The 57,671-nt window shown below is 58.7% G+C and carries 48 protein-coding genes and 1 pseudogene (1 of these 49 running past the window's edge); 18 read left to right on the top strand and 31 right to left on the bottom strand.

The annotated features are described in order from the left end of the window. Both BJ917_RS08910 and BJ917_RS08905 read left to right on the top strand, forming a co-directional pair. Positions 1 to 579 carry the 3' portion of an HlyD family secretion protein gene (locus BJ917_RS08910; protein WP_121103142.1) on the top strand. The gene continues 543 nt to the left of window position 1, outside the view, so only the last 579 of its 1,122 coding nucleotides appear in the window; the start codon falls outside the window, past its left edge; its stop codon occupies positions 577 to 579. After that, positions 576 to 2,168 carry a DHA2 family efflux MFS transporter permease subunit gene (locus BJ917_RS08905; RefSeq protein WP_121103141.1) on the top strand — a complete coding sequence of 531 codons (1,593 nt, stop codon included), beginning with the start codon at positions 576 to 578 and terminating at the stop codon, positions 2,166 to 2,168. The genes BJ917_RS08910 and BJ917_RS08905 overlap by 4 nt, the downstream gene beginning before the upstream one ends. Before the next feature lie 128 nt (positions 2,169 to 2,296). Here BJ917_RS08905 and BJ917_RS08900 read toward each other — a convergent pair whose 3' ends face one another. The 5 genes and pseudogenes from BJ917_RS08900 to BJ917_RS08880 form a co-directional block, all read right to left on the bottom strand. Further along, complete coding sequence (locus BJ917_RS08900) at positions 2,297 to 2,737, bottom strand: carboxymuconolactone decarboxylase family protein (protein ID WP_096509887.1); 441 nt, start codon at positions 2,735 to 2,737, stop codon at positions 2,297 to 2,299. Between the two features lie 238 nt (positions 2,738 to 2,975). Beyond that, on the bottom strand, positions 2,976 to 4,421 hold the full coding sequence (locus tag BJ917_RS08895) for a mechanosensitive ion channel domain-containing protein (RefSeq protein WP_096509886.1): 1,446 nt from the start codon (positions 4,419 to 4,421) through the stop codon (positions 2,976 to 2,978). Positions 4,422 to 4,631: 210 nt separating this feature from the next. After that, positions 4,632 to 5,258 (bottom strand): isochorismate family cysteine hydrolase YcaC, encoded by a 627-nt coding sequence (ycaC, locus tag BJ917_RS08890; RefSeq protein ID WP_096509885.1) that lies wholly within the window; start codon positions 5,256 to 5,258, stop codon positions 4,632 to 4,634. A 56-nt stretch (positions 5,259 to 5,314) separates the two neighbouring features. Beyond that, positions 5,315 to 5,773: pseudogene (locus BJ917_RS08885) on the bottom strand (isochorismatase family protein); the annotation flags it as partial. A gap of 14 nt (positions 5,774 to 5,787) precedes the next feature. Continuing rightward, positions 5,788 to 6,654: a pirin family protein gene (locus BJ917_RS08880; RefSeq protein ID WP_121103140.1), complete on the bottom strand. Its 867-nt coding sequence runs from the start codon at positions 6,652 to 6,654 to the stop codon at positions 5,788 to 5,790. Positions 6,655 to 6,761: 107 nt separating this feature from the next. Here BJ917_RS08880 and BJ917_RS08875 point away from each other — a divergent pair, with 107 nt between their 5' ends. Both BJ917_RS08875 and dkgB read left to right on the top strand, forming a co-directional pair. Beyond that, complete coding sequence (locus tag BJ917_RS08875) at positions 6,762 to 7,667, top strand: LysR substrate-binding domain-containing protein (protein WP_121103139.1); 906 nt, start codon at positions 6,762 to 6,764, stop codon at positions 7,665 to 7,667. 264 nt (positions 7,668 to 7,931) lie between these two features. After that, positions 7,932 to 8,735 (top strand): 2,5-didehydrogluconate reductase DkgB, encoded by an 804-nt coding sequence (dkgB, locus tag BJ917_RS08870; RefSeq protein ID WP_096509882.1) that lies wholly within the window; start codon positions 7,932 to 7,934, stop codon positions 8,733 to 8,735. A gap of 10 nt (positions 8,736 to 8,745) precedes the next feature. Here dkgB and BJ917_RS08865 read toward each other — a convergent pair whose 3' ends face one another. The 6 genes from BJ917_RS08865 to BJ917_RS08830 all read right to left on the bottom strand — a co-directional run bounded on the left by BJ917_RS08865 (position 8,746) and on the right by BJ917_RS08830 (position 18,645). Beyond that, complete coding sequence (locus BJ917_RS08865) at positions 8,746 to 11,982, bottom strand: transporter substrate-binding domain-containing protein (protein ID WP_121103138.1); 3,237 nt, start codon at positions 11,980 to 11,982, stop codon at positions 8,746 to 8,748. Continuing rightward, the gene (locus tag BJ917_RS08860; protein ID WP_096509881.1) at positions 11,983 to 12,609 is read right to left on the bottom strand and encodes a response regulator transcription factor; all 627 of its coding nucleotides are present in this window, start codon (positions 12,607 to 12,609) and stop codon (positions 11,983 to 11,985) included. It lies immediately after the preceding gene. Between the two features lie 93 nt (positions 12,610 to 12,702). Then, a complete protein-coding gene (locus BJ917_RS08855) occupies positions 12,703 to 13,116 on the bottom strand; it encodes a response regulator (RefSeq protein ID WP_121103137.1) in 414 nt (137 codons plus the stop codon). A 283-nt stretch (positions 13,117 to 13,399) separates the two neighbouring features. After that, positions 13,400 to 16,117 carry a magnesium-translocating P-type ATPase gene (mgtA, locus tag BJ917_RS08845; protein WP_121103136.1) on the bottom strand — a complete coding sequence of 906 codons (2,718 nt, stop codon included), beginning with the start codon at positions 16,115 to 16,117 and terminating at the stop codon, positions 13,400 to 13,402. A gap of 454 nt (positions 16,118 to 16,571) precedes the next feature. Then, positions 16,572 to 17,306, bottom strand: coding sequence for a thioesterase II family protein (locus BJ917_RS08835; RefSeq protein WP_096509878.1), 735 nt, complete (start codon positions 17,304 to 17,306; stop codon positions 16,572 to 16,574). A gap of 166 nt (positions 17,307 to 17,472) precedes the next feature. Further along, positions 17,473 to 18,645 carry an MFS transporter gene (locus BJ917_RS08830; protein WP_121103135.1) on the bottom strand — a complete coding sequence of 391 codons (1,173 nt, stop codon included), beginning with the start codon at positions 18,643 to 18,645 and terminating at the stop codon, positions 17,473 to 17,475. Positions 18,646 to 18,903: 258 nt separating this feature from the next. On the opposite strand from BJ917_RS08830, the gene BJ917_RS08825 reads away from it, so the two are divergent. The 8 genes from BJ917_RS08825 (at position 18,904) to BJ917_RS08785 (ending at position 28,605) form a co-directional block, all read left to right on the top strand. After that, on the top strand, positions 18,904 to 20,730 hold the full coding sequence (locus BJ917_RS08825; RefSeq protein ID WP_121103134.1) for a glycoside hydrolase family 15 protein: 1,827 nt from the start codon (positions 18,904 to 18,906) through the stop codon (positions 20,728 to 20,730). A 264-nt stretch (positions 20,731 to 20,994) separates the two neighbouring features. Beyond that, the gene (locus BJ917_RS08820) at positions 20,995 to 21,576 is read left to right on the top strand and encodes a LysR family transcriptional regulator (RefSeq protein ID WP_121103133.1); all 582 of its coding nucleotides are present in this window, start codon (positions 20,995 to 20,997) and stop codon (positions 21,574 to 21,576) included. 1,303 nt (positions 21,577 to 22,879) lie between these two features. Continuing rightward, positions 22,880 to 23,827, top strand: coding sequence for an asparagine synthase-related protein (locus BJ917_RS31875; RefSeq protein ID WP_158602475.1), 948 nt, complete (start codon positions 22,880 to 22,882; stop codon positions 23,825 to 23,827). 290 nt (positions 23,828 to 24,117) lie between these two features. Next, positions 24,118 to 24,780 carry an aminoglycoside phosphotransferase family protein gene (locus BJ917_RS32650; protein ID WP_158602474.1) on the top strand — a complete coding sequence of 221 codons (663 nt, stop codon included), beginning with the start codon at positions 24,118 to 24,120 and terminating at the stop codon, positions 24,778 to 24,780. Further along, positions 24,768 to 25,235 carry a GNAT family N-acetyltransferase gene (locus BJ917_RS32645; protein ID WP_121103129.1) on the top strand — a complete coding sequence of 156 codons (468 nt, stop codon included), beginning with the start codon at positions 24,768 to 24,770 and terminating at the stop codon, positions 25,233 to 25,235. The genes BJ917_RS32650 and BJ917_RS32645 overlap by 13 nt, the downstream gene beginning before the upstream one ends. Positions 25,236 to 25,237: 2 nt before the next feature. Next, entirely contained in the window at positions 25,238 to 26,974 is a 1,737-nt protein-coding gene (locus BJ917_RS08795; RefSeq protein WP_121103128.1) for an ATP-binding cassette domain-containing protein, read from the top strand. Between the two features lie 243 nt (positions 26,975 to 27,217). Beyond that, on the top strand, positions 27,218 to 27,613 hold the full coding sequence (locus BJ917_RS08790) for a hypothetical protein (RefSeq protein ID WP_121103127.1): 396 nt from the start codon (positions 27,218 to 27,220) through the stop codon (positions 27,611 to 27,613). Positions 27,614 to 27,705: 92 nt separating this feature from the next. Continuing rightward, positions 27,706 to 28,605, top strand: coding sequence for an alpha/beta fold hydrolase (locus tag BJ917_RS08785; protein ID WP_121103126.1), 900 nt, complete (start codon positions 27,706 to 27,708; stop codon positions 28,603 to 28,605). Here BJ917_RS08785 and BJ917_RS08780 read toward each other — a convergent pair. Further along, a complete protein-coding gene (locus BJ917_RS08780; RefSeq protein ID WP_121103125.1) occupies positions 28,574 to 29,557 on the bottom strand; it encodes a GlxA family transcriptional regulator in 984 nt (327 codons plus the stop codon). The genes BJ917_RS08785 and BJ917_RS08780 overlap by 32 nt on opposite strands. A 90-nt stretch (positions 29,558 to 29,647) precedes the next feature. Here BJ917_RS08780 and inhA point away from each other — a divergent pair, with 90 nt between their 5' ends. Beyond that, positions 29,648 to 30,331, top strand: coding sequence for an isonitrile hydratase (gene inhA, locus BJ917_RS08775; RefSeq protein ID WP_121103124.1), 684 nt, complete (start codon positions 29,648 to 29,650; stop codon positions 30,329 to 30,331). Between the two features lie 344 nt (positions 30,332 to 30,675). On the opposite strand, the gene BJ917_RS08770 is transcribed toward inhA, so the two are convergent. Further along, complete coding sequence (locus BJ917_RS08770) at positions 30,676 to 31,164, bottom strand: SRPBCC family protein (RefSeq protein ID WP_096509870.1); 489 nt, start codon at positions 31,162 to 31,164, stop codon at positions 30,676 to 30,678. Positions 31,165 to 31,324: 160 nt separating this feature from the next. Here BJ917_RS08770 and BJ917_RS08765 point away from each other — a divergent pair, with 160 nt between their 5' ends. Next, the gene (locus BJ917_RS08765) at positions 31,325 to 31,726 is read left to right on the top strand and encodes a lysozyme inhibitor LprI family protein (RefSeq protein WP_121103123.1); all 402 of its coding nucleotides are present in this window, start codon (positions 31,325 to 31,327) and stop codon (positions 31,724 to 31,726) included. 130 nt (positions 31,727 to 31,856) lie between these two features. Here the strand turns inward: BJ917_RS08765 and peaD are convergent, their stop codons facing one another. From peaD to peaA, 4 genes are all read right to left on the bottom strand, one after another. Beyond that, on the bottom strand, positions 31,857 to 32,975 hold the full coding sequence (peaD, locus tag BJ917_RS08760) for a quinohemoprotein amine dehydrogenase subunit beta (protein ID WP_096509868.1): 1,119 nt from the start codon (positions 32,973 to 32,975) through the stop codon (positions 31,857 to 31,859). 24 nt (positions 32,976 to 32,999) lie between these two features. Then, positions 33,000 to 33,323, bottom strand: a complete 324-nt coding sequence (gene qhpC, locus BJ917_RS08755; RefSeq protein WP_008016081.1) for a quinohemoprotein amine dehydrogenase subunit gamma — start codon at positions 33,321 to 33,323, stop codon at positions 33,000 to 33,002. Between the two features lies 1 nt (position 33,324). Continuing rightward, positions 33,325 to 34,755 (bottom strand): quinohemoprotein amine dehydrogenase maturation protein, encoded by a 1,431-nt coding sequence (peaB, locus tag BJ917_RS08750; protein WP_096509867.1) that lies wholly within the window; start codon positions 34,753 to 34,755, stop codon positions 33,325 to 33,327. Positions 34,756 to 34,837: 82 nt separating this feature from the next. Then, a complete protein-coding gene (gene peaA / locus BJ917_RS08745; RefSeq protein ID WP_096509866.1) occupies positions 34,838 to 36,418 on the bottom strand; it encodes a quinohemoprotein amine dehydrogenase subunit alpha in 1,581 nt (526 codons plus the stop codon). 343 nt (positions 36,419 to 36,761) lie between these two features. Here peaA and BJ917_RS08740 point away from each other — a divergent pair, with 343 nt between their 5' ends. Further along, positions 36,762 to 37,118, top strand: coding sequence for a hypothetical protein (locus BJ917_RS08740; RefSeq protein ID WP_096509865.1), 357 nt, complete (start codon positions 36,762 to 36,764; stop codon positions 37,116 to 37,118). 49 nt (positions 37,119 to 37,167) lie between these two features. Here the strand turns inward: BJ917_RS08740 and BJ917_RS08735 are convergent, their stop codons facing one another. Then, positions 37,168 to 37,422: a DUF1652 domain-containing protein gene (locus BJ917_RS08735; protein WP_096509864.1), complete on the bottom strand. Its 255-nt coding sequence runs from the start codon at positions 37,420 to 37,422 to the stop codon at positions 37,168 to 37,170. A 277-nt stretch (positions 37,423 to 37,699) separates the two neighbouring features. On the opposite strand from BJ917_RS08735, the gene BJ917_RS08730 reads away from it, so the two are divergent. After that, entirely contained in the window at positions 37,700 to 39,190 is a 1,491-nt protein-coding gene (locus tag BJ917_RS08730) for an aldehyde dehydrogenase (protein WP_096509863.1), read from the top strand. Between the two features lie 140 nt (positions 39,191 to 39,330). Here BJ917_RS08730 and BJ917_RS08725 read toward each other — a convergent pair whose 3' ends face one another. From BJ917_RS08725 to BJ917_RS08670, 12 genes are all read right to left on the bottom strand, one after another. Beyond that, positions 39,331 to 40,626: an NAD(P)/FAD-dependent oxidoreductase gene (locus tag BJ917_RS08725; RefSeq protein WP_121103122.1), complete on the bottom strand. Its 1,296-nt coding sequence runs from the start codon at positions 40,624 to 40,626 to the stop codon at positions 39,331 to 39,333. Next, entirely contained in the window at positions 40,623 to 41,318 is a 696-nt protein-coding gene (locus BJ917_RS08720) for a S8 family serine peptidase (protein ID WP_121103121.1), read from the bottom strand. The genes BJ917_RS08725 and BJ917_RS08720 overlap by 4 nt, the downstream gene beginning before the upstream one ends. Beyond that, on the bottom strand, positions 41,308 to 43,026 hold the full coding sequence (locus tag BJ917_RS08715; RefSeq protein ID WP_121103120.1) for an ABC transporter ATP-binding protein: 1,719 nt from the start codon (positions 43,024 to 43,026) through the stop codon (positions 41,308 to 41,310). The genes BJ917_RS08720 and BJ917_RS08715 overlap by 11 nt, the downstream gene beginning before the upstream one ends. Then, complete coding sequence (locus BJ917_RS08710) at positions 43,026 to 44,930, bottom strand: sigma-54-dependent Fis family transcriptional regulator (RefSeq protein ID WP_096509859.1); 1,905 nt, start codon at positions 44,928 to 44,930, stop codon at positions 43,026 to 43,028. Before BJ917_RS08710 ends, BJ917_RS08715 begins: the two co-directional genes overlap by 1 nt. 248 nt (positions 44,931 to 45,178) lie before the next feature. Next, positions 45,179 to 46,204, bottom strand: coding sequence for a histone deacetylase family protein (locus BJ917_RS08705; protein ID WP_121103119.1), 1,026 nt, complete (start codon positions 46,202 to 46,204; stop codon positions 45,179 to 45,181). A 152-nt stretch (positions 46,205 to 46,356) separates the two neighbouring features. Next, a complete protein-coding gene (locus BJ917_RS08700; protein ID WP_121103118.1) occupies positions 46,357 to 47,586 on the bottom strand; it encodes a Zn-dependent hydrolase in 1,230 nt (409 codons plus the stop codon). Positions 47,587 to 47,701: 115 nt separating this feature from the next. Further along, positions 47,702 to 48,310 (bottom strand): RraA family protein, encoded by a 609-nt coding sequence (locus BJ917_RS08695; protein WP_121103117.1) that lies wholly within the window; start codon positions 48,308 to 48,310, stop codon positions 47,702 to 47,704. Next, a complete protein-coding gene (locus tag BJ917_RS08690; RefSeq protein WP_096509855.1) occupies positions 48,303 to 48,695 on the bottom strand; it encodes a RidA family protein in 393 nt (130 codons plus the stop codon). The genes BJ917_RS08695 and BJ917_RS08690 overlap by 8 nt, the downstream gene beginning before the upstream one ends. An 18-nt stretch (positions 48,696 to 48,713) precedes the next feature. Continuing rightward, positions 48,714 to 50,093 carry an MFS transporter gene (locus tag BJ917_RS08685; protein WP_121103116.1) on the bottom strand — a complete coding sequence of 460 codons (1,380 nt, stop codon included), beginning with the start codon at positions 50,091 to 50,093 and terminating at the stop codon, positions 48,714 to 48,716. A gap of 230 nt (positions 50,094 to 50,323) precedes the next feature. Continuing rightward, complete coding sequence (locus BJ917_RS08680) at positions 50,324 to 51,265, bottom strand: glyoxylate/hydroxypyruvate reductase A (RefSeq protein ID WP_177435574.1); 942 nt, start codon at positions 51,263 to 51,265, stop codon at positions 50,324 to 50,326. Then, positions 51,262 to 52,017, bottom strand: coding sequence for a class II aldolase/adducin family protein (locus tag BJ917_RS08675; RefSeq protein ID WP_096509852.1), 756 nt, complete (start codon positions 52,015 to 52,017; stop codon positions 51,262 to 51,264). The genes BJ917_RS08680 and BJ917_RS08675 overlap by 4 nt, the downstream gene beginning before the upstream one ends. Beyond that, on the bottom strand, positions 52,014 to 53,315 hold the full coding sequence (locus BJ917_RS08670; RefSeq protein ID WP_121103115.1) for an MFS transporter: 1,302 nt from the start codon (positions 53,313 to 53,315) through the stop codon (positions 52,014 to 52,016). Before BJ917_RS08670 ends, BJ917_RS08675 begins: the two co-directional genes overlap by 4 nt. 153 nt (positions 53,316 to 53,468) lie before the next feature. Between BJ917_RS08670 and BJ917_RS08665 the strand changes: the two genes are divergently transcribed. Further along, the gene (locus BJ917_RS08665) at positions 53,469 to 54,428 is read left to right on the top strand and encodes a LysR family transcriptional regulator (RefSeq protein ID WP_096509850.1); all 960 of its coding nucleotides are present in this window, start codon (positions 53,469 to 53,471) and stop codon (positions 54,426 to 54,428) included. A gap of 12 nt (positions 54,429 to 54,440) precedes the next feature. Here the strand turns inward: BJ917_RS08665 and mrdA are convergent, their stop codons facing one another. Then, positions 54,441 to 56,333: a penicillin-binding protein 2 gene (mrdA, locus tag BJ917_RS08660; protein WP_121103114.1), complete on the bottom strand. Its 1,893-nt coding sequence runs from the start codon at positions 56,331 to 56,333 to the stop codon at positions 54,441 to 54,443. Between the two features lie 256 nt (positions 56,334 to 56,589). On the opposite strand from mrdA, the gene BJ917_RS08655 reads away from it, so the two are divergent. Next, entirely contained in the window at positions 56,590 to 57,513 is a 924-nt protein-coding gene (locus tag BJ917_RS08655) for a TIGR03571 family LLM class oxidoreductase (RefSeq protein ID WP_121103113.1), read from the top strand. Positions 57,514 to 57,671: the final 158 nt, after the last annotated feature.

Here is a 57,671-nt window from a genome sequence, read left to right as displayed (position 1 = left end):
CAGGCTCAAAGCAGCCGTGCCCAGGCTGAATTGCTGGCGGCACAACGGCAACTGAATGTCATCGCCACCCAGAAACAACAAGCCCGCGCCGCTTTGATTCAAGCCAAAGCCGAGCGCGACCTGGCGCAGTTGAACGTCGGCTACACCGAGTTGCGCGCGCCGGTGGATGGCGTGATCGGCAATCGTCGGGCGCGGGTTGGCGCGTATGCCCAGGCCGGCTCGCAACTGTTGTCGGTGGTGCCCTCCAGTGGCTTGTGGGTCGATGCCAACTTCAAGGAAGACCAATTGGCGCGCATGACGCCCGGCCAGCGGGTAGTGATTCATGCCGACGTGCTGTCGGGGCAGGAATTCCACGGTCATCTGGACAGCCTCGCGCCGGCCAGCGGTTCGCAATTCAGCGTACTGCCGCCGGAGAACGCCACGGGCAACTTCACCAAGATCGTGCAGCGAGTGCCGGTGCGCATCCATCTTGATCCGGCCGACAGCGTGCTCGGCCATCTGCGTCCAGGCCTGTCGGTCACCGCTGAAGTGGACACCCGTAAAGCGCCGGATGCGCCTGCAGTGGCCAGCGCGCCATGAGCCGCGCCCTCGCCGCCCCGGCGCAACCGTTCAATGCCGCGAGCATGGCCACGGCGACCAAGGTCTTCGCCTTCGCCAGCATGTGCATCGGCATGTTCATCGCGCTGCTGGATATCCAGATCGTCTCGGCATCGCTGCGTGACATTGGCGGCGGACTGTCGGCCGGTACCGACGAAACCGCCTGGGTACAGACCAGCTACCTGATTGCAGAAATCATCGTGATCCCGCTGTCCGGCTGGTTATCGCGGGTGTTTTCCACACGCTGGCTGTTCTGCGCCTCCGCCGTGGGTTTTACCCTGACCAGCCTGCTCTGCGGCGTCGCCTGGAACATCCAGAGCATGATCGCCTTCCGCGCCCTGCAAGGGTTTCTCGGCGGCTCGATGATTCCCATGGTGTTCACCACGGCCTTCGTTTTCTTCACCGGCAAGCAGCGGGTGATTGCCGCCGCAACCATCGGCGCGGTGGCTTCGCTGGCACCGACCCTTGGGCCGGTGATCGGTGGCTGGATCACTGATATCTCGTCCTGGCACTGGCTGTTCTACATCAACCTGGTGCCGGGGGTTTTCGTTGCCGTGGCGGTGCCGATGCTGGTGAAGATCGATCAGCCGGAACTCTCGTTGCTCAAGGGCGCCGACTATCTGAGCATGGTGTTTCTGGCACTGTTTCTCGGCTGCCTGGAATACACCCTCGAAGAAGGCCCGCGCTGGAACTGGTTCAGTGACAGCACCATCCTGACCACCGCGTGGATCAGCGGCCTGGCAGGCCTGGCCTTCATCGGCCGGACCCTGCACGTAGCCAACCCGATCGTCGATCTGCGCGCCCTTAAAGACCGTAACTTCGCCCTCGGTTGTTTCTTTTCATTCGTCACCGGGATCGGCCTGTTCGCCACCATTTACCTGACACCGCTGTTTCTCGGTCGGGTGCGCGGCTACGGCGCGCTGGACATTGGTCTGGCGGTTTTCTCCACCGGGGTGTTCCAGATCATGGCGATTCCGCTGTATGCCTTTCTGGCCAACCGCATTGATTTGCGCTGGATCATGATGACCGGCCTGGGGTTGTTCGCCTTGTCGATGTGGGATTTCAGCCCGATCACCCACGATTGGGGTGCCAAGGAGCTGATGTTGCCGCAAGCCTTTCGCGGGATTGCCCAGCAACTGGCGGTGCCGCCAGCGGTGACCCTGACCCTGGGCGGGCTGGCGCCGGCGCGGCTCAAACATGCTTCGGGATTGTTCAATTTGATGCGAAACCTGGGCGGCGCCATCGGCATCGCTGCCTGCGCGACCATTCTCAATGACCGCACCAACCTGCACTTCACCCGGTTGGCCGAACACCTCAACAGCACCAACGAAGCCCTCAACCAGTGGCTGTCCCAGGTCGGCAACAACTTCGCCGCCCTGGGTCAGAGCGGCGATGTCGGGGTCAGTGCCAGCCTGCACCAGCTCTGGCTGCTGACCTACCGCGAAGCGCAGACACAAACTTACGGCGACGCATTCCTGATGATCATGGTCTGCTTCATCGTCGCCACGGCGATGGTGCCCTTGATGCGCAAGGTACAACCACCGGCCGCGCCGAGTGCGGATGCGCATTGAGGCCAGATCTGAAATTTTGCCCCCTGTGGGAGCGGGCTTGCTCGCGATGGCGTCGGTACATTCAACATCGATGTGACTGACCTACCGCTATCGCGAGCAGGCTCGTTCCTACAGTTAACCGGGGATTGTCAGGCTTGCGGGGTTTTTCGGAAGCCCACAGCCAGACGGTTCCAGCTGTTGATGGTGCTGATGGCCACGGTCAGGTCGACCATTTCTTTCGGCGTGAACTGCGCGCTGACCACGTCGTAGTCTTCGTCCGGGGCGTGGGTCAGGCTGAGCTGGGTCAGGGATTCGGTCCACAGCAGCGCAGCACGCTCGCGCTCGGTGAAGAACGGTGCCTCGCGCCAGGCCGTGACGGCGAACAGCCGGCGTGGGGTTTCGCCGCCCTTGATCGCATCGGCGGTGTGCATGTCGATGCAGAAGGCGCAGCCATTGATTTGCGAAGCGCGCAGCTTGACCAGCTCGATCAGGTTTTTTTCCAGCGGCAGTTTGGAAACGGCGGTTTCCAGGGCAATCATGGCTTTCAGGGCATCAGGCGAAGCGGTGTAGAAATCGGTACGGGTTTGCATGACGTGCTCCAGGGCAAGTGGGTGTGGACATACGTTAGTCCCGTGGGCGGTTTGCACAAATAGCCAATATGGGGGAAGTCGAGTAGGCCACTGCAGAAACGACTCAGCGATACCCTGCCGCTGAACTTCAGCCGCCTGAACCGCTACTGGCTGATCGGTCGAGGCGAGGGTCTGGACGTTGTAGGAGCGAGCTTGCTCGCTCTTACAGGAACCGCGCAGCGGCCATACGCCACGAAACTCAGCCCGTCCGCTTGAGCAACCACTGCAAAAACCCTTTCTTCTGCACCACCACCGGCACTTCCTGTGTCAATTCCTGCACTTTGTGCAGGCGGTAATCGAGCAGGGTCTTCATCGCGTCGTTGATGTCGTGCCGGGCTTCCAGGCACGGTCTGAGGTAGGCCTTTTCAATGCGGTAAAGCGTACAAGCCGTTTTCGCGGAGAACACGGCGGGCACCGAACTGTCGATCAGGATGCCGGCCTCGCCGATCACTTCCCCCGGCCCCATGCGCCCGGACTCCATTGGCATGCCGTGGCGGATCAATGAGACCGTGACCACTCCCGACTCGATGATAAACAAGTGATTGCTGACCTCCCCCGCCGCCAGGATCGTCTCCCCGGCGCGAAAGTTTTGCGGGGTCATGTTCTGGCTGAAGGTTTCTTTCTCTTCCTGGCGCAAGGTAGAGAAGATCGGCGAACTGTCGATCAACGCCCGCGCCCGTGACAGGCCGCTCGTCGGCGTGGGTTCCACACTCGACAGCAGGCACACTCCGGATGCCCGCAAGTGCCGGTATGCCAGGTCATACAGTTGATTGCACACCGTGCGCTTTTCACTCATCTGGGCGACAAACCCGCTGATTTCGTATTCCACGCCGGCAGGACTCGAACCTTTGAGCGCCACTTTGGGGCCTGGGTGATTCAACAGGATGCGACAGCCCTGCATCGCCCGCTCCAGGGCATCGATCACGGTTTGCGGGCGCACATGGGGGCTGACCTGCAGACTGATCGATACGCCGAACATATCGCTGGGCCGGCTGAAATTGGTGATCTTGGCCTTGGCGGCCAGTGAGTTGGGAATCACGATCATGCTGCCCTGGGAGGTTTGCAGGCGCGTGGCACGCCAATCGATGTCGATGACCCGGCCTTCGGTGCCGTCGATGGCGATCCAGTCATCCAGTTGATAGGGTTTGGTGGTGTTCAGGACGATGCCGGAAAACACGTCGCTGAGGGTGCTTTGCAGCGCCAGGCCGACAATGATCGCCAAGGCGCCGGACGTGGCCAGCACGCCTTTGACCGGCAGATCGAGCACGTAGGCCAGGGCGGCGATGACCGCGATCAGGAAAATCAACGCACCTAGCAGGTCCTGCAACAATCGCCCGGTGTGCCCCACACTTTGCATCATCGCTGCGCCGATCAGCACCGTCAGGGTCCGCGCGGCGAACAACCACCAGCCTATCTCCAACCCGGTGGCGGCCAGGTGCAGCGGCACATTATCCACCCACGGCGCCTGCTCCAGCGGGTTCATGCCTTCGTTGAACAGCAGGACGCTGTACAACGAGAAAATCACCACCCGTACTAACAGTTTCCAGTTGTGGTGGTTGGCACCGATCAAGCGCCACAGCACCAGATCGATCAGGATCAGGACCAGGGCGCAGATCAACGGGTGTTCGGCAAGCAACGACAGCATCAAGCGGCTCCAGCACAGGACGATGGGCAAAAGATCGCACACATTGGGCACAGTGTAGGAGCAATTGATTTGGCTGGATTCCCCTGACACCACAAAAACAAATGTGGGAGCGAGCCTGCTCGCGATGGCGGCAGAACAGTCACCATTGCAGTGACTGATCAATCGCTATCGCGAGCAGGCTCGCTCCCACAGGGTTAGGTGTTGCCCCGGTTACTTGCTGTTGGTCAGCGTGTTGTAGCTGGTCATCAGGTTGCGGTAGTCCGGGATGTGGTTGGAGAACAGCGTCGCCAGGCCTTCCACGTCGTTGCGCCAGTCGCGATGCAGCTCACAGGCCAGGCCGAACCAGGTCATCAATTGCGCGCCTGATTGGGACATGCGATCCCAGGCCGAGTGACGAGTCACTTCGTTGAAGGTACCGGAAGCGTCAGTGACCACGAACACATCAAAACCTTCGGCCAGCGCCGAGAGTGCCGGGAACGCCACGCACACTTCGGTCACTACGCCGGCGATGATCAGTTGTTTCTTGCCGGTGGCCTTGATCGCCTTGACGAAGTCTTCGTTATCCCAGGCATTGATCTGGCCAGGACGAGCGATGTACGGCGCATCCGGGAACAGTGCCTTGAGTTCGGGCACCAGCGGGCCGTTGGGCCCGGTCTCGAAACTGGTGGTGAGTACGGTTGGCAACTTGAAGTACTTGGCCAGGTCGGCCAGGGCCAACACATTGTTCTTGAAGCGATCCGGTTCAATGTCCCGCACCAGCGACAGCAGCCCCGCCTGATGATCCACCAACAGAACGGCGGCGTTATCCTTGTCGAGACGTTTGTAAGAAGTTGTCATGGCAGTAGTCCTCGCGTGTTATCGATGCCGAGTGGAAATCGGCGTGGGGTACCCGGTTAGCGCTGGGAATCCAGCACTTCGTGTTCATTCGCCACTTGCTGAGCCTTGAGGTAGCTCTCGATCAGCAATTGATAATGCGGCATGGCCTGGGCATAGACAGCGGCCCACTGCTCGGCGTCCGGACGGTTCCACGAGCCTTGCAGCTCAGAGAGCGTAGCCATAATGTCGATTGGCACCACCCCGGCCTGGGACAAGCGGGCAATTGTCAGATCAGTGGCCAGTTTCGAGTGGTTGCCGGAAGCATCGACCACCGCGAATACCTTGTAGCCTTCGTGTACGGCGGCGATGGACGGGAACGCCAGGCAAACGCTGGTCAGGGTGCCGGCGATCACCAGGGTTTTCTTGCCGGTGGCTTTGACTGCCGCGTGAAACTCGGCGTTGTCCCAAGCGTTGATTTCACCCTTGCGCGCCACGTACCGGGCATGCGGCGCGGCTTCGTGAATTTCCGGAATCATTGAAGCGCGATCGATCAGCCGTGCATCCGGCCGAAGCGACCGGACTGGAAATCGGCGAAGGCCTGGTGGATTTCCTGCTCGGTGTTCATCACGAATGGACCATGACCGACGATCGGCTCGTCAATCGGCTCGCCGCTGAGCAACAGCACCACCGCGTCCTCGCTGGACTCAAGGGTCAACTGATCGCCTTTGCGGTCGAACAGCGCCAACTGCCCCTGGCGCACCGACTCCAGGCCATTGACCTGAACCGAGCCGCGCAGGACCACCAGCGCCGTGTTGCGCCCTTCATGCAGATCAAGCGTGAGCAATTTGCCGGCATTCAGACGGATGTCCCAGACATCGACCGGGGTAAAGGTGCGCGCCGGTCCGGTGTGACCGTCGAACTCACCGGCGATCAAGCGCAGGCTGCCGGCGTTGTCCTTGAGCGCGATGCCTGGAATGTCGCCATCCAGAATGGTCTGGTAGCCGGCATCGGCCATTTTGTCCTTGGCCGGCAGGTTGACCCACAGCTGCACCATTTCCAGGGTGCCGCCGGTTTTGGCGAAACCTTCGGAGTGGAACTCTTCATGGAGAATGCCCGAGGCCGCGGTCATCCATTGCACGTCGCCAGGGCCGATCTTGCCGCCGCTGCCGGTGGAGTCACGGTGCTCCAGTTCGCCTTTGTAAACGATAGTCACGGTTTCGAAGCCACGGTGCGGATGCTGACCAACGCCTCGTCGCTCGGTGGTCGGCGTGAATTCGGCGGGACCGGCATGGTCCAGCAGCAGAAACGGGCTGATGTGTTTGCCCAGGTTGTCGTAGGAAAACAGCGTGCGAACCGGGAAACCGTCGCCGACCCAATGGGTCCGTGGGCTGGTATAGATACCGATGATGCTTTTCATGGTGCCTCCAAATAAGGTGAGTAAAGCCATGGACAAAGCTTAAAACCGTGACCTTTTCTGCACTAGACTGCAAAAATCAGCCTTAGCGTTCTATTTGGAGAACGACGGTGGAAGACCTCAACACCCTCTATTACTTCACCCAAGTGGTGGAACATCATGGTTTCGCCGCGGCCGGGCGGGCACTGGACATGCCCAAGTCCAAGCTCAGCCGACGTATCGCCGAGCTTGAAGAACGCCTGGGCGTACGCCTGCTCAACCGCACCAGCCGCCATTGTTCGTTGACCGAAATCGGCCAGGCCTATTACCAGCGTTGCCTGGCCATGCGGGTGGAAGCAGAAAGCGCCGCCGAACTGATCGAACGCAATCGCTCCGAGCCCCAGGGCCTGGTGCGCATCAGTTGCCCGACGGCGTTGCTCAACACCTGGGTCGGGCCGATGCTGACCCGCTACATGCTCAAATACCCGTTGGTGGAGTTGTTCATCGAAAGCACCAACCGCCGGGTCGACCTGATCCACGAAGGCTTCGACATTGCCCTGCGGGTGCGTTTTCCGCCGCTGGAAAACACCGACCTGGTAATGAAGGTATTGGGCAACAGCACCCAGAGCATCGTGGGCAGTCCGGTGTTCGCCGAAGGTTTATCGACACCGCCGTCGCCAGCCGACCTCAGCGGCTTGCCCAGCCTGCACTGGGGCGCGGCGCAGCGTGAATATCAGTGGGAATTGTTGGGTAGCGAGGGTGCCAGCGCGGTGATACGCCATGCGCCAAGGATGGTCACCGATGACCTGTTGGCCCTGCGTCACGCAGCCATCGCCGGGGTCGGCATCGCCCACCTGCCCAGCGTGGTGGTGCGCGACGACATCGCCGCCGGGCGCCTGGTGGAACTGGTGCCGGGCTGGGCGCCGAAGAGCGGGATCATCCATGCGATTTTCCCGTCGCGCCGTGGGTTGCTGCCGTCGGTACGGTCGTTGATCGACTTTCTGGGGGAAGAGTTCAGTCATAGTGATATTGCTTAGGGGTAAGGCTTTAAACCGTGTTGACCCCATCGCGGGCAAGCCCGCTCCCACAGGTCCGGTGGGTGAACAAAAATTGTGAAACACCTCGGTCCTTGTGGGAGCGGGCTTGCCCGCGATGGCGCCAGACTGAACACCACACATTCATCTGGCTGCCCCCCGATTCTTGACTTGCGGTAAATATTGCTTTGCCAATCCAGCGGTTTTTCTCACGGATGCAGGCGCGGATACTCGCGCTCATTCCCACCGCAACCTCTGGAGTCATTCATGTCTATCCCCGCATTCGGTCTGGGCACCTTTCGCTTGCAAGGCCAGGTGGTCATCGATTCGGTCAGCACCGGCCTGGAACTGGGCTACCGGGCCATCGACACCGCGCAAATCTACGAAAACGAAGCCGACGTCGGCGAAGCCATCGCCGCCAGCGGCATCGCCCGCGAAAAACTGTTCATCACCAGCAAGATCTGGGTGGCCAACTTCGCCGGGGATCGCCTGATCGAAAGCCTCAAGGAAAGCCTGCAAAAACTGCGGACCGACTATCTGGACCTGACCCTGATCCACTGGCCATCGCCGGAAGACCAGGTGCCGGTCGAAGAATTCATGGGCGCCCTGCTCGAAGCCAAGCGCCTGGGCCTGACCCGTCAGATCGGCGTGTCTAACTTCACCGTCGACTTGATGAAACAAGCCATCGCCGCCATCGGTGCCGAGCACATTGCCACCAACCAGATCGAGCTGCATCCGTATCTGCAAAACCGCAAGGTTGTCGAGTTCGCGCATAGCCAGGGCATCCAGATCACGTCGTACATGACCCTGGCCTACGGTGAAGTGCTCAAGGACCCGGTCATTGCCCGGATCGCCGACCGCCTGCAAGCGACTCCGGCACAAGTCACTCTGGCCTGGGCCATGCAACTGGGGCACGCGGTGATTCCTTCCTCCACCAAACGCGCCAACCTCGCCAGCAACCTCAAGGCCGGCGCCATGAAATTGAGCGACGCCGACATGGCGTTGATCGCCGGTCTGGATCGCGACCATCGCCTGACCAGCCCGAAAGGCATCGCACCGATCTGGGATTAACGAGCGGGGTCTAGCCTAAATCCTGCTCGAGCCTGTAGTCCAGGCGGGTCATGGCTTGATGCAACTGATCGACGGCGGCGTCGATCAGTGAGGCATCCCCCCTACCGCATGCACGCTCCAGTTGCTCACAACACTCGACCAGATTCTGCGCCCGGACCATCTGCGCCCCGCCCTTGATACGGTGCGCCAGGTCCTGCAAACCGTGGTAGTCGCCACTGGCATGAGCTTGCAGCAGGCACTCGCGGTCATCGCGATTGGTCACGGCCAGGTCGCTCAACAGCTGGGTGATCAGTTCATCGTCGGCCCCCGTGAATTTGCGCAGCCCGCTCAAGTCGATTTCATTGGGGGAAGGCAATGGGGTCACGCCTGCCGGTTCGCTGGAGAATCTCGAGGCCAACCATGCGCTCAAGTCGACCAGCCGGATCGGCTTGAACAGGCAGTCGTCCATGCCGGCTTCAATGCAACGAACTTTTTCCTCGGGTCGCGCATTGGCGGTGAAGCCCAGGATCACCGTCCGCTCCCCCACTTCAAACCGCTCCTCATCGCGGATCGCTCCCGCCAGTTCATAACCGCTGACCTTCGGCATGTTGCAATCGGTGATGACCAGATCGAAGGCGCGTTCACGCCATTGCTCGAAACCTTGCTGGCCATCCTCCGCGACCTGAACCTGATGCCCCAAATAACTCAATTGCCGTGAAAGCAATTCACGATTGGGTGGGTAATCGTCGACCACCAGAATGCTCAAGGGACGAACCTGCGATTTCTCCTGCGGCATTTCAATGTCGGGCAATGCTTGCAACGCCACCAGTTCCAAGCTGATGTCCACCCGGCTACCGCGCCCGAGAGCACTGTAGAGCTGCAAGCGTCCCCCCATCATTTCGCACAAGGTACGGCTGATCACCAACCCAAGGCCGGAACCCTGTCGGCCAGCTTGCGGACTGTTCCCCGCCTGCACGAACGGGCTGAACAGCCGTTGCTGGTCATAGGTACTGATGCCGATGCCGCTGTCTTCGATGCACAGCGTGACGGCAAGACGGTCAGGCGGTGCGGGCACCACCCGCAAGCACAGGCTGACCTCGCCTTCGTGGGTGAACTTGATCGCATTGCTCAGCAAATTGGACAGCACCTGCTTCAAGCGCGTGGCGTCGACCAGCACATCGCGGTCGCTGTGCTCACCCAATTCCACCCGCCACCGCAGGTTCTTCTGCCGTGCCAGGCCTTCGAAAACCCGGCACACCGACATCACCAACGCCTGCAGATTGGCCCGCTCCGGCGACAGCGACAGTTGCCCGGACTCGATACGGGCAATGTCCAGAATGTCGCCAATCAATGCCAGCAGCTGTTGCCCGGCCTTGGACGCCACCTCGATGGCCGCACGGTCGGTAACGCCCTCCTCGGCCCTTTTCTGCGCCAGTTCAAGCATGCCCAACAGGGCGTTCATCGGCGTGCGGATCTCATGGCTCATGGTGGCCAGGAACGTGGTCTTGGCGCGGTTGGCATCGTCGGCGGCGTCCTTGGCCTCCTGCAGTTGCCCCAGCAGTTGTTGGCGCAAACGAATCTGCCGACGCTGCCAGGCGATCCCGGCCAAGGCTAGCAACAGCAGGAAACCGGCCGCGGCGAATGCCTGAAAAATGGACTGTCGGTGACGTAGCCAAACGCTTTGCTCCACCATCAGGTCATTGCGCCAAAGAAGCCTCAGCTCCTCGATTTCTTCTGGGGGGATACTGAGCAACGCCTTGTCCAGGATCGAATGCAGCTCGGTCGCCTCGCGACTGGTCGCCAGGGTACTGCGGGCGGGATCGATGCCCACCGTGCTGGTCACTTGCAGGCGATCGCGGTATTGCCGGGAAATCAGGTAACGGGCACTGATCAACGAATTGATACTGCCATCGGCCTTGCCCTGGGCGACCATTTCCATGGCATCCGCTGACAAGGGGGCATCCAGACAGCGGATCAGCGGGAAGTGTTGCCGAACGAACTCGCCGGCAATGTTGCCGTAAGTCATTGCCAGGGTTTTTCCCGCCATCTCTTCGAGGGTTCTGGGGCTGTCGGGCGCCACGCGAGTCACCAGCACGGAAGGACTGCTCAGGAATGGCCGGGTAAACAGCAGGTCCTCTTCACGCCGGGTACTGAGGCCGATCCCGGCCAGCACGTCGACCTCTCCGCTCTTGATGCCGTTGACCATGTCCGTCACCGACCGCATGGCGCGGATGTCGAATTGCAACCCGGTGCGCAGGCTGATTTTCGTCAGCACATCGACCCCGATACCGCGAAACTTGCCATCGCTGTCGATGAAGGTGATCGGCGGGATATTGTCGTTGATCGCCACGCTCACACGCGGGTGTCGGTCGAGCCAGCGTTGTTCGGCCACGCTCAATTGCAGTGATTTCGTGCCCGGCATCGACGCCCCGTTCGCCCCCCACCGCCGTAGAATATTCATCTGTTCATTGGCCGGGATCGCCGCCAATGCCTGGTTGACGATGCGCAACAGCCGCCGGTTGTCGCGGCTCAGGGCAAAGGCGAAGTGACCGGGTTCCATGGGTGAAAAGTCGGCCAGCAGGACGTTATTGAGATAGTTTTTGCTGATCAGGTAATGGGCAGAGAGGGCATCCCCCAGAAAGACATCCGCCTGACCGAAAGCCACCGCCCCCACGGCTGCCAGGGTCGAGGGGTAAAGCCGAACATCAGTCTCGGGATAGAACTGTTTTACGCTGTGTTCAGGCAGGTAGTGGTCCACCATCGCCAGGCGCTTGCCGGCCAAGGTCGGGTCCGGCACATTCGGCAAATCGGTACGTGCCACCAGTACCGGTTGATCGACGGCATAGGCGCTGGACATCTGTAGCTGTGGATCCTGTGCCTCATACCGGTTGGCCGTTCCCAGCAAGTCCGCATCCCCTTGCTTGAGCGCCCGGATTGCCTCCTCTCGCGACGTAAGGCGCCGCACCTGAACCTCCACCTGTAACAACTGACTGAGCAGACCGGCATAGTCCGCCGTCATGCCTTCAAGTGCGCGATCGGTGGGGGTGATTTCGAAGGGCGGATAAGGGACTGAAACGGCCAGCACCAGCTTGCCTTTTTGCTGCAACCAGCGGGTATCGGCTTCAGAGAGCCGGGCGGTATAACCCTCTACGCTGGAGCGTCCCAGCAACGTCAGTGTTTGTGGTTGGGCGCTGACAGTGATGCCCCACAGGACAACGCCCAGCAATAGCAGGCTTTTCAAAACGCGCGGACATCGCAAGGCGTTCATTCAGATCAAATGATTGCGCAAGGCAAGATCGCGCAAATGCACCAACGACTCCACGTTGAGTTTTTCGATCAAACGGGTCTTGTAGGTGCTGACGGTTTTGTGGCTCAAATGCAGGGCCTCGGCGATGGCCTTGTTGCTCATGCCCCGGGCCAGTTGCTGGAAGATCGTCAATTCGCGGTCCGACAAATTGTCGATCATCTGTTTTTCGGTGCGTTGCATGATGCTCATCGACACCGAACTCGAGGGCAGGCGCGCGAAATAAGTGTATCCGCCCATCACCGCGTGCACGGCTTTTTGCAAATGCTCCAGATCGTTGGTCTTGGCGACATAGGCCGAGGCACCGGCACGCATGCAACGATCCTGGAAATGCTCCGCTTCCTGGGACGTGAAGACCACGATCCGGCACCGCACTTCGCTTGCCTGGATACGTGCCAGCACCTCCAGCCCGTCGAGGCACGGCATGTTCAAATCCAGCACCACCAGATCCGGCTCGTGCTGGCGGATCATCGGTAAAACTTCGTTGCCAGTGCCGGCTTCAAGGATGTGCTTGTAGCCCTCCTGCCTGAGTACGATTTTGAGTGCCCCGCGAATCACCGGATGATCGTCCGCAATCAACACTCGCTTCATGGCAACTCCCTGGGCAAAAGCACGACGATGGGGCAAGGCCCGAATTGAACGCAGTAGCTGCGCTTGGACTTTGGCACGGATAACTGCGCGGCACTACCTGACAGAAATGACAGTGCCGACGAACGGTAACCGCGGATCGACGACGGCCATCAGGCGCTGGATTGATGCGAGATCAGGCAACGAAGCGTGGCTTACCTGAACCCCCTGTTTTTCACCGGCGGGAATGGGTGACAGCCCGGCCTGCGCACCGTTGTAGATCAACACGTGATCCAGTTGCCGGTTATCGAGGCACAAATCCAGCAGATCCAGCTTGCCATCGGCCAGTGCAGCATCGACGACCAGCAGGTCGAAGGGCTCGCTGGCGTACTCCACCAGAATCAGCAGTTCTTCGAGGCTCTGCACCGGCGCCACCCCGTAGTAGCCAAGCTGGTTGAACCAGCGTTCGATCCGCAACCGGTGAAAGTGTTGTTCGTCAGCGATCAGGATGCGTAATGACTTGTTCGACAACGTGGCCCCCCGCAAGCGAGTCAGATTAATGAGGGCGCAAGGCTACGGAAGACCCCTCGAGCTTTCTGTAGGACTTTTCCTAAATACCAACCCCCATCGGATACGCGCGATCACAATTGTTGCGTCCCCCTGTGGGAGCGAGCCTGCTCGCGAAAGCGGTGGGTCCGTCAGCATGGATATTGGATGGGATGGCCTCTTCGCGAGCAGGCTCGCTCCCACCGTGGATCTCGGTCGCTCGGATACTTCCTCCCAACCAAAGAATCCACCACAGGGAGCGGCGGAATCATTGCCAGCCAAACCGCCGGATGTAGAACCCCTTCACCGCCTGGGTCAGGCCCATGTATGCCAGCAGAATTACCGGTAGGAACACGAAGTACAGCGACGGCAGCGCCTGCAGCTTGAAGTAATGCGCCAGCGGTCCCATCGGCAGGAAAATCCCCACGGCCATGATGAGCCCGGTCATCACCATCAGCGGCATCGCCGCGCGGCTTTGCAGGAAAGGCACCCTCGGCGTGCGGATCATGTGCACGATCAGCGTCTGGGTCAGCAGCCCGACCACGAACCAGCCGGACTGGAACAGTGTCTGATGGTCCGGGGTATTGGCATCGAACACGTACCACATCAAGGCAAAGGTCGTGATATCGAAGATCGAGCTGATCGGCCCGAAGAACAGCATGAACCGACCGACATCCGCCGGCTGCCAGCGTTGCGGTTTCTTCAGCATGTCGGCGTCGACGTTATCGAACGGAATGGCGATCTGCGAAATGTCATAGAGCAGGTTCTGCACCAGCAGGTGCATCGGCAGCATCGGCAGGAACGGAATGAACGCGCTGGCCACCAGCACCGAGAACACGTTGCCGAAGTTGGAACTGGCGGTCATCTTGATGTACTTGAGCATGTTGGCGAAGGTACGCCGCCCTTCCAGCACGCCCTCCTCCAGCACCATCAGGCTTTTTTCCAGCAGGATGATGTCCGCCGCTTCCTTGGCGATGTCCACGGCACTGTCCACCGAAATACCAATGTCGGCGGTGCGCAGGGCCGGCGCATCGTTGATGCCGTCGCCCATGAATCCGACCACATGACCGTTGCCCTTGAGCAGGCGCACGATGCGTTCCTTGTGCGACGGCGTCAGTTTGGCAAAGACGTTGGTACGCTCCACCGCGACCGCGAGTTCGGCATCGGTCATGCGTTCAACGTCGTTGCCCAGCAGCAGGCCTTGTTGCTCCAGTCCGACTTCACGGCAGATTTTCGCGGTCACCAGTTCGTTGTCGCCGGTGAGCACCTTCACCGCTACGCCGTGGGCAGCCAGGGCCTTGAGCGCCGGGGCCGTGCTTTCCTTGGGTGGATCAAGGAACGCTACGTAACCGATCAGGGTCAGTTCCCGTTCATCGGCCAGGCTGTAGGTATCGCGCCCTTCGATCATTGGCCGGGCCGCCACGGCAACCACCCGCAGACCTTCGGCGTTGAATGTCGCAGTGACCTGGCGGATCCGCGCCAGCAGCACTTCGCTGAGCACTTCATCCACCTCGCCATGACGCACCCGCGAGCAGACCCCCAGCACTTCCTCCACGGCACCTTTGCAGATCAGCAGATGCGGTTGATCACGTTCGGCGACCACCACCGACATGCGCCGACGTGTGAAGTCGAACGGGATTTCATCGACCTTGCGAAACGCCGTGCCGACTTTCAATTCACGGTGGATTTCCACGTGTTCGAGCACTGCCACGTCCAGCAGGTTTTTCAGGCCGGTCTGGTAGTAACTGTTGAGGTAAGCCATTTCCAGTACGTCATCGGAGTCATTGCCCCAGACATCGACATTGCGCGCCAGGAAGATCTTGTCCTGGGTCAGGGTGCCGGTCTTGTCGGTGCACAGCACATCCATGGCACCGAAGTTCTGGATCGCATCCAGACGTTTGACGATGACTTTTTTGCGCGACAGGAACACCGCGCCCTTGGCCAGGGTCGAGGTCACGATCATCGGCAGCATTTCCGGGGTCAGGCCCACGGCAATCGACAGTGCGAACAGCAGCGCCTGGGTCCAGTCACCCTTGGTGAAGCCATTGATGAACAGCACCAGCGGCGCCATGACGAACATGAAGCGGATCAACAACCAGCTGACTTTGTTGACCCCGGTCTGGAACGAGGTGGGGGCACGGTCGGTGGCGCCGACCCGTTGCGCCAGCGCACCGAAATAGGTGTTGTTGCCGGTGGTGAGGATCACCGCCATCGCTGTGCCGGACACCACGTTGGTGCCCATGAACAGAATGTTGTCCAGGTCCAGTGGATTGAGGGTGTCGCTGTCATGGCGGCGCGGAAATTTTTCCACCGGCATCGATTCACCGGTCATGGCCGCCTGGCTGACGAACAGGTCCTTGGCACTGAGCACCCGGCAATCGGCGGGAATCATGTCGCCGGCCGACAGCACGATCAGGTCGCCGGGTACCAGTTGCTTGATCGGCAATTCAAGACGCTGTGTACCGCCGTTTTCCAGATCCCGGCGCAACACCGTCGCGGTGTTGCTCACCATCGCCTTGAGCGCATCGGCGGCCTGGTTGGATTTGCTTTCCTGCCAGAAGCGCAGCAAGGTCGAGAGCACCACCATGGAAAAAATCACGATGGCGGCTTTCATGTCTTCGGTCAGCCAGGAGATGACCGCCAGCAACGTCAGCAGGAGGTTGAACGGATTCTTGTAGCAGTGCCACAGGTGCGTCCACCACGGCAGCGGTTGTTCGTGCTCGACCTCGTTGAGACCGAATTGCTCGCGCAGTGCTTCCGCTTCCAGTTCGCTCAAGCCGTCGGTGTGACTGCCCAAAGTGCCCAGCAGCGCGCCGGTGTCGCTGCCGGCGGCGCTGACCAGGGTTTGCGCCAGGGTCGGCGGCACCTCGCGGCTGACCGTGGTGTCGGTGAAGTTTTCCAGCAGCGCCAGGCGACGGAAGTGCCGGGCGATGTGGCGGGTGCGCAGGAATCCGGCGAAGAATTCCTTGAGCAGGGTCAGGTTCATGGCAGTTCCCCCAGGATCAGCCGGGAAACCGTCGAGCAGGCGTGTCGGTGCGCCGCGATGACGACAAAAGGTCGAACATCACGCACGGTTCAGCGTCGATGAGAAGGACGTCGGGACACCGGCCGGAAATGGCCGTGATCGGGATGCCGCTGCTCGCTATTACGGCGAGACAACGGCACAAAAAGATGGCGCGTTATCAGGCCGAGGATGTGCCGGTTATCGAAACCGGCCGACTACTGTCACTCGAACAAGTACCCACTGTGGGTCTCCGCTATGGATTGAAAACGCGCGAAGCTTACGCCCCGGTATGTGGAGAGTAAACCTGTTACAAAACCTTGCAGGGGGAATCGCGGGGTTCTTCAGGAAGGGTTCAGCTTTGAGGATTTGTAGCGTTCATTCGGGCCCCTTCGCTGCGATGCGGCGATCCGACAAGCCAGCTCCTACAGGCGTCGGATCAGGCGCTGGCAACCATGGCGTGTCGGCGATGATGCACTTCAAGCTGATCCTTGATCACCTTGAGTACCTTGGCCTCATGTTCATGAATGAAGAAGTGCCCGCCGCCAAGCATGTCCACGGAGAAGCTGCCACGGGTTTCCTTGCTCCAGCCGATCAACTGCTCGATGGTGGCCCGGTCGGCCTTGCCGCCGAGCACGTGTACCGGGCACTGGAGCAGTGGACGTGGCAACGGCTCGAACCGCCCGCACAACTGGAAGTCGGCGCGCAGGATCGGCAGGGTCAGGCTCATCAGCTCCTGGTTGGCCAGCACTTCCTCGCTGGTGCCGTTGAGCGTGCGCAGTTGCTCGATCAGTTCGGCATCGGTCCTGGGCTCGGCAAAACCACGGTCGTAGTCGGCACGCATTGTCGGCGCAGCGGTACCCGAGGCAAACAGGGCCACCGGCTCCGCACAGCCGAGCGAGCGAAACGCATGGGCCATCTCACAGGCCAGCAACGCGCCGAGGCTATGGCCGAACAGCGCATAGGGTGCCTTGAGCGTGGTTTTTTGTTCCTGCGCCAGTTGCAGCGCCAACCGCCGCATATCGGTGTGCAATGGCTCACCAAACCGCGCGCCCCGCCCCGGCAGCTCCACCGGCTGCAGTTTCAGCCACTGCGGCAGTTTGTTCCGCCAGCGGCTGTAAACCATGGCGCTCGCACCCGAATAGGGCAGGCACAGCAATGTCAGCTGGGTCACCGGGCTTACCTCGAAAAGTTGTCTGTATAGGGAGAACGGATGAAACCTGACAGAAATTAGTCGAAGGAGTATCCCTGTGGGAGCGAGCCTGCTCGCGATGGTGTATCAGTCGAGATCAATGTGGCTGACACTCCATCGCGATCAGGCTCGCTCCCACAATTAACCTCTATTTCAAATGACGGAAACTCTGCACCGCAGAACCCAACACCACGGCCCCCGCCGCAATCGCCACCCAAAACCCACTGCGCGCCCCGAACGCATCCACCAGCCACCCGGAACTGGCCGCGCCGATCGCGACGCCGATGCTCAAGCCGGTGACCAGCCACGTCAAGCCTTCAGTGAGCTTGGCCGGCGGCACGATCTGCTCCACCAGGGCCATGGCGACAATCAGGGTCGGGGCAAAAAACAGCCCGGCGACGAACACCGCCAGCGACAGCCCGAAAATATTCGTCGCCAGCAACAGCGGCAAGGTCGTCACCGCCGTCGCTACCCCACCGTAGAGAAACAGGCGCGGCAGCGGCACCTTCGAACGCAGCGCGCCAAATGCCAGCCCGGCCAGGCATGAGCCGATGGCGTACACCGACAGCACATTACTCGCCGCCGCGGGTTGCCCCTGCTGCTGGGCGAAAGCCACGCTGACCACATCCACCACGCCGACGATGGTGCCCATGGCGACCATCAACAGCATCAGCCACTGGACGTCCACAGAGCGAATGATCGAACCCATAAGATGTTCTTCATAGGGATGCACCGCCGGCTCGGTGCTGCGTTGCAGGACAAACGCCGTGACCCCGATTGCCAGCATCAACAATGCCGCCAGCGGCCCGGCCTCGGGGAACGCCACCACGCACAGACCCACCGACAACGGCGGCCCGACAATGAAGCAGACTTCGTCCAGCACCGACTCCAGGGCATAAGCGGTCTGCAGTAGCGGCTGGCCGCGATACAACTCGGTCCAGCGCGCCCGCACCATCGCCGACATGCTCGGCATGCAACCGGCCAGCGCGGCGAACACGAACAGCGTCCATTGCGGCGCCTGCAAACGGGTGCAGAGCAACAGCAGCAACAACGCCCCGCCGCCGATCAGCGCCGACACTGGCAGGATCCGCCGCTGACCGAAACGGTCCACCAGCCGCGACACCTGTGGCGCGCAAAATGCCGTGGCCAGCGCAAACGTCGCCGCCACCGCCCCGGCCAGTGCGTAGCCGCCCTGCAACTGCGAAAGCATGGTGATCAGGCCGATACCGGTCATGGAAATCGGCATGCGCGCGATCATCCCGGCCAGTACGAAGGCTCGGCTGCCTGGGGCCTTGAACAGTTCGCGGTAGGGGTTTGCCATGGGGGTTCGGACTCGATAAGGGCCTGCAAGTTGCCATAGGGCTGGCAGCGGGGGAAAGAGTCGAATTGTTGGTTGAATGTGAAGGCCCCTTCGCGAGTAGGCTCTCTCCCACAATGGACCGCATACACCATTCAACTGTGGGAGCGAGCCTGCTCGCGAAGAGGCCGGCAAAGCCACCTTGTCATTCCAGGCTAATGAACTCTCCCCCCCCAGACCAGTCCTCTGTTCAGGCTCTCAGTTCCCGGAGTACTCCCGACAATGACTGACCACCACCCCGAACGCCAAAGCACCATCGATGCCCACGGCATTATCGGCGACATGCGCAGTGCCGCGCTGGTCAATGACAAGGGCAGCGTGGATTTTTTCTGCTGGCCGGAATTCGATAGCCCATCGATTTTCTGTTCGCTGCTGGACACCCCCGAAGCAGGGATTTTCCAACTGTCCCCGGACTTGCCCGACGCCCGCCGCGAGCAAATCTACCTGCCTGATACCAACGTGCTGCAAACCCGCTGGCTGAGCGACCGCGCTGTAGTGGAAATCACCGATCTGCTGCCCATTGGCGACACTGAGGATGAGTTGCCGATGTTGATGCGCAGGGTGCGGGTGGTCAGTGGCAAGGCAGACTTTCATCTGCGATGTGCCGTGTGCCATGACTATGCCCGCGCGGGTACACGTGCCCGCCTCGACAATAAAGATGTGATCTTCGACGCCGCCAATCAGCCGTCCCTGCGCTTGTCATCGGCCCAGACCTTGAGCATCGACGGCAACGCCGCCGTCGCCGAATTCACTCTCGAACAGGACCAGACCGCCGAGTTTCTGCTCGGCGCCATCGATGATCCGCGCTTCAAGAAAGGCGCCGCGGATTTGTGCCTGGAGCGCACGCTGAAGTTCTGGCGCGACTGGATCGGCCAGTCCAACTATCGCGGCCGCTGGCGGGAAATGGTCAGCCGCTCGGCGCTGGCCATGAAGCTGCTGACTTCACGCAAACACGGCGCAATCCTTGCGGCGACGACCTTCGGCCTGCCGGAAAACGTCGGTGGCGAACGCAACTGGGATTATCGCTATACCTGGATCCGCGACGCCTCGTTCACTGTGTACGCCTTCATGCGCCTGGGCTTCACCGAAGAGGCCAACGCCTACATGCGCTGGTTGCGTGGGCGGGTCAGCGACTGTCACGGCAAAGCCATGAAACTGAATATTCTGTATGGCATCGATGGTCGGCAGGAACTGCCGGAAATCGATCTCACGCACCTGTCGGGTCATGGCGGCGCGACGCCGGTACGCATCGGCAATCTGGCTTACGCGCAAGTTCAACTCGACATCTTCGGCGAGCTGATGGACGCGGTGTACCTGGTCAACAAGTACGGCGAAGCCATTTCCCACGAGGGCTGGAAACACACGGTGGAAGTGGTCGATCAGGTCTGCGACACCTGGCAGCAGGAAGACGTCGGCATCTGGGAAATGCGCGGCGAACAACATCACTTTCTGCACTCGCGCCTGATGTGCTGGGTGGCGCTGGACCGGGCGATCCGCCTCGCTTCGAAACGCTCCCTGCCAGCCCCGTTCGCCCGCTGGGACCAGACCCGTCAGGCGATCTACGCCGACATCTGGGGGAACTTCTGGAATGAAGAACACGGGCATTTCGTCCAGCACATCGGCGGCACCGGCCTCGACGGTTCGATGCTGCTGATGCCACTGGTGCGTTTCGTCAGCGCCAGGGACCCACGCTGGCTTGCCACCCTCGATGCCATCGAGAAAAACCTGGTGCGTGACGGTATGGTTTACCGCTACCGCAACGAACACACCCACATCGACGGCCTGCCCGGCACCGAAGGCGCGTTCGCCGCGTGCTCCTTCTGGTACGTCGAGTGCCTGGCCCGCGCCGGACGGGTGGAAAAGGCCCATCTGGAATTCGAGCAACTGCTGCGCTATGCCAATCCGTTGGGGTTGTACGCTGAAGAATTCGACAGTCACGGGCGGCATATGGGGAATACGCCGCAAGCGTTGACGCACCTGGCGTTGATCAGCGCGGCGTGTTTTCTGGATCGGAAGTTGAGTGGGGAGAAGGGGTTTTGGCAGCCGTGAGAAGGTTGAGCCTTACATCAAAATAATTACCAGCCAGCTAAAAACGTCACGCATTAAAAAGTAGGAATCATCTCTAATTTATGTCGGCCGAATCCCAACCAGGCTGAACGATGTATCTAATTTTCTCGCAGACTCTATTATTAATAGAGAGCACAATCGTGCGTTACGATCTGGAATTTATCGCGAAAACAGGATCATCCACAACGATTTTACGCCCTACAAGACTGCACTAATAAAAACAATAACAAACAAGGAGAGTTTAAATTGGAACTAAGGCATCTAAAACACTTCATTGGTGTAGCTGAAGAATTGCATTTTGGCAGAGCCGCTGACCGTTTACACATTGAACAGTCACCTCTATCCAGATCAATCAAAGACCTAGAAAACGATTTAGGCGTAAAGCTGTTCGATCGGACAACTAGATCAACTAAACTCACTGACGCAGGTAAGGTATTTCTTCGTGAAGCGCGACAAGTGCTTCTAGCTGCCGAAAAAGCACGCCTATGCATAAACAGTAACTGGAGTCCCCGTACCACGACTATACGTATAGCGATTACAGAAAACCTCGCACAACCCTATACTACGAGACTCTTTGAATTAGTCAAAAAAGAAAATCCAAAGTTGAAAATATGTATATCTGAAATAAATGAAAGGCATCTAATCGCATCACTTAAATCCGGAAAAATTGATGCAGCAATCTCCCCAATCAACATTGCCATGGAGGGTTTTACCGCCATTCCGTTATGGCGCGAAGCAATAGCAACACTTATACCTATAAACCACCAACTGTCGACAAACACAACAATAAGCCTTGAAGATATAGCGTCACACCCGTTAGTTTATTAAAACCAATTTCTCAGCAAACACTCTACGAATTCACTGCAAAAACTCCAAAACAAGATACGAGACAAATAGCACCTCTGGAATACGCATCCAGTTTGGACATGCTATTGCTTCTAATAAATGTCACGCATGGAATCGGAGTTGCAACAGAATCAAACCTTTCTAAAATTAGTCACTCCGAAGTAAAAATTAGACCCTTTATATCGCCCACTCCTAAAATAACCTCATACTTAACCGCATCAAACCAAATCCAAGAAAAACTTCTCTCCCTAAGCACCGCGCGCTCGTACTACAAATTCGTAAAATTTATTCTCGGAACCAGATAACTCTTTCAAAAACAATCAAGACAAAAAAGGCAATACATTTAGACATAATTGGACTTTTTCCTCCGGTAGAAAATAGGTATTTATACCAAGGCGGGATTGGCCCGCATATGAGGAAATCAATTATGAAAAATGTTAAAACAGTTAAAAACCAGCAAAACACCAATATCGTACAGTCCACTGAGATCTCTGTACTCAATCCGCCATCAATGCCAAAACGAGCTCCAAAATTCTTGGTTCAAGGCGATAGCAATCGTCTCCGCTACTAATTAAATTTCAGATTCATCAGACAGGTAATATCACAGGTAGGCCGTTCCCCCAGCGAGTGATCTATTATGATAAATTGCAAAATCAATCTACAATCTTGCTTCGGCCTACCTACTTTCTACGACAGTAAATATTTCTGGAACGATGGGAGCTACTTAAGTGTATTGAACAACCCCTACATCAGTTCGACGCTATTTCATAGCGTCGAACGCTGGATATGCATAATTCGCCAAAGCCCACACTTAGAACCAGTCAACAAGCCATTTAACCTCAGCACACTCAAAAACTCCGAACTAAAAAAAATTTACGCAGAGTTCTCGACTCTTGATTCAGAGGGCCTTCTAATCGAGTTAGTGACTGGAAACAATGGAAACGCACTCAGAATTATTGCATCCAATGAAGGTAGCATACCCATATATTTTTGCCAAAATAAGAACGCCATTTTTTTAAACTGGAATTTCAGGGAAATTACAACCACCAAAAAGTCATTAATAATTGACTATGAATACCTTGTAAAATCCACATTTGAGCCAATTTACACTAATCGAACAGCCTTCCAGGGTATATCAATGTTGACTGCGGGCTCTTCTTGCACATTTTCAGCAGAGTCATGCGAATACAAATACCCGGACCTTGAGACTCCACTCCCTCAATGTATAGAGAAAATCGACTCCGATAACGCCATCGATCTATTTCACACATTACTGAAGAACAAAATGGAGTTTCAGATTGGAGAGGCAAGCAACGTAGCGGTCGAATTAAGCGGCGGACTAGACTCTTCGACTGTCGCCATTACCTGTGCACTTTCACTTCAATCAAAAAAAACAAACACATATGGAATATTAATAAGCGATCCAACACTAGAAAAAAGTCAAAAAACACGAAGACAAAAAATTATAAGCCACATTAATGGAGATGATTATGCTGTAAAGATAAAAGATCATTTACCTTTAATTTCTTCACCCGCAAAGGATAGATATTATTTAAACTCAGAGGCGTATGGAGCGGCCTTTGAATCAATCTGGTCCCAAGCAGCCGCAGATGGACAATACGCCATTATGAACGGTTGTGGCGGAGACGAGTTATTTCCACAATTTTTAGAAGAAGATTTTTCTGGAGACCGACTAAGAAGCATTGATGATACATCTTGGGAATTATACAACCAGCTTCTAAATGATCGATTAACACCACAAACTCAAGACATTTTAGGTTCGCATTTACTTCCTTGCTCCCCCAAAAAAATTGTGGACACAGGAATGTTACTTGCAATGTCGCGAAGAGCTCCTTTACTCCTTAGTTATAACCTGGTGCCACTGTACCCTTTCCGGGATAACCGCATAATTAAGTTTTGCAACTCTCTCCCATTACACCTTCGACTAAACAAAACACTACTTACAGACCTACTTTGTAAAAAAACTCAGAGCAAGGCATTTTGCAACTACCCCAAAGAAACCTTCATGCATGCCGACAAGATGGCACTACTCAAACAAAAAGAACTCATCTTGAGTACGTTCAATAAAATGCACATTGTAGAAATCGGCCTAGTCGAGAGAAATTTACTCAAACGCGACCTAGAGCAACTGACCACACGAACACCGAGATACATCATGGACTACTTGTTGAATATTTTAGCGATTGAGCGTTTTCTGAGAGCTTACCTATGATCGGTCAAAACAGTTTGCTGCATGAGATATCACAGGGATACGCCATCCAGGCAGAACGTGCAGAGTTAATTTACAACGGTATAAATAAAATATTTCGCATATCAAACAGCACGAAGCACTTTATCCTAAAAATATTTAGAAAAAACGAACACACGAAATATCAAATATCGTTTGAACGAAATATGATGGCTCATCTTCTCATCAATAAGCTTGACTGTATTGAACCCATCTTCCCAGAATCCCACGAAGAACAAATTTAAGTATTTGACAATCAAACCTACTATGGAATTTTGAGTTATGAACACAATGGCACCACATACACCGCAAACAGTGCGCACGAGCTTCTTTTTGGCCGAGCCCTGTTAAAACTGCACAATTGCCCTGCTCCTCCATTCATAAACCCCAAAAAAAGTTCAACGTCCCCCAATCAAATAATAAAAAAACTCAGGAAAATTCGCGACTACCCTCAAGCAAATCTTCTTAAAAAAATCATAATCAAACTCTTTGAAGACATAGAAAAAACTTCCACTCCTCATACTCAGCACTTTAAACGTCACATATGCCATGGAGATGCTTGGCCAGGGAACGCGCTCTATTCGAAAAATCACTGCACATTAATTGATTTTGAACACACAAATATTTCCGACCCAGCATTTGATATAGCCACTTTCATGTGGTGGTTGACCGGAGTTGAAGACAAAGAAGAGCAGAAACTCACTATCTGGAATAATTTCACCTCAGGCTACGGCGGCACTATAGAATCATATATCAACAAATACACTCCAACACTAATAAAAACCAACCAATTAAGAAACTTGGTTTTTCTCCACAACAACATAGTCATTAGCGAAGAAATTTTAGAGCTAGCTCATCAACAAACCTCCGAGCTAATTATTAGATTAATACCGTATACGGACCTTGAGAAACTAGTGGACTCACTATGGAAAAATTAGCATTTCACATCAGATCTGCAGTCGGCAGAGACTTAGATGAATTGATAAAATTATATTCCGACGAACCTTCTATTGCACATTCTTCCGGCACACTAAGAGAAACAATACTTTTCCACCTTTTACTAACTGATAGCACTGCACCAACATACGTCAACATCGCACATATTGACGATAAAATATTGGCTCTATCTATAATCAGATTTCGATCAACCCTGAACAATTATGAAATAGAATGCATAACTAAGGAAAATTTTAGAAATCAAGGCATCGGATTCGCCCTTATCAACCACTCAATAAACCAGTGCCGAAAAAGCGGATATTCTACATTTATTGCAAACATCCTACCTGACAACTTTAGCTGCATACGACTATTTGAAAAACTAGGCTTCATGATCGACACAGCCACATCTAAAAACAAATTTATTACTTACCGTCTACGCATGAAAGAGCCATAACCATGAAAGATAATGGGTATAACGAAAATAAAAATGAATGGAAGATTGTATTCACTGCGCTGAAACCTAAACGACTCCAAATCGCAATTATAGCAGCATGCACTGCAATAATTTACATAACAAGCTTTACATTCCCCCTTACATTACAAAGGGGCATTGACGCAGCCCTTGCTGAAGACAGCAACAAATTTTATTTAATGGTCAGTTTATCCATCGGCGCTTCTTTAACTGAAGTTATATTCAGCAACTGGCGCCTTATAACAATCACAAACATTGGCACATATTTAGAGCTACTTCTTTGCGGTAGACTCATGAAAACCATTCTTAGCAGGGCCTATTCACAAAAGCAACTTTCGCCAGGAAATATTCTAAATGCAACGAACCGAATTTCCTACGTTAAGGAATTTGCATTACATACTGCACCACAAACCATTCTGGAAGTCGGCCAAGCCATCATATCGTTCGTCATTATCATTCATTTCAGCCCAATTATTGCGTTTACAACCGCCGTAATTATAGCACTCAGCGTGCTCACTTTAAAAAACCGATCATCTAACCTTTCACGTCAACTTAATGAGTATAATATTAAAGAAAGTCGTAAGCAAAACGCCGTATCCTCAATTGCTTCTTCCTTAAAAAACATCAAACATCATGCCTTAGAAAGTTTTTTATATAAAAGGACACTTCGCCATATCAAAAATGCCACAATGTCGTTGCGAATGCTTTTATTAACCAGCGGTACAATACAGTTCTGGGGCTCGTTGACCTCTCGTTCGCTCACACTCGTCATTCTAATTACCGGCAGCATCGCTATGGCATCCAAAGACCTTACTATTGGCGAATTTCTGATAATACAGCTCCTAGCAAGCCGGTTAAGCACATTACTTTCTGGCTCTAGCGATTTTTTAACTAAATATCAGGAAGCAAAAACCGCTCTTGAAAAAATTAGACTTCTAAACGAACTGCCTGCCGAGCAAAACCCCTTCCCCCCGAATCAAAAAAGGGAACTGTACAAAATTTTTTCATTGCACAACTTGACTTCACGACACTCTAACAACAACGTCGGGCTTGAGGACATATCGCTCGAACTATACAGCCCCGGATTTATTGTTTTTACTGGCGTTAGCGGTTCAGGCAAATCAACCTTAGCCCAAACACTTATCGGGTTATACGGATTCTCATCAGGTGACATTTATTATCATGGAAACACCGTGTCTGCACAAAACCTAAGAAGCCTTCGTAAAGAAATAGGCGTGACATCTCAAGATAATTATATCTTTTCAGGCACACTCAAAGATAACTTATGCTGCGGGCAAACAATAAGTAACTTTACAATCATGTACGTACTCAACCAAGTAGGACTGACGTCCTTCGTAGAATCCATACCCGATAAACTTGAGTATTTTATCGATGAAAATGGTAAAGAGCTTTCAGGCGGGCAAAAACAGAAAATATGTTTAGCTCGTGCGCTATTGAGGAATAGCAATTGTTATATTTTAGACGAACCAACCTCAGCATTAGACTGCGAATCATCTGCCGTAATTACAAACACTCTGATCAAACTAAGTAAAACCAAATTACTTATTTGTATCACTCACGACCCAAAACTCATGAAAAAATCTGACAAAATCTTCCTTATAAAAAATGGCTCCATTTCCACTTCGGGACATCACACAGAACTAATGACCTCATGTTCAGAGTACAAGAAGATATTTTCCATTGCCCAAAATATTTTTTAGTTCAACATACCCCCCACATAAAATTTTCAGGCAACCAACATAGCCGTTGCATTTGGATCAGCTCAAGCATTTAGAGCTGTTAAACACCTGCCTAAAAATGCTCGACTGTATTTAATTAATTACTCCACCGGTAACTTTTCCTACAACAAAATTCTTTGTTGCCAGCCGTTACGTCCCCACCTAACATCCGGTTCAACGGGCACAGCGGAGCTGTCCAACAAAACCCGAATTCAAGGAACCGGCATGACCCAACGCATCCACCGCAGCATCGATCTCCCCCTGCGAACCGGCCTGAACCGCGACGAGCTGTGGGAGGCGCACGACAAGGGTCTGATCAAGTGCTGGGAAATCGGTCGCCAGCGCGCCGCCCGCTTTCCCGACCTCGCCCGACAATGCCTCGCCGGTGAACTCCCGGTGCTCGGCTGGAAAGGTGGCGTCAGCCGCAGCTTGAAAAAACTCGAAAAGTACGGCTCGCTCAAATACCTCGCCCAATGGCAGGGTTTGCGTGGGGAGGATCTGGATGTGGATTTGAGCGAGGAACGGGCGCTGACCTGCTCCCGCACTGGGATGGTAGTGACATTCACGCCGGAACGGGCGAAGTACTTCAATCAGGTGGCGGAAGTTGAAGCCGTTGAGTAACGGCGCCAGGTGCGCGACCCTTGGGGTAATTGCATCGGGCTCAGGCAAACGCGGATCTAGCCTTTCAATAGGTCATTAATCGGGAGCTTGTCGTGGTCGATCATCCAGTAAAGGTCATCCAGACACCGTGGCTCAACCTCGCCTACGAAGAGCACGGCCCCGGCACCGGTGACCCGGTGATCTTGCTCCACGGTTTCCCCTACTCGGCCCGCGCCTATGACGAAATCGCCCCGCCCCTCGCAGCCAAAGGTTACCGCGTCATCGTCCCGTACCTGCGCGGTTACGGCCCGACCCGTTTCAACAGCCCCGATACATTGCGCTCAGGTCAGCAAGCAGCCCTCGCCCAGGATCTGCTCGACCTGATGGATGCCCTCTGCATCTCGAAAGCAGCCCTCTGCGGCTACGACTGGGGCGGTCGGGCGGCGTGCATCGTGGCGGCATTATGGCCGCAGCGGGTGCGTTGCCTGGTGACGGGGGATGGCTACAACCTGCAGGACATTCCCCGTTCGACCCGGCCACGGGACCCGGAAACCGAGCATCGCCTGTGGTATCAGTTCTATTTTCACACCCCGCGCGGCGTCGAAGGCTTGACGGAAAATCGCCGGGACTTGTGTGAACTGCTCTGGAAGCTGTGGTCGCCGACCTGGAGCCAAGGCCCTGAACGATACCCCTTGAGCGCACCGGCCTTCGACAACCCGGATTTCGTCGAGGTGGTGATTCATTCGTACCGGCATCGGTTCATGTATGCGCCGGGCGATCCGGCGCTGGAGTGGATGGAAGAGGCCCTGGCCAAGCAACCACCGATCAGCGTGCCGACGATTTCCCTGTGTGGTGCCGACGATGGCGTTGGCCCGGCACCGGAAATCGACGACGACCTCGAACACTTCACCGGGCGTTACGAGCGCCGGGTGCTGGCGGGGGTCGGGCATAACATTCCCGAAGAAGCCCCCGGGGCCACGCTCAAGGCGCTACTGGATCTGCTGCAGCACTGACGGAAAAACGTTCGCGATAGGCCTGCGGCGTCACGCCCATGGCCCGCAGAAAACAGCGGCGCAAGGTTTCTTCGCTACCGAATCCGCATTGCACGGCGACCCGTTTGATCGGCACGCCGGTATCGCTGAGCAGGCGTCGCGCCGTCTCGACCCGAATCAACTCGATGGCCCGGGCGGGGGTCTGGCCGGTGTCGGCGCGGTAGTGGCGCACGAAGCTGCGCTCGCTCATGCCGGCCTGCAAGGCCAGGTTCGGGATGCCGAGATCCTGGGTGAGATTTTCGCTGATCCAGGCGTGAAGCTCGTCGAACCGATTGCCTTCTTTCTGCAAGGACAGGGTTACGCTGAACTGCGACTGGCCACCGGGCCGCTTGAGGAACACCACCAGTTGCCGGGCGACTTCCAGGGCCATGTTGCGGCCGAGGTCGGCTTCGACCATCGCCAGCGCCAGGTCGATGCCGGCGGTGACCCCGGCCGAGGTCCAGACCGGGCCGTCGTTAATGAAAATCGGATTGGGTTCGACCTGCAGCGCCGGGTGCTTCTGCGCCAGTTGATCGCAGCGAGTCCAGTGGGTGACCACGCGCCGGCCATCGAGCCAACCGCTGGCCGCCAGCAAAAACGCCCCGGTGCACACCGATGCAACCCGCCGGCACCGCGCCGCGTGTTCGCGCACCCAGGTCACCAGTGACGGGTCCTCCGCCGCCGCGTAAACACCCCAGCCGCCGGCGATGATCAGGGTATCGCTGCCCTGCTCCGGCAACGGTTCGGCCAACAACGCCAAGCCCGCCGACGACATCACCGCCCCGCCACCACCGGCGATCACCGTCGGCGCGTAAGGTGTGGGTAAACCTAGCTGGCGGGCGATGTCGTTGGCCGAGGCGAACACCTGCAACGGCCCGGTGACATCAAGCAATTGCACATTGGCAAATGCGAGCACATGAATGGTTTTGGGCATTTTGGCGTAATTCGTGGGGTGATTGGCGTATGCGCCAAATGCTAGGCGCCTACAGTGAAGCCGTCCACCCACTTCAGGAGAAAAAACACCATGACCTTGCAGATCGGTTTTCTGTTGTTTCCACAGGTGCAACAACTCGACCTCACCGGCCCTTACGACGTGCTGGCCTCGTTGCCGGATGTGAAAGTGCATCTGATCTGGAAGGACCTGATGCCCGTCACCGCCAGCACCGGCCTGATGCTCAAACCCACCACCACCTTCGACGACTGCCCGGCGCTGGATGTGATTTGCGTGCCCGGCGGCAGCGGGGTCGGGCCGTTGATGGAAGATGACCAGACCCTGGCGTTCCTCAGGGAACAGGCCGCGACGGCGCGTTATGTCACCTCGGTGTGCACCGGTGCGCTGGTACTCGGTGCGGCGGGCCTGCTTAAGGGCAAGCGCGCCACCACCCACTGGGCCTATCACGAGTTGCTGACGCCTCTGGGAGCGATTGCGGTGAAGGATCGGGTGGTGCGCGACGGCAATCTGCTGACCGGTGGCGGTATCACCGCAGGCATCGATTTTGCCTTGACCCTGGCGGCTGAATTGTTCGATCAGGACACTGCCGAGTTGGTGCAATTGCAGCTGGAATACGCGCCGGCGCCGCCGTTCCGGGCCGGCAGCCCGGATACTGCGCCGGCCGGCGTGCTGGAGGAAGCTCGCCAGCGCGCCGCCGGGTCGTTGAAGCTGCGTGCGCAAATCACTGAGCGTGCCGCGGCGAAACTCGACTTGTAGGAGCGAGCCTGCTCGCGATGGTCTCAAGAGCACCGCGTTTTACCAGTCAACACGCGTTATCGTTAACGACCATCGCGAGCAGGCTCGCTCCTACAGGTAGAGTTTCGCCGGCCATTTTCATGCGCCCACAAAAAAACCCGCCGAAGCGGGTTTTTCCAAGACCATTACGACTCCCTGTCGTCAGCACTCCATGCAAATGGCCGATCATCCATGATCCTGAGCACTCCCTGTGCGTCAGTGGATGGGGCCAGAATACGCATCGGATCCAATCTGCAATAGACGACATAGCTACCATCGCGTGTAAGACATTCGCTATAGCACCCTTCCGAAAACCCTTAGATGCATCATTCACTTTCACGCTCGCGGGCCTTGGCGCTATCGACGAGAAAGTGCTCGAGCCTGCCCAATTGCTCTTCCCAGCCACGGCTGTCCATGTAATACGCTTCTTTTTGACGAATGTCGGGAATGTGGGCGAAACCTGACTCGGACACCTTGAGCAGCGTGCCGTCCTCGAAATCCGCCAGCTCGAACTTCACCAGCGTGGTGGGTTCCTGGGAGTAGTCGATCTTCGGATTCACGGCGTAGGGGTGCCAACGAAACGAAAACAACTGCTGCGGTTCGACCCGCTCGACCAGCACATTCCACAACACGTGTTCATAACCGGGATACGTGACTTGTCCCTGGGTCCACTCACCGGCAATGAAACGCCTGCCTTCGAGCGCGACACCGAACCATTGACCGAACGCCTCGGCATCGACCAATGCGCGCCAGACATGGGAGCGCGGCGACTTGAGCATTATTTTGCGTTCAAAACTATTGGGTACTGGTTTCATATGTCACCTCCTGTACTGAACAACAGTAGGCCTGTAAGACCACATGTCCAGCCCGAAAGTTGTATGAATCGGGTGTCAGTTGTCGCAATCGCTCTCTTTGCATCGCTTTTCGCTTCGCTACACTGCCCCCTATCCCCCTCTGATACAGCGAGTTTTCCCCATGCGCACACGCTTTTTCCTGGCACTGACGCCTTTGCTGCTCACCCAATTGGCCCATGCCGTGGACTGCGACAATGCTGCCGACCAGGCCACGATGAACCTGTGTGCGTCGCAGCAGCATGCGGCGGCAGACAAGGAGTTGAATGCGCTGTATCAACAAATCACTTCAAGGCTCAAGGGCAATCCTGATAGCAAGAAACTGCTGGTGGATGCGCAGCGTTCGTGGATTGCGTTTCGCGATGCCGAGTGCAAGTTTTCGGCGTCAGGTGTGGAAGGCGGGAGTGTTTATCCGCTGATCTACGGCAATTGCGTGACGGAATTGACCAAGGCGCGAGTGGAGACGTTCAAGACGTACTTGAAGTGCCAGGAGGGGGATTTGGGGTGTCCGGTGCCGGGGGTTTGATTTTGTGTTGTTTTTGAAGGCCTCTTCGCGAGCAGGCTCGCTCCCACAGTTGACCGCGTTCTTTCAGTAAGAATGCGGTAAAAATGTGGGAGCGAGCCTGCTCGCGAAGGCGTCAGCTCAGGCGCCGCCGTTACCGCACAAAAACCTGCGCAGTCGTGATCGCCATGTCCCCACCCGGCATCTTGATGCTGCCAATCTGTTTCAGGCTGTCGGCATCGAAGATCGCCACATCGTTGAACGTCCCGGCCAGGTAGATCTTGCTGCCGTCCTTGTTGAAGGAAATGCAGTAGTAGGAGTGATCGAGCGTCGCCGCCTGAAGCATCTTTTTCTCCTTGATGTCGTACTTGGCCAGGCGGTTGAGCACACCGAACATCAGGTTCGGGTCTTTCGGCGAGCGCATGCCGCTGAAGTAGATTTCCGTCAGGGGACCGAAGTCGGTGGTTTCGGTCTTGCCGGTCTTGAGGTCGATGCTGAACAGGCCGTACAGGTAGTCGGCGGTGGCAGGGTCCTGTTTCTTGTCCTTGAATTTCGCGGTGGTGTAGAGCAGCGAGAAGTCATGGCGATAGGTCTGCTGGTTCCATACGTAGAGCACATCTGGCGCGGCGTAGTTGGCGCGTTTCCAGTGACGGCTGGGGATCAGCACGTCGAACTTGCCGGTCTGCACGTTGACCTTGTAGATATCCGCCCCTGCCACGTACAGCGTGCCGTCGTCACCGCTCTGCATGATGGTCAGCTGTCGCGGCGCCGGGAAACTGCGCACGGGTTTGGCATCCATGCCGGCGTCGGTCTTGTACACATCGAGCCGAGGCTGCTGCACTTCGTAGTGATCGTTGAGCATCAGCGTCGGGTTGGCGATGGTGAACAGTTCCTTGCCGTCATGGCTGAGGGTAAAGGCGAACATGGACCTCGCTTTCTCCCCGGGCTTCTGGGTGATGCTGGCGTGGAACACCTGTTTGCAACTGTCCAGTTCGACGCCATAGACATCCGCGTAGTGATTGTTCAGCACGTAAGCGGTCTTGCGATCCGGCGACAGCTGCACGGTGCCCGGACCGAAGGCGTCCGGCATCTTGCAGGTCTTGAACAGCGTGTCGGTGGCCAGGTCGATCACGTGCAGATTGTTCGGATAATTGGTGGTCAACATGTATTCGTGACCGTCTTGCAGCGCGGTGTTTTCATCGGCCACAACGGTGAGCGAAAGAGTGCTCAGGACGGCGAACGCGGCCAGGCCGCAGGCTTTCAAATTACGCATGCTGGAATCCTTCTTGTTATCCGATCACTTGTCTTTCGGGAAGACAGTGCCGAGGTTGCGCCAGTTGTCGTTGGACGCCTGTGCATCCTTGTTCCAGTCCGGGTAGGTGCTCATCATGTCCGGCACCTGGGCCGGCCACCAGCACGGGTCGGAGCAGCCATACAGGTCGGCCTCCATCGGCTGGCACAGCGACGACACACCACCGAACGCATCGATTTCCCAGCCCGGGTCGGTGGTCGAGGCACAGCCCGCCACGGAGCTCATGGCCACCACTTCTTCGATGCGGTTCTCGTCCGCGGCCTGATCCAGCTTCAACGCTTTGTTATTGATTGCCTTGAGATGTTTCATATCAGTGAGCCTTGCGCGGAGTGATGTAGCTGCTGATGAACGCAGGGTTATTGGCCATGATCCGGGTGTAGACCTCGATACCGAAATCGACCCAGTCACGCATCAGTTCGCAGTAGTGATAAGTCGGGTGAGTCGGGTCGCCGTAACGGGCGTAGCTCTCGTGGTAACAGCCACCGGAGCACAGGTTGCGGATCTGGCAGTCTTCGCAGCCGGTATTGGTGCGGTCCAGGCGCTGGGACAGGAAGTCGTTCAACTCCACCTGTTTCACACCACTGTGGACGTTGCCGAAGGTCGGCAGGCTCGAACCGGTAAACCGGTGGCACAGGTTCAGCTCGCCCTTGTGATCCACCGCCAGCATCTTCAGGCCCGCACCGCACGGCAGGGCTTTCTTGTGGCCTTCGTGGATGTCGGTGATCAACTGGTGCAGGTTGGAGAAACCGATGTTGCGGTGCTCCAGCGCCGCTTCCAGGTAACGGCGACCGAGGGCCTTCATGTTGGCGAACACCTGCACCAGTTCATCGCTGGTGAGGTTGAAACTGCTGATGTCGCCGGAGGTCACCGGGGCGAAACCGACTTCGGCAAAGCCCAATTCGTTGAACAGGTGATCCCAGATGGTTTCAACATCGGTGACGCCAGTGGTCAGGGTCACCCGCGCGCCCACCGGACGGCTGTTGTAGCGAGACAGCAGCATCTCGGCCTTGCGCCGCACCACGTCGTAGGTGCCCTGCCCGCCCACGGTGATGCGGTTGCGGTCGTGCACGGTTTTCGGCCCGTCGATACTCACTGACAATCCGAAACGGTGGGCGTTGAGGTAATCCACGGTCTCTTCGGTGAGCAGCGTGGCGTTGGTGGTCATGACGAACTCGACGAACTTGCCGGCCTCGGCAAAACGCTTCTCGCAATAGTCGACCATGTACTCGATCAGCTTGCGATTGCTCAACGGCTCGCCGCCAAAGAACACCACGGTGAAACGCTCTTCGTCCGGGGATTCGCGCAGCAGCATTTCGACGGAAGCAATGGCCGTTTCGACGTCCATCTTCTTGCCGGCCGACGGCTTGTCGAGGTCTTCCTTGTAGCAGTAGGTGCAGCTCAGGTTGCAGCCGGTGTTGACGTTGAGCACCACGGTGTTGATTGCCGTGCGCTCAACGCGCTTGGTGGCGATGTCCGGGGTCAGCGGCGAGCCGTCGCTGACCAGTTCCAGGGCCATCAACTCGCGCAGGGTCTCGGTGATTTCCTCGCCGTTGAAACGCGCGGCCAGGCGCTGGATCAGGTCGTCCGAGGAACAGCCGGGGCCACGCAAGGTGTCGATGATGGTGCCCGTCAGTTCATCGCTGGCGAACAGCGAACTGCTGGGGATGTGGAACAGCATGCGGTCGGCGTCTACGTGCACTTCGTGCAGGTTGCGTTCGACCAGATTCAAAATTGCGCCCATGGCAAACCTCCTGTGCAAGCCCCGTTGTGCAGGGCTTGCGATCATTCCGAAAAGTGTCTGAATCGCTGACGATCAGGCCAACTCAAGGAATGGGTGGATTGTTCCAGCGTTGCACGGTCACGATCATGTGGCCTTCGCCGGTCAGGGATTTTCCTGCGTCGTCGACGGCGGCGATCACCTTGAGGTTGCCGGCATTGTTGGTGGACATTTTGCGTGCAGGGTTCGGCCCGGCATCGCCCGGGGTGAATACGCCCGAGTCGGCCTGCATGGTGCCTGCAAACTTGACGTCTTCGTCTTCCTTGGCGCGATCGTCGAAGGCCTCGACCTTCCACTGTGCCGGGAACACGCCGATGCGATACGGCTTGCCATCGGCGCCCTTGCCCCAGGCTTCGGCGTCGAAACGGCCCTGGACTTTCGGCGTCGAACCACCGCCCTCGCCGATCCGTGCCACGGAGAACTCAGGCACGACCTTGACCGCATCGATCTTGCTGTAGACCGAGAGTTGTGGCCCTTTCAGCGAGCCGACGCTGACCGCGCGCAGGCCCGGCTGGGCATTGGCGGCTGCCTTGAGTTTGACTTTGATCTGTTCCGGGCTCTGCGAGACGATTTCGACCACGTCCACGCCCTTGCCGAAGTTCGGCTTGCCGGCCAGGCCACTGCCGATCAGGGTCACTTCGGTTTCGCTGCCGGCCTTCAGATAACCCGGCTGCACCGCGAGCAATCGGCTGGAGCCCTGCTTGGCGGCGACGAAATCCAGACCACGCTCATCGTGCTCGGCCTCGAACATCCGGCCCTGCAGGGCGTTGCCCTGGGCGGCGAACACCTGGCGCATGGTCACGCCATCGATGGTCACGTTGCCGCGCCATTCGTACCCAGTGTAGAGAATCGCGCTGCCGTCACCGTTGAACGGCGATCCGTCGGCGTATTGGCCCTTGACGCTGACCTTGAAGGTGTCGTTGCCGTCGGCGGTCACGCTCATGACGCCGGCCAGTTCGCCTTTACCGGGCAAGTGACCGCTGAAGCTCCAGTCACCCACCAGTGCCTCGCTTTTCGGCGCCGTGCCCAGCCATTTTTTCCAGGCCGGGTTGTCCAGCGGATAACGCTTGGCCAGCAGCGGCACCATGTCTTTGCGAGCGATATCGAACCAGTCGCGGTCGCGGGCCAGCGCCTGGTATTCCAGTGACGGCCATTGGCCGAGGTGGAAGTTCACCAGGCGCTCCCATTCCTGGGCCGGACGGCGTTGCAGGGCGACCCGCGCACCGGAGTGGCAGCGACCGCACATCTGGCTGGTCTGGTCGTCGAATTTTTCCACGGTGTTGAGCCGGCGCTCCATCGCGTAGCGCACGCCGTCGGTTTCGCTGGGCGCCAGGCCCTGGGTGTCGGCCAGGTACTTGACCAGCGTCCGGCGGTCCTCATCACTGATCTGCAAACCGTGCATGGTCTGCATGCGGGCGATGCTCATCAGCCAGCCTTCCGGCGTCTTGCGCTGGTGACTGATGCGGCTCAGGGCGTTATTGGCTTCGGGGGTGTGACAGCCCTGACAGGTTTCCTTGAGGATGGTCTGGGCGTCGCGGGCTGCCAGGCTGTAGGGCGAATGCAGCGCCACACAAGCGGCCACGGCCAGCAGACTGGCACTCAGGCCTGATCGGAGTTTTCTCTTCATCAACGTCGAACCTCGCACGGTGCTTTCTTATTTTTGTTGCTGATCGTTTTTTTTGGTTTCTGCCGTCGGCTTTGATCCGCTGACGCAGGCAAGAGAAACGTCTGCAATGAGCAATACACGGAGCGTGCCAGCTTGCCGATAAGCTTCTTAATCAATCACTTGCGTTGATTTGACTGCACAAGGCCATGTCTGGAAGCGGTGGCTGGCGTCTAATATCGCGACAGCTGTTGCAGTCTGAGACAGCATAGATGCTCTACCGGAACAGCTCATCGGCCAGCCATTGACGGTCCGCGCCGGCGGGTGCGAAATGGTCGTTCACCGATTGCCAGGAAGGGGAAAAAAAATGGCAAGCATCACTGTCCTGGCGGGGGACTTTCTGCAGGGTGACGGAGATTACCGGGATGGCGTTTTTACCCTGAGAACGTCGCTGCACCCGTGGCCCGGCATAACGCTCCCGCTGTCGAAATTCAAAAACCTGGAAGTGGCCAACGAGGATTCGATCAACAACATCAAGGAAGCCATCGGCTTCGGCGTGGCGGGTGCCATGTTGCTCGGACCGATTGGCGCCTTCGCCGGCTTCATGTTGGCGGGCAAGGAAACCGAAGTGACTTTTCTGGCGACGCTCAAGGATGACAGAAAGCTATTGGCAGCCGCCGATAGCAGCACGTTCGAGGAAATTACTCGAAAAATGGCGTCATGAGGCTATCGACACAGGCCGCGCCACCGCTGTGGTGCGGCCGACGCAGATGTCAGTGGTAGATCGGTGGCTGAGCGCCTTTGTGCGATTCGATCTGTTGGCGCATTTCCGCCACCAGCGTGGCAATTCCGTGCACGGTGTCCAGTTTCCACAGGGGAACGTGGGTGGCTATCAGGTCCACCTGGCCGGTCATGCAATCGCAGACCCGAATCGTCAGGGACTGATCCGGTGCCATGCTGCAGGTGCACACCGAGGGTAGAAAACTGCGCTCTATGATGCTTTGAATTTCCAGGGGTGAAAGGTTCATCGCTGCCTCCCTTACGCCAGATGTGATGCCGGGAAAATGATCCCTCACTTCACCCACCGAACCAGAAAATTCTAGTCCTCGCCAAGGGCTGCCTCAAGATGGCGGACAGGCTGTTCGTCGTCTCACACGCTGTCGCGATTTGCGACAAAACCATCGCACCGCCAGCCTCTCCCGGTTTCAGGAAAAACCCCACCCAACAAGGGCCGGCCGGGCCTCTCGGACACTTGGCACAGCCATTGCGAAAGCCCTGTTCTCACGAACAACAAGAGGCCTCGCCATGTCGCTCCCTAACCTGCTTCCCGCCACTACGGCATTTATCCAACGCGCTCCGCGCATGCTTATCGGCGGTGACTGGGTCGAGGCCGCCGACGGCCAGACCATGAACCTGCACAACCCCGCCACCGGCGAAGTGCTGTGCGTGGTGCCACGGGCCACGCCGGACGATGTCGACCGCGCAGTGCTGGCCGCCCGCCAGGCGTTCGATGATTCAGCGTGGAGCCGTACCCGCCCCCGCGAGCGGCAGAATCTGTTGTGGAAGCTCGCCGACCTGATGCAGCGCGATGCCGAGTTGCTGGCGCAACTGGAATGCCTGAACAACGGCAAGAGCGCGGCCGTCGCCCAAGTAATGGACGTGCAACTGGCCATCGACTTCCTGCGCTACATGGCCGGCTGGGCGACCAAGATTGAAGGCTCCAGTGTCGACGTATCGCTGCCGCTGATGCCCAACGACCAGTTCCACAGTTTCATCCGTCGCGAAGCGGTGGGCGTGGTCGGCGCCATCGTCGCCTGGAACTTCCCGCTGCTGCTGGCCTGCTGGAAACTCGGCCCGGCCCTGGCCACCGGCTGCACCGTGGTCCTCAAGCCCGCCGATGAAACCCCGCTGACCGCCCTGAAACTCGCCGAGCTGGTGCTGGAAGCGGGCTACCCCGAAGGCGTGTTCAACGTGGTCACCGGCACCGGCATCACTGCCGGTTCCGCCCTGACCCACAACCCGCTGGTGGACAAGCTGACCTTCACCGGCTCCACCGCCGTGGGCAAGCAGATCGGCAAGATCGCCATGGATTCGATGACCCGGGTCACCCTGGAGCTGGGCGGCAAATCGCCGACCATCGTCATGGCCGACGCCGACCTGCCGAGCGCCGCCGCCGGTGCCGCCAGTGCGATTTTCTTCAATCAGGGCCAGGTCTGCTGCGCCGGCTCGCGCCTGTATGTGCAGCGCAAGCATTTCGACAATGTGGTGGCGGACATCAGCGATATCGCCAACGCCATGAAACTCGGCAACGGCCTGGACCCGAGCGTCGAGATGGGGCCGTTGATCTCCGCCCGTCAGCAGGAGCGCGTTTACGGGTACATCGAACAGGGCCGGCAAAGCGGTGCGACCATCGCTTGCGGTGGCGAGCAGTTCGGACCGGGCTTTTTCGTCAAGCCGACGGTCATCGTCGATGTCGATCAAAAGCATTCGCTGGTGCAGGAAGAAATCTTCGGCCCGGTGCTGGTGGCGATTCCGTTCGATGACGAAGCCGATGCGCTGCGCATGGCCAACGACAGCCCTTACGGCTTGGGTGCGAGCATCTGGTCCAATGACCTGGCGGCAGTGCACCGCATGATTCCGCGGATCAAGTCCGGTTCGGTGTGGGTCAACTGCCACAGCGCCCTGGATCCGGCGCTGCCGTTTGGTGGCTACAAGATGTCGGGGGTTGGGCGGGAGATGGGGTACGCGGCAATTGAACATTACACCGAATTGAAGTCAGTGTTGATCAAGCTGTAATTTGCGGCGTTCTTACTGGCGCCATCGCGGGCAAGCCCGCTCCCACAGTGAATGGTGTGATGTCGAAGATTTAAGCATCACCAGAAAACCCTGTGGGAGCGGGCTTGCCCGCGATAGGGCCGGACCGGCCACCGCAGTTTTCAGGGTTTGAACCCCTGAGCCAATAACCAACTCCTGACCATCCTCCCCTGCTCCACCGTCAACCCGGCCAACGCCTGTTCGGCCGGCTCGGTCCGCAACCTGCGCACCAACGGTGCCAGCTCAACGCCCTGAACATGCCAGATCCCCAACGGCTGATCCGCCGTGATCACCACCTCGGCCTCATCGACAAAGCCATCGCGCAATACCGGCGCCCGCTCAATCCGCAATGCATTGAAATCCGCCTCGGCATGGGCGACCTCAGCATCCGGCCATTGCCGTCGCGCCTGCCAGAACGGCCGATCCAGCCAGCGCTGTTCATCGGCATAAAAATCCCGACCAATCCGCGCGAACCGCAGGAACAACTGCTCCACCCGTTGCTGATGAAAACGCCGGGCCAGCGCCGCTCGCTCGGGTTTACGCAGCAAGGTGTTGATCACCGTCGGGGCCTGTAACGCTGAAGACAGGGATTGAAAGATGCCATTGCCCGACAGCGGGTCCACCGCCATGGCCGCATCGCCGACCCGTATCCAATTGTCGCCACACACCTGCGGACTCAGAATCGCCGTGCTGCTGCGGGCGTGCAGCTGCACATCGACCTCGGGTTCACCGGCGAAAAAAGCCAGTGCCACCGCCGAGTCCTGACGCCGCCGGTGACAGTAATCGAGTAACTGCGCCTTGCCCGGCAATCCGGCGCTGACGACGTCCACTGTCCATTGCCAGTAACACTGGCCGTCGGCCCGCCGCGCCATCCACGCCCAACCGTCTTCAAGGCTTTCCACGGCGCTGGCGGTAGCGCCCGGCGTGCTTTGCCAGCGATTGAGCAGGCTGACCGTCTCCGGCCCGCGCAGGCCTTTGCCGAGGGTCGGTGCCTGACGGCCGCGGGCTTCCACCAGAAAGTCCGCGGTCATGGCCTGGCGCCCGTCGATCTCGATGCGATGGCCGGTGGTCGAAGCCTGCACCGACAACACCCGGCCTTCGACCAGTTCCACCCCTGCCACGCGCAAAGCTTCCCGCAGGCCACGATCGAAGGTCGGGCGATCCAGCAGAAACTCGACGTTCTGCGCATGTTCCCGGCCGTTCCAGTTCACCTGTCGCTGGGAAGGCAGTGCCGCATCCAACAACGCTTGATGCAGCCCGGCACCGCGCAAGGCCTCGAGCACCCGAACCGAAACGCCCTCCAGCGCGGCAAACCGCCGCCACTCGCTGACCAGCGTGACCGCGTAGCCCAGCCGCCGCAGCCCTAACGCCACCGCCGCGCCCGACGGCCCGGCGCCCAGAACCACAATCGCGGTCATGGCCCGAATCGCCGTTCAGGGCCGCGATATCGAGCGTTATGCCGCAGATACTCGATGACCTGTTCGTTGCTCGCCTCGGGATGCTCCACCAGGAAAGCCGCAATGTGCCCGCTCAACGCCGCGCAGCCGAGGCTCGCGCCCGACTGCCCCGGATAAGTGCCATGCACACACGCGGCGAAATCAGCCTGGGCGCTGTTGAGCCACGACCATTCCAGTTCGGCGCAGCGCGCATCGCCGGTGACCCGCAGCACCTGTGGATAATTCGCCGGGTACACGCCTTCGCCTTGCGCCGGGCTCGACGCGCAGAGCAGCACACCGTGATCCACCGCCGCTGCACAAGCGACCCGCAACAGGCTGCGATCCTGACGCAAACCCAGGCTCAGGTTGATCAACCGCACGTCCTGCGCCACCAGCCAGTCAATCGCCGAAGCGATCTGCAAGGCGCTGGTGACACCGCGCTGGTCGAACACCTGGGCCACGCAAAACAGCGCCGAGGGCGCTCTCCGGCCGATGGCTTCGATGACCGCGCTACCGTGGCCCAGCGGATCGTCGCGCAAGTCGCTTTCGGCGAGCCCGTCCTCCACCAGTGAAAAGCGCCGCCCGGCGATCACCTGTACCCGCTGCGCCGCCGAGTGCCCGCTGTCCACCACGCCGATACGCAGCTCAGGTTTTTCATAAAGCTCAGGCTTCATGCAGCACCGTTTTCGAGATCAGTACACCGTCGAGCAATTCAAAACGCAGGTCGGCATCGGCCAGGGTCGAGGGGCGGTGGCTGATTAGGATGCGCGTGCGCCCGGCAAACAGGCGGTCGATGGCCTCGATCACTTCGCGCTCGGTGGCTTCATCCACGGCTGAGGTGGCTTCGTCGAGCACCAGGATCAACGGGTCCTGCAGCAACGCCCGGGCAATGGCGATGCGTTGTTTCTGCCCACCGGACAACTGCTGGCCGCGCTCGCCCAGCGGACTGTCGAGACCTTCGGGCAAGGAGCTGATCAGGCTGTCGAGCTGCGCCAGCCGCGCCACTTCGGCAATCGCTTCGCGACTGGCGTCCGGCACCGCATAGGCCAGATTGTCGGCGAGGCTGCCGCGAAACAGCACGATGTCCTGACTGACCACGGCGATGCGCCGACGCAACTGGAACAGGTCCAGCTCACGCACATCCACTTCGCCCAGCAGCACCCGCCCGGACTGTGGGTCATGGTGGCGTTGCAGCAGATCGATCAGGGTCGATTTGCCGACGCCGGAGCCGCCGCTGAGGGCGACTTTCAAACCGTAGGGAATCCGCGCTTCGATGCCGCGCAGGGTAGTCGAGCGACCGGGGTGGCTAAAGTGCACTTCGTCGAAGCGTAATTCGCCCGAGGCAGGCATTGGCTTCGGGGTGTCGGGTGTCAGCACGGTCGGCTGCTCACCACGCAACTCCATCACCCGACCGAGGCTGACGGTCATGCGCTGAATCGCCACATAGAGCCCCAGCAGACTCTGAACCGGCCCGACGGCCATACCTAAGTAAGTGGAAAACGCGATCAGCGCACCCAGTTGCCAGGTGCCCTGCACCACCCAGTAGCCACCAATCAGGAAGGCACAGGCTCGGGACAGCGAGGTCAATGTACCCGGTACGGCCTGGGTGAAAAACTCGGTGACCTGCAGGCGCAGCAACTGGCTCATGTAGCCCTGGCCCAATCGCTCAAGCCGTTGTGCTTCGCGCTGTTGCTGGCCGGCGGACTGGATGAATTTCATCACCGGCAGCGTCTCGACCATGAACGACGACATGTCCGCCGAACGCTCCCGCAACTGCCGCACATCGCGCTCGACCTTGCGCCGCATCCAGCGCAGCCAGAGCACGTCGAGGGGGATCAGCACCAGCGCGAGCAGCGATAGCTTCCAGGACAGGGTCAACAGCATCGCCACCGCCACCACCAGGCCGATCACGCTGGACACCGCCGAGAACAGCGAATCCACGGCAAAGCGCTGGATCTCGGCCACGTCACCATCGAGGCGCGACATCAGGTCGCCGATGCGCCGCTGGCCGTAGAAGCTCGGCGACAGGGTCTGCAAATGCCGATAAAGGTCATCGCGCAGGGCAAACAGCATGCGCCCCGACAGTCGCGTGTGCAGGTAACGATTGATCCCCGACAGCGCCGTGCCCAACAGCCCGGCGACGATCATCAGCCCGGCGATCAGCACCAGCATCGGGAAGTTGCGCGCCAACAGGCCATCGTCGATCAGCAGCTTGGTCAGCCACGGCTGCACCAGCACCAGCGCCGAGGCGCAGACCGACAGCGCCAGCAGGCCGGCAATCGCCAGCCGATGGGGTCTCACAAAGCTGTAAAGCCAATGCAGCGAGGCTTGCAGGGCTTCGGGGTTCTGGCTGTCGATCAGCCGAACGATCAGGCGCTGCATCACGAACGCAACTGTTTGAGTTTGCGGTACAGGGTCGCGCGACTGATACCCAGGGCGTCGGCGGCGGCCGAGACGTTGCCCTGATGGTTGTCCAGTGACTGGCGAATCATCTCCAGTTCGTTTTCGCGGATGCTGCCGGACTGCGGGCGTTCGGTCGCGGTCAACTCGTCGAGCATGCTGTCGGGCAAGTGATCGAGCGTGAGCACGGTTTCCCCCGGTTCGCGCATGGCCAGGGCGGTACGCAGGACCATCTCCAGCTGGCGGATGTTGCCCGGCCAGTGATAGTTGCCGAGCAAACGGCTCAAGTCGTCATGCAATACCACCGTCGGCGCATCGAGCCGGGCCAGCAGTCGGTCCACCAGTGCACTGAAATCTTCGCGCTCGCGCAGGGCCGGGAGCATCACGCTGATGCCGTTGACCCGGTAGAACAGGTCTTCGCGAAAGTGCTTGTCTTCCACCAGGCGCTTGAGGTCGCGGTGGGTGGCGCAGATCAGTGCGACGTCGATGTCCTGCTCTTCGCCGGCGCCCAGCGGTGCGACCTTGCGGTCCTGCAACACCCGCAGCAGCCGGGCCTGCAGGGCCAGCGGCATGTCACCGATTTCATCGAGAAACAGGGTGCCGCCGTGGGCCTGTTGCAGGCGACCGACCATGCCGCCCCGGCGCGAACCGGTGAACGCGCCTTCGCGGTAGCCGAACAGCTCGGACTCGATCAGGCCTTCGGGGATGGCTGCGCAGTTCACCGCGACGAAGGGTTTGTCGCAGCGGCTGCCGGCCATGTGCAGGGCACGGGCGATGACTTCCTTGCCAGTACCGGTTTCGCCCAGCAGCAACACCGGCAACTGGTTGGCCAGGCCTTGGCGGGCCATGCGCAGGGCGCGGGCATAACGGACGTTGCTGCCAGCCAGGGACTCGAGGTCCGGTTGAGCCTTGGTGGTTTTGGCCGGGGTGCGTGGAGGAGTTGCGACGTTGATGTTTCGCTGCGGCGCACGCAGGGTCTTGTAGAAAAATTCGCCTTTGGCGGTCTGCAGGCTGCCGGCGCCGCCTTGATGCAAGCGCGCCAGCAATTGCAGGCCATCGACGCCGAGAAACTCTTCACAGCGCCGACCGACCAGCGCCGAACGCTCGGCATGCAACAACTGACAGGCCTGGGCACTGACCGCGAGGATTTGTCCGCCGAGGCTGACTGCGAGCAAGCCCTGCCAGGGGGATTCGAGGTACTGGCGACGGCTGTGGAAGGCCAGGACGATTTCATCCGGATAGCTGGCGTTGAACACCCGGCTCTCGATCTGACTGACCGCCATGGCCAGCAGCGCCGTGCTGTCGTGGGCACGACCCAGCGGGCCTTCGCGGGTCAGGTCGAGCACGCCGAGGATGTCGCCCTGCGGGCAATGGATCGGCACCGAGGTGCAGGAAAAATCGCTGAGGCGATCCAGGTAATGTTCGCCGCAATCGATCAGGGTCGGCCGGGCTTCCACCAGCGCGGTGCCGAGGGCATTGGTGCCGCGAACGGCTTCGCTCCAGCAGGCGCCCAGGGTGATGTCCTGCAGGCCGCTGCCCTTGAGGCGGTCGGCGCGCCCTTCGACGGCGAGGATGGTGGCATCGGAGTTGGCGAGGATGATCAGGCCTTCCTTGCCCTGGCGTTCGGCCAGGTAATCGATGGCCGGCAACGCGGCGTCGATCAACAAGCGATTGCTCGACAGCAGCACATCAAGGCTGGCGCCCGATTCCAGCGCCAGCTCGTGCTTGGCATTGAAATGCACGCCATGGCTGAGGCTGCGTCGCCACGAGGCATCGATTTCCGCCCGCAGGACGCCGTCCGGCACTTCGCCTTCCAGGTGCAGCTTTTCCCGGGCCAGCCGGGCTTCGTGGTGCAGTTTGGGGGAGTTTGTTTTTATTAGCGTCATCAAGCGCTCCGGGTCGTCCGCCCTGCGCCTTTACTTTATATGTCGGCGCTGTAGAGCCATCTTTACGTTAACGTCAGGGCGATGGCAAGTGCCTTACGGCGCTTGTGTTCCGGCAGGTGGATCGCGTTATCGTTCATCGCTGGCAAGCCAGCTCCCACAGGTCCGGTGTCGTCCACAAATTTGCGGTTCAACTCGGTCACTGTGGGAGCTGGCTTGCCAGCGAAGGCGTCGTCAATGACACCGAAGAATCAAAGCTGCCACACCTCGGGATTCACAAAAAACGCCCGCGCATTATCCTCCAGACTCTCCAGGTGATACCCGCCCTCCTGCACGATCAGGCACGGCAACCCGAGGCTGCGGATCCGCGCGCCGAGCACGGCGAACCCTTCGCGGGTTACCGCCACTTTGCTTTGCGGGTCCAGCTCATAAATATCGAAACCGAGGGACAGGACCAGCACCTCGGCATCGAAGTCCTTCACGGCCGCCAGTGCCACATCCAATTGGCCAAGGAAATCCGATTCACTGGCGCCATGGGCCATCGGCAAGTTGAGGTTGAAGCCCTCGCCCACCCCGACACCGCGCTCATCGGCAAACCCGGCGACTCCCGGATAAAAATTGGTCGGATCGCCATGCACCGAGACGTAGAGCACATCATCGCGGTCGTAGAAGATTTCCTGGATCCCCTGGCCGTGGTGCATGTCGGTATCAAGCACCGCTACCCGCGCGAACTTGTCACGCAACACCTGCGCTGCCACTGCCGCATTGTTCACATAACAGAAGCCCCCCGCCGCTTCGGCCCGGGCGTGGTGCCCCGGTGGACGGCACAAGGCGTACGCGGCGGGCTCGCCATCGAGCAAGGCCCGGGCGCCGGCAATCGCGCTTTGCGCCGACCAGTAGGCCGAGCGCCACGTTTGCTCGCCCACCGGACAACTGCCGTCGGCCAGGTAGCGCGCAGCCTGGGCAAGAATCCCGCGCAGGGCATTGGGCTCGCGGACGAAGATGTTCGACATCACCTCGTCGCCCCAATCCTCGGGGATTTCCTTCCAGCGCTGATGCGCTTCCTGGAGAAACGCCAGATACGGTGCACCGTGCACCGCCAGCAACGGATCGAGCCCGGCATCGGTGGGTTGCTCAACCTTGAAACCCAGTGCATGAGAAGCCTGCACCAATCGTTGCGCACGTTCCGGCACTTCCTGCGGCGTGCGCATCTGGCCACGGGAGTAGTAACTGCGTGGATGGTGAAGCAGTTGTTCAGGGTGGAAAAAACTGCGCATGGGGTGAATTCCTGTCAGTTAACGTGGATCTTGAACCCGGACGCGTCCCACTGTAGGAGCGAGCCTGCTCGCGATGAGGCCGGCACATTCAACATTGATGGCGACTGACCCACCGCTATCGCGAGCAGGCTCGCTCCCACATGGGCCTGCGTTCAGTCAACTTTCCCGGCGCGGGCCAGCACGGCGTTGAGCAGCACGTCCGTGCCCTGGCGCACATCTTCGGGCAACACATCTTCGGCTTCGTTGTGACTCAAGCCGCCCACGCACGGGATAAACACCATGGCCGTCGGGCAGAACCGTGCCAGGTGAATCGCGTCATGCCCGGCACCGCTGACGATAGATTGCTGAGCGTAGCCCAGCGCATCCACCGCCTGCTGAACTGCCGCCACGCATTCGGCATCGAACGGCGTGGCCGGGCTGATCCAGTGCGGGGTGACGGTGAGGTTCAAGCCGCGACCGTCAGCAATTGCCTGCAGCCGCGCACGCACCTGTTGCTCCATGGCGGCGATGGCTTCGTCGCGGTGATGACGCAGATCGACGGTGAAATCCACCCGCCCCGGTATGGTGTTGCGCGAGGACTTGTTGATGCTCAATTCGCCAACGGTGGTCAGGCCTTCGGGGGCGAAATCAGTCGCCAGGCTTTCAATGGCCTGGATCATCCGCGCCACGCCATACAAGGCGTCCTTGCGCAGCGGCATTGGCGTCGTACCGGCGTGGGCGGCCATACCTTCGACCCGCACATCGAGCCAGCGGATCGCCTGGCCACCGCTGACGACGCCGATGCTCTTGGCGTTGTCTTCAAGGATCGGCCCTTGTTCGATGTGCGCCTCGAAATACGCATCCACCGCGCCGCCCAGCGGTCGCTCGCCGGCATAACCAGTGCGCTGCAACGCTTCGGCAACACTGATGCCGTCCACGTCACGCACCGCCAGCGCCGTGTCCAGATCCATGATCCCGGTGAACACCGCCGAACCGAACATTGCCGGGGTGAAGCGTGCGCCTTCTTCGTTGGTCCACACGGCCACTTCCAGCGGCTTGCGGGTTTTAATACCCAGATCGTTGAGGCAGCGCACCACTTCCAGGCCGGCGAGCACGCCGTACACGCCATCGAACCGACCACCTTCGGGTTGGGTGTCGAGGTGGCTGCCCATCATCACCGGCGCAGCCTGCGGATCAGTACCGGCGCGGCGGGCGAACAGGTTGCCGATGGCATCCACGCTCAGGGTCATGCCGGCTTCACGGCACCAGTGGGCAAACAATTCGCGACCGGCCTTGTCTTCATCGCTCAAGGCCAGGCGGCAGCTGCCGCCACGGGCGGTGGCGCCAATTTCGGCCATCGCCATCAGACTCGCCCAGAGGCGTTCGCCATTAATCTTCAACATGAGTTTCTCCAAAAAAAGTTCAAAACGACGCGATATCTGTAGGAGCCGGTTGCCGGCGAAGGCGTATTCGAAGGCGCTACAGGTCGCCAGGCCGCCCTCGCTGGCAAGTCAGCTCCTACAGTAAGACCTGCGCCACTGGCTCACCGGCGCGCAGGCGCTCAAGCAAGCGAGGCTCGGCGCGGTCCGATGCCAGTGCCTGCTCGATAACCGACGTCGCTGTTGCCGTGTCGAGAAACAACACGCCGTTGTCATCCGCCAGCACCAGGTCCCCCGGATGCACTGTCACACCGGCACAGTGGACCGGCTGATTGATCTGGCTGTCACCGCGACCATGCAATTTGGTGGTCAGCAGGCTGGTGCCACGGGCGAACACCGGCAGCCCGGCCTCGCGCAGTTCAAGCAGGTCGGTCACTGCACCGTCCACCACGATGCCCACTGCCCCGGCGCAACGTGCCGCGCAACTGGTGACCGCGCCGACCGGGGCGTGCCGATGATCGCCGCCGGTGTCGATCACCAGCACATCGCCCGGCCTTATTTGCGCCAGGGCCTGGTTGACGGCGATGGCGTCGGCGCCCACCAGTTTCAGGGTCAATGCCCGGCCCACCAGTTTCACGTTGGGCACCATGGCCCGCAGTTGCGGGTCGGCAAAACCCTCCTCCAGAAAATGCCCGAGGGTGGGGAAGCTCACAGCCTTGAGCTGTTCGATCAATTGCGACTCATCCATGTTGTGGCTCCCTGGCAATCAGTTCGGCGACACAGTCGATTTCCAGCGAAACGCCCCACAGCGCCACGCACACAGTGGTCCGTGCAGGCGGCGCATGGCCGAGAAACTCGCGGTACACCGCGTTGAACGGCTCCAGTTGCGCGGGATCGGTCAGGTAGGCGTTGACCTTGATCACATGGCTGAAATCGGAGCCGGCCTCGATCAGGATCGCCTCCAGATTGCGCAAGGTTTGTCGCACCTGCTCGGAAAAATCCTCGGGCTGTTCGTCAAGATTGCTGCGAGCCGGAATCTGCCCGGCGGTGAACACCAGGTGGCCGCTGACCACGGCCTGGGAGTAAGGGCCGACCGGGCCGATATAGCCTGGGGCCGATTGAATTCTGCGCATGGGGTTGAACTCCGGGATTCAGGCCGTAGCCGATTTGAGAGGTTTGCCGAGGGCGGGATCGCCTGCCGTGACGAGGCCCGGGATTTCGCTGATGTCCCTTTTGAAGGTCTCGGTCAGCAACAACAGCGCTGCCAGCGAAATCAATGCCGCGCCGATCATGTACCAGGCCACCGAGGAGCCTTTGCCCGTCGCGGCCAGCAGTGCAGTCGTGACAATCGGTGTGGCCGCGCTGCCCAGCAGACCGGACAACATGTAGCTGATCGACAGCCCGGAATAGCGCACCCGGGTGCCAAACAGTTCAGCGAGGAACGTGGCGATCGGCCCGTAATTGGCGGCAAACGCGGTCATCAGCAACAGGTAACCGAAGACCACCATCGGCAGCTCTTTGGTGTCCATCAACCAGAACATCGGGAACGCCACCAGTGCTTCGGCAATGATGCCACCGACGATGATCGGCTTGCGTCCAAAACGGTCCGAGAGCGCGCCGAACACCGGCAACATGACGATGCACCAGGCGCAGGACAGCAACACAACGCCGAGCATCACACTGCGGCTGAAGCCGAGGTTCTGCGTGCCGTAGGTCAGGCCGAAAGCGACGATGATGTTGAAGGATGCGCCAGTGGACATGGTGGCAATGCCGCCCAGCACCACTTGCTTCCAGTATTTGCGGAACACTTCCGCCAGGGGCATTTTCACTTGCACGTCGGCTTCCTTGACCTTGTTGAAGGCCGGGGTTTCCGAGATGTTCAGGCGGATGTACAAACCGACGGCAATCAGCAGCACGCTGGCCAGGAACGGGATGCGCCAGCCCCAGGCCAACAGGTCTTCAGGGGACATCCAGGCAGCGATCAACAAGAAGGCCAGGTTGGCGATCAGGGTCCCGGCCGGCACGCCGATCTGCACCCAGGATCCGTACAAGCCGCGCTTGTTGGCCGGCGCATGTTCCACCGCCATCAGCACCGCCCCGCCCCACTCGCCGCCCAGCGCCAGGCCCTGGATCACCCTCAGCAGCAACAAGAGGATCGGCGCCCAGATGCCGATGGTGGCGAAGTCAGGCAACAAGCCGATAGCAAAAGTCGCCGCGCCCATGGTGAGCAGCGATATCAACAGCATCGACTTGCGTCCCAGGCGGTCACCGAAATGCCCGAACAATGCCGCGCCGACGATTCGCGCCAGGTACGCCGAGGCGAAGGTGCCGAAGGCCAGCAACGTACCGATCAGCGGCACGAAATCCGGAAAGAACACTTTGTTGAATACCAGCGCCGAGGCCGTGGCAAACACGAACAAGTCATACCATTCCACGGTGGTGCCAATGACACTGGCTACCGCGACTTTTTTCATGCTGATTGCAACTTCCGGTGGTGCGCCGGACTTTTCTGCGGACGATAGATCGCTCATCACTGTCTCCAGGAATTTATGTAATTGTTTTGAACTGGCAGTAAAACGGTTGAGGCGAAGGTTGTTGTTATGGCTGCGGGGAAGCTCGTTCTTACCGGTTATGCAATCCCCCTGTAGGAGCGAGCCTGCTCGCGATGGTCGTTAACGATTACGCGTGTTTACTGGTTAAACGCGGTGTTCTTGGGTTCATCGCGAGCAGGCTCGCTCCTACAGGGGATTTGCGTAGTTGGTTAATAACCCAGTATTCGGTCGGCGCAGTTGAGTAACGGCTCGCCGGTATTCAGGCGATGGAAGTTTTCCGCCACTTGTTCGGCGATGCAGTCATGGGACGCCGCCGAAGCCATGTGCGGGGTGATGGTCACGCCGGGCATCGTCCAGAGGCGGTTGTCGGCTGGCAGTGGTTCCTGCTCGAAGACATCCAGCAAGGCGCCGCGCAGTTGACCGCGTTTGAGTGCTTGTTCGAGGTCGTCGATGTTCAAATGCCCGCCACGCCCGCAGTTGACCAGTGCCGCGCCGTTGGCGAGCCGTTCGAACGTTGCACGCCCGAGAATGCCGCGAGTCTCGCTGGTCAGCGGTAGCAGGTTGATCAGCAACTCCACGCCGTCGAGAAACGGGTTGAGTGTCTCCGCACCTGCAAAGGTGTGCACGCCCGGTAGATCCTTGCTGCGTCGGGCCCAGCCACGTACGTCATAACCCGCGGCAGCCAGATCCAGAGCGATGGCACTGCCCAGCGAACCGAGCCCCATCACGCCGACCCTGAATTGCCCCGCCGACCGTTGCAGCGGCCGCTCCCAGCGCTGCTCCCGTTGTTGCGACAACACCTGGTCGAAGCCGCGGTGATAGTGAATCACCGCCCAGCGCACGTACTCGGTCATGCCCTGGCGATGGCCCGGGTCGACCACCCGGCAAATCGGCAAGTCCGGACACGATGGGTCGTGGTCGAGGTGATCGATACCGGCGGCCACCGAGTGAATGACTTGCAGATTCGGCAACGCAGCAAGGCTGCCCGGCAAAGGAAACCAGCACGCCGCCATTTGTGCGTTGGCTGCCCGCGGGTCATCGGCCAGCACCGTTGTGAGTTGTGGCGCACTACGGTCAAACGCGGCTTGCAATTGCTTGAGCAACAAGGTGTCTCGGGACAGCAACACCACGGTATTGATGACTGCACTCATGACAAATAGGACTCACGCTGGGATTCAATCAGGGTCAGTGCGGCCTCCCAGGCCAGGTCGATGATGTTGTCCTGCTCATCACGGTCAAACTGTTCGGCGGTGTGCGCGCAGACTTCCGGCGACGGGTAATGCAATGCCGACCCGCCGGCCAGTGCCTGGACCTGGGCCTGACAGGCACGCTCGAGAAAATGAATCTCCTGAAACGCCTGGGCCACACCCGAACCACCGACCAGCAAGCCGTGATTGCGCAAGATCATCGCGCGATGCGGGCCGAGGTCGGCGATCAGACGCTCACGCTCATCCAGCGACAACGCGATGCCTTCATAGGTGTGATAGGCCAACTTGCCGTAGAACTTCAGCGCGTGCTGACTGATCGGCAGCAAGCCTTGTTTCTGCGCGGCGACCGCCATCCCGGCTGCGGTGTGGGTGTGAATCACGCAGTTCAGATCCGGGCGCGCCATGTGGATCGCCGAATGAATGACGAAGCCGGCGGCGTTGACCCGGTGACCTTCGTAGGTCGGGTCGACCACCCGCCCTTCCTGATCAATGCGCACCAGATCCGAGGCGCGCATGCGGTCAAAGATCACTCCATAACGGTTGATCAGAAAGTGATGCTCAGGCCCCGGTATACGCAGGGTGATGTGGGTGTCGATCAGGTCGGTCATGCGAAAGTGCGCGACCAGGCGGTACAGCGCCGCCAACTCGCAACGGGCTTGCCATTCAACCGCGTCCATGTGTGCAGGTTTACTCACGAATACACCTCTTTAGCAGCGTGGGTGACGACCGGGTTGGCGCGCAGACGGGCCAGGCCGCAAACACCGATCAGGGACAGGGCCGATAGCAAGGTGAAGAACACCGCCAGCGGCAACCATTGTCCGGAAAACTTGCTCGCCAACAGCGTGCCGATCAGCGGCGTGGTGCCACCGGCCAGGGCGCAGGCCAGTTGGTAGGCGATAGAAATGCCCGAGTAGCGCAGATGCACCGGGAAGGCCTGGGTCATGTAGCCAGCGATCACCGCGTACAGCGCCGAGAGAATCACCACCGCCAGGGCTATGCCGACGGTCATCAGCACAATATTTTGCGTACCGACCAGCAGGAACATCGGGTAAGGCGTAACCATGCACAGCAGCGCAACCAGTTTGAGAAAACGGCCTTCGCCGATGCGTTCGGCCAGCAGCGCCGAGACCGGTTGCGAGAGCAACTGAATGATGGTCACCAGGAACAGGCAATCGAGAATCGTCGAGCGCGGGATGCCCTGATACTGGGTGACATAGGTGATCATGAAAGTGTTGGTGAAGAAGAAACCGGCCGAACCGATGGTCACGGCTGCCGCGGCGAACAGGATCTGCCGCCAGCAAGTGCGGATCACCTCCATGACCGGGTATTTGGCGGTTTCGTTGTTGTCCTGGACCTTGGCGAATTCCGGCGACTCGTGAACGCCGGAACGGATCAGCAGACCGACCATCATCAACACGCCGCTGGCGAGAAACGGCAGCCGCCAACCCCAGGCGAGGAATTCTTCCGGCTCAAGGGCGGTCACCAGGCGAAAAGCGATCAGAGCCAACAGCAACCCGGCGGGACTGCCGAGTTGGGCGAACGATGCGTAGAACGTCTTGCGTTTGGCCGGCGCGTGTTCGCTGGCCATCAGCACCGCGCCGCCCCACTCGCCACCGACTGATATACCCTGGATCAAGCGCAGCACGATCAAACCGGCCGGTGCCCAGATACCGACGCTGGCGTAACTGGGCAACAGACCGATGCCGGCGGTGGCGATGCCCATCAGGGTCATGGTCACCAGCAGCATTTTCTTACGCCCGAGACGATCCCCCAGATGGCCAAACACCATGCCAGCCATGGGCCGGGCAATGAAGCCGACGGCAAAACTGCCGAAGGCAGCCAGGGTGCTCATCACCGGATCGCTGCTGGGGAAGAACACTTGCCCAAGCACCAGCGCCGCCGCGGTGGCGTAGATGTAAAAATCGTAGAACTCGATGGTCGTGCCAATGAAGGCGGCGGCCGCGGCTCGGCGCGGTTGGGGGGTAGTGTGCATGCAAGAACCCTGTGTACTTATAGTTTTGGGCAGGTGTTAAGGCTGTGACGGTTGCGCTCTGTGGCGCTTGTGGGCTTTATCGCTTCCATGCCAGGATTAGTCAATTTTCAAATTCTTATCTTTACTATTAGCCACGCTACTACATGGATTTTTATGTCCTCCATTACCAATCCTTGGGTCGGTCGACGCTTTCTGAACGATCGCCTCGACTGGAACCTGCTGCGCACCTATCTGGTCATCGGCCAGGAAGGCAGCATGAGCCGTGCTGCCGCACGCCTGCATATCACGCAATCGGCGGTCAGCCAGGCGCTGAAACGTCTTGAAGAACAACTGGAATGCGTGTTGATTGCCCGCAGCGGTCGGCGCTTTGATCTGACGGAAACCGGGGAAGAAGTCCTGCGCATTGCGGCGGATATCTACGGTGATATTTCGCGTCTGGGTACGGTGGTAGAGAGTCGCCACGATGACGTGGTCGGTAAAATTCGCATCCTCACCGTCAGCGGCGTGCAAGCGCGCCATTACGACGAATTCCTTGCCGATTTCCATGAAACCCACCCGAAAATCGAGCTGGAAGTCGAGGTGATGGGCAGCTCGAACATCATCAGTTCACTGCTGCAAAAGACCGCGACCATCGGCGTCGGTCTGTGCCGATTGCCGCAGCCGCGACTGGAGCAACGGGTGTTGTTCCGCGAGACCTATGCGTACTTTTGCGGTCAGCGTCATCGATTGTTCGGACAAGAGAATTTGACGCTGGAACAGTTGGCGACGGAAAACTTCGTCAGCTTCACCAGCGATCAACTGGGGGGTAATCTGTCACCCCTGACGCTGTTCCGCGACCAGCAAGGCTTCACCGGCAAGATCGTCGCATCATCTACCAGTTTCGAAGAAATTTATCGCCTGATCTGCGCAGGTTATGGCATCGGCTGCCTGCCGACGCACCTGGTTCGACGGGATGTCGAACAGGGCCTGCTCTGGCCCTTGCCGCCGGAAAACGGAGTGGTGGATTTCGATATCCATCTGCTGTGGAATCGCGAACAGAAAATGAGTCAGGCCGAAACGGTGTTCCTGGAGAGCTTCCAGCACATGCTCAGCATCCGTGAGCCTGTGCTGTGAAGCCTTGATGGTTTAGACGTGTGGATCGCCTGGCGCCTTGCTTGGCGCTGCGTATTGCGGCTTCAGGTGCCCGTCCTGATCGAGTAGCCAGGCGTCCATGATCTGCCGTACTACAGGACCGGCGACGCGACCACCGGCCTCACCGTTTTCGATCATCACCGAAATCACAATCTTCGGATGTTCGGCCGGGGCGAAGCCGACGAACAAGGCATTGTCGCGGTTACGCTCGCGGGTCTTCTCCCGGTTGTAACGCTCGCCCTGCTTGATCGCCACCACCTGCGCGGTACCGCTCTTGCCGGCAATGCGGTACTGCGCCCCCACGGCGGCCGCCCGGGCAATCCCGCGGGCATCGTGCATCACCATCTGCATGCCATGGTTGACCTGCTCCCAATCACGCGGATTCTTGAGAATAATGTTCGGCATCGGATGCTGGTCCACCGGCGCGACGCCGTCTACGGTCTGGGCCAGGTGTGGACGGTTCCATACACCTTTGTTGGCGATCAGCGCCGTGGCCTGGGCCAGCTGCAGCGGCGTGACCTGCATGTAGCCCTGGCCAATGCCAAGGATCACGGTCTCGCCCGGGAACCACGCCTGGCGGCGTGTGGCGCGCTTCCAGGCTTGAGATGGCATCAGACCGGGCGACTCTTCGTACATATCCAGGGAAACTTTCTCACCCAGACCGAACATCGCCATGTAGTCATGCAGGCGATCGATGCCTAATTTGTGGGCCAGGTCGTAGAAATAGGTATCGTTGGAACGCATGATCGCCGCGTCCATGTCCACCCAGCCGTCACCGCTGTGGTTCCAGTTGCGGTACTTGTGATCGTAATCCGGGAGTTGGTAGTAACCCGGGTCGAATACCCGGGTCTGTGGCGTGACAATACCGGCATCCAGACCGGCAATCGCGACTTCCGGCTTGATGGTCGAGCCCGGCGCGTAGAGGCCGCGTAACACGCGGTTGAACAGCGGCCGGTCGATCGAGTCATGCAGCGCCGCATATTCCTTGAAGCTGATACCGGTAACGAACAGATTCGGATCGAAACTCGGCTTGCTGACCATGGCCAGCACTTCACCGGTCGACGGATCGAGTGCAACCACGGAGCCACGACGATCGCCCAAGGCTTGCTCGGCGGCTTCCTGAAGTTTGACGTCGAGGCTCAGTACGATGTTTTTGCCAGGTATCGGGTCGGTGTGCTTGAGCACTCGCAGCACGCGTCCCTGGGCGTTGGTTTCCACCTCCTCATAACCGACATGACCATGCAGTTCCGACTCGTAGAATTTCTCGATCCCTGTCTTGCCGATGGATTGAGTGCCGCGGTATTCGACCGAATCCAGAATCTTGGACTCTTTCTCATTGATTCGTCCGACGTAGCCGATCGAATGGGCGAAGTGCTCGGCCAACGGATAATGGCGTACGAACTGGGGTTCTACATCGATGCCCGGCAACCGGAACTCGTTGACGGCCAGCACCGCGATCTGTTCTTCACTCAGCTCATAGAACAGCGTCACAGGCACGAACGGATGCCGCGCCTGCTTCATTGCCTTGTCGAACAGTGTGCGGTCTTCAGCAGGCAGGTGCAGCAGGTTGACCACCTCGTCCAGCTCTTCTTTGACATCGGATGCGCGTTCGCGAGTGATGGTCAGGTTGTAGCTGGGCCGATTGTCCGCCAGAACGACGCCATTGCGGTCATAGATCAAGCCACGAGTGGGGGTGATCGGCAGGACGTGGACGCGGTTGTTTTCGGATATGGTGGAGTGATAGTCGAATTCCACCACCTGCAGGATATACATGCGCACAACCAGCGCGCAGGTAATGGCGACGACGAACAAGGCGCAGGCCATCAGTCTTTTGTTGACCAGCCGCGTCTCTTTTTCGTGGTCCTTGATCGGTATCGGTTCGGGCATTTCTTTGGCAACTCTTTGAAAAGACAGTGCCGATCCGTGGGCCGCAAATCAGTCCTTAAAAAAGGAGTTGCACCCTATCAAAAACCGACCGGTCAATTTAGTGCGATTTCCTCTAACGGGGGTTCTGGAGGGTGAAGAGTTTTTCATCCAGGGAGCAGACTCGTGCGTTTCACTCAAGATTGATATTCCCATTCATGCGTTTTTCCGGGTGACCGGGCTGTAGATACTCGGTGCATGTTTTATTGGGAGTCTTCTCATGCATCCACGATTTCAACGATTACTGGGTTCGAACGGGTTTTCCATCGGCCTGGAACTGCCGCTGGATAATGACTGGTCCAGCGACGGACAGCGGCGGCGGGTTGCCGAAAACCGCCCCTTTGGCGTGCCCGACCTGAAACAACACGCAGCCATGGCCCGCCTGGCCGACCAGTCCGGCTTCCGAGCGCTGTGGGTTCGCGACGTACCGGTTTACGATCCTCATTTCGGCGATGCCGCGCAGGTGTTCGAAACCTTTTCCTACCTGGGTTACCTGGCAGGTATCACCGATAACATCATGCTGGGTACGGCGGCAGTTGTACTCCCGCTGCGCCAGCCTTGGCTGACACTCAAGTCTGCCAACAGTATCGATGAGTTGAGTGATGGCCGTTTGCTGCTGGGCGTAGCCAGCGGTGACCGCCCGATGGAATATCCGTTGTTTGGCGTGGATTACGATCAGCGTGGCGAAATCTTCCGCGAAACCGTTGAGTTGCTGCGCAGCCAGGGCGAAGGCCGCTTGCCCGACGGTGCACGCCTGCTTCCGGAGCGCGAGCAACCAGTTCCGTTACTGGTGGCTGGCCTCGGCCAACAATCGCCAGCCTGGATTGGTCAACACATGGACGGCTGGCTCGCCTACCCCGGCACGCCGGATGAACATCGTCGTCGAGCAGGATTGTGGCGTGAGGTGGGCGGCGATAAACCCTACATCAGCTTTGTCCATCTGGATCTGTCGGCCAATCCCCATGCGCCGATGCGTCGTGTTCGCTTCGGTGGTTGCTGTGGGCGATTGGCGTTGATTGACGAACTGCAGGCATTGCGTGAGGCAGGCGTACAACATGTCGGCCTGCATGTGCGTCGCAGCGAGCGAGAGGTCGCTGAAGTTATTGAGGAGATTGCAGAACACGTGCTGCCAAAGTTTCACTGAGGTTCCAGGAGTGAGGGACAGCCATCAGGCTGTCCCTTTTTTCGTCGCACCACTTTCCTGCGGGCAAAACAAAACCCCTACCTGCATACGCAGATAGGGGTTTCGGAATTTAATCTTGACGATGACCTACTCTCACATGGGGAAACCCCACACTACCA

The sequence above is a fragment of the Pseudomonas sp. WPR_5_2 genome (assembly GCF_003634475.1).
GTDB classification, from domain to species: Bacteria; Pseudomonadota; Gammaproteobacteria; order Pseudomonadales; family Pseudomonadaceae; genus Aquipseudomonas; species Aquipseudomonas izuensis.
The sequence above is the reverse complement of the archived record's forward strand: the minus strand, read 5'-3'. Positions and strand labels throughout refer to the sequence as shown.

Excerpts from the sequence above, each read along its gene's own strand:
- qhpC (WP_008016081.1), bottom strand. The coding sequence starts at position 33,323 with ATGAAACATCTCAAGGCAATCAATAACAAAGCGTTGAAGCTGGATCAG.
- BJ917_RS08725 (WP_121103122.1), bottom strand. The coding sequence starts at position 40,626 with ATGACCGCGATTGTGGTTCTGGGCGCCGGGCCGTCGGGCGCGGCGGTG.
- BJ917_RS08680 (WP_177435574.1), bottom strand. The coding sequence starts at position 51,265 with ATGAGTGCAGTCATCAATACCGTGGTGTTGCTGTCCCGAGACACCTTG.
- BJ917_RS31875 (WP_158602475.1), top strand. The coding sequence starts at position 22,880 with ATGGAGTTTCAGATTGGAGAGGCAAGCAACGTAGCGGTCGAATTAAGC.
- BJ917_RS08670 (WP_121103115.1), bottom strand. The coding sequence starts at position 53,315 with ATGCACACTACCCCCCAACCGCGCCGAGCCGCGGCCGCCGCCTTCATT.
- BJ917_RS08735 (WP_096509864.1), bottom strand. The coding sequence starts at position 37,422 with ATGAACCTTTCACCCCTGGAAATTCAAAGCATCATAGAGCGCAGTTTT.
- peaB (WP_096509867.1), bottom strand. The coding sequence starts at position 34,755 with ATGGGCGCAATTTTGAATCTGGTCGAACGCAACCTGCACGAAGTGCAC.
- BJ917_RS08710 (WP_096509859.1), bottom strand. The coding sequence starts at position 44,930 with ATGACGCTAATAAAAACAAACTCCCCCAAACTGCACCACGAAGCCCGG.
- inhA (WP_121103124.1), top strand. The coding sequence starts at position 29,648 with ATGACCTTGCAGATCGGTTTTCTGTTGTTTCCACAGGTGCAACAACTC.
- mrdA (WP_121103114.1), bottom strand. The coding sequence starts at position 56,333 with ATGCCCGAACCGATACCGATCAAGGACCACGAAAAAGAGACGCGGCTG.
- BJ917_RS08865 (WP_121103138.1), bottom strand. The coding sequence starts at position 11,982 with ATGAACGCCTTGCGATGTCCGCGCGTTTTGAAAAGCCTGCTATTGCTG.
- BJ917_RS08665 (WP_096509850.1), top strand. The coding sequence starts at position 53,469 with ATGTCCTCCATTACCAATCCTTGGGTCGGTCGACGCTTTCTGAACGAT.
- BJ917_RS08790 (WP_121103127.1), top strand. The coding sequence starts at position 27,218 with ATGACCCAACGCATCCACCGCAGCATCGATCTCCCCCTGCGAACCGGC.
- BJ917_RS32645 (WP_121103129.1), top strand. The coding sequence starts at position 24,768 with ATGGAAAAATTAGCATTTCACATCAGATCTGCAGTCGGCAGAGACTTA.
- BJ917_RS08655 (WP_121103113.1), top strand. The coding sequence starts at position 56,590 with ATGCATCCACGATTTCAACGATTACTGGGTTCGAACGGGTTTTCCATC.
- BJ917_RS08705 (WP_121103119.1), bottom strand. The coding sequence starts at position 46,204 with ATGCGCAGTTTTTTCCACCCTGAACAACTGCTTCACCATCCACGCAGT.
- mgtA (WP_121103136.1), bottom strand. The coding sequence starts at position 16,117 with ATGAACCTGACCCTGCTCAAGGAATTCTTCGCCGGATTCCTGCGCACC.
- BJ917_RS08825 (WP_121103134.1), top strand. The coding sequence starts at position 18,904 with ATGACTGACCACCACCCCGAACGCCAAAGCACCATCGATGCCCACGGC.
- BJ917_RS08880 (WP_121103140.1), bottom strand. The coding sequence starts at position 6,654 with ATGAAAAGCATCATCGGTATCTATACCAGCCCACGGACCCATTGGGTC.
- BJ917_RS08770 (WP_096509870.1), bottom strand. The coding sequence starts at position 31,164 with ATGAAACCAGTACCCAATAGTTTTGAACGCAAAATAATGCTCAAGTCG.
- BJ917_RS08900 (WP_096509887.1), bottom strand. The coding sequence starts at position 2,737 with ATGCAAACCCGTACCGATTTCTACACCGCTTCGCCTGATGCCCTGAAA.
- BJ917_RS08765 (WP_121103123.1), top strand. The coding sequence starts at position 31,325 with ATGCGCACACGCTTTTTCCTGGCACTGACGCCTTTGCTGCTCACCCAA.
- peaD (WP_096509868.1), bottom strand. The coding sequence starts at position 32,975 with ATGCGTAATTTGAAAGCCTGCGGCCTGGCCGCGTTCGCCGTCCTGAGC.
- BJ917_RS08690 (WP_096509855.1), bottom strand. The coding sequence starts at position 48,695 with ATGCGCAGAATTCAATCGGCCCCAGGCTATATCGGCCCGGTCGGCCCT.
- BJ917_RS08780 (WP_121103125.1), bottom strand. The coding sequence starts at position 29,557 with ATGCCCAAAACCATTCATGTGCTCGCATTTGCCAATGTGCAATTGCTT.
- BJ917_RS08795 (WP_121103128.1), top strand. The coding sequence starts at position 25,238 with ATGAAAGATAATGGGTATAACGAAAATAAAAATGAATGGAAGATTGTA.
- BJ917_RS08730 (WP_096509863.1), top strand. The coding sequence starts at position 37,700 with ATGTCGCTCCCTAACCTGCTTCCCGCCACTACGGCATTTATCCAACGC.
- BJ917_RS08895 (WP_096509886.1), bottom strand. The coding sequence starts at position 4,421 with ATGCTGTCGTTGCTTGCCGAACACCCGTTGATCTGCGCCCTGGTCCTG.
- BJ917_RS08830 (WP_121103135.1), bottom strand. The coding sequence starts at position 18,645 with ATGGCAAACCCCTACCGCGAACTGTTCAAGGCCCCAGGCAGCCGAGCC.
- BJ917_RS08685 (WP_121103116.1), bottom strand. The coding sequence starts at position 50,093 with ATGAGCGATCTATCGTCCGCAGAAAAGTCCGGCGCACCACCGGAAGTT.
- peaA (WP_096509866.1), bottom strand. The coding sequence starts at position 36,418 with ATGAAGAGAAAACTCCGATCAGGCCTGAGTGCCAGTCTGCTGGCCGTG.
- ycaC (WP_096509885.1), bottom strand. The coding sequence starts at position 5,258 with ATGACAACTTCTTACAAACGTCTCGACAAGGATAACGCCGCCGTTCTG.
- BJ917_RS08860 (WP_096509881.1), bottom strand. The coding sequence starts at position 12,609 with ATGAAGCGAGTGTTGATTGCGGACGATCATCCGGTGATTCGCGGGGCA.
- BJ917_RS08695 (WP_121103117.1), bottom strand. The coding sequence starts at position 48,310 with ATGGATGAGTCGCAATTGATCGAACAGCTCAAGGCTGTGAGCTTCCCC.
- BJ917_RS08720 (WP_121103121.1), bottom strand. The coding sequence starts at position 41,318 with ATGAAGCCTGAGCTTTATGAAAAACCTGAGCTGCGTATCGGCGTGGTG.
- dkgB (WP_096509882.1), top strand. The coding sequence starts at position 7,932 with ATGTCTATCCCCGCATTCGGTCTGGGCACCTTTCGCTTGCAAGGCCAG.
- BJ917_RS08715 (WP_121103120.1), bottom strand. The coding sequence starts at position 43,026 with ATGCAGCGCCTGATCGTTCGGCTGATCGACAGCCAGAACCCCGAAGCC.
- BJ917_RS08905 (WP_121103141.1), top strand. The coding sequence starts at position 576 with ATGAGCCGCGCCCTCGCCGCCCCGGCGCAACCGTTCAATGCCGCGAGC.
- BJ917_RS08740 (WP_096509865.1), top strand. The coding sequence starts at position 36,762 with ATGGCAAGCATCACTGTCCTGGCGGGGGACTTTCTGCAGGGTGACGGA.
- BJ917_RS08700 (WP_121103118.1), bottom strand. The coding sequence starts at position 47,586 with ATGTTGAAGATTAATGGCGAACGCCTCTGGGCGAGTCTGATGGCGATG.